The sequence below is a fragment of the Priestia sp. SRI_019 genome, from assembly GCF_057586255.1.
In genome coordinates, this window is the sequence record NZ_JBYCZN010000001.1 from 1,205,063 (window position 1) to 1,260,109 (window position 55,047).

General features: G+C 40.0%; 64 protein-coding genes, 6 tRNA genes, 1 pseudogene and 2 riboswitches (1 of these 73 running past the window's edge). Of the genes and pseudogenes, 44 read left to right on the forward strand and 27 right to left on the reverse strand.

The annotated features are described in order from the left end of the window. The first annotated feature begins 237 nt into the window (after positions 1–237). The 6 genes from AC2YJL_RS06305 (at position 238) to AC2YJL_RS06330 (ending at position 901) form a co-directional block, all read left to right on the forward strand. Positions 238–314, forward strand: a tRNA-Ile gene (locus AC2YJL_RS06305). 15 nt (positions 315–329) lie between these two features. Beyond that, positions 330–422, forward strand: a tRNA-Ser gene (locus tag AC2YJL_RS06310). 18 nt (positions 423–440) lie between these two features. Further along, a tRNA-Met gene (locus AC2YJL_RS06315) sits at positions 441–517 on the forward strand. 10 nt (positions 518–527) lie between these two features. Continuing rightward, a tRNA-Leu gene (locus tag AC2YJL_RS06320) sits at positions 528–612 on the forward strand. A gap of 9 nt (positions 613–621) precedes the next feature. After that, a tRNA-Arg gene (locus AC2YJL_RS06325) sits at positions 622–698 on the forward strand. 112 nt (positions 699–810) lie between these two features. Then, positions 811–901, forward strand: a tRNA-Ser gene (locus AC2YJL_RS06330). Between the two features lie 343 nt (positions 902–1,244). On the opposite strand, the gene AC2YJL_RS06335 is transcribed toward AC2YJL_RS06330, so the two are convergent. Next, entirely contained in the window at positions 1,245–2,420 is a 1,176-nt protein-coding gene (locus AC2YJL_RS06335) for a NupC/NupG family nucleoside CNT transporter (RefSeq protein WP_014458944.1), read from the reverse strand. Between the two features lie 433 nt (positions 2,421–2,853). On the opposite strand from AC2YJL_RS06335, the gene AC2YJL_RS06340 reads away from it, so the two are divergent. Further along, positions 2,854–3,519: an MOSC domain-containing protein gene (locus AC2YJL_RS06340; RefSeq protein ID WP_369361294.1), complete on the forward strand. Its 666-nt coding sequence runs from the start codon at positions 2,854–2,856 to the stop codon at positions 3,517–3,519. Positions 3,520–3,576: 57 nt separating this feature from the next. Here AC2YJL_RS06340 and AC2YJL_RS06345 read toward each other — a convergent pair whose 3' ends face one another. Then, entirely contained in the window at positions 3,577–4,428 is an 852-nt protein-coding gene (locus tag AC2YJL_RS06345) for a C40 family peptidase (protein WP_369361293.1), read from the reverse strand. A 435-nt stretch (positions 4,429–4,863) separates the two neighbouring features. Next, positions 4,864–5,514 carry a DUF975 family protein gene (locus AC2YJL_RS06350; protein WP_230933243.1) on the reverse strand — a complete coding sequence of 217 codons (651 nt, stop codon included), beginning with the start codon at positions 5,512–5,514 and terminating at the stop codon, positions 4,864–4,866. Positions 5,515–5,707: 193 nt separating this feature from the next. Between AC2YJL_RS06350 and AC2YJL_RS06355 the strand changes: the two genes are divergently transcribed. After that, positions 5,708–6,061, forward strand: a complete 354-nt coding sequence (locus tag AC2YJL_RS06355) for a DUF4181 domain-containing protein (protein ID WP_230933242.1) — start codon at positions 5,708–5,710, stop codon at positions 6,059–6,061. On the opposite strand, the gene AC2YJL_RS06360 is transcribed toward AC2YJL_RS06355, so the two are convergent. Then, positions 6,036–6,218, reverse strand: coding sequence for a hypothetical protein (locus AC2YJL_RS06360; RefSeq protein WP_230933241.1), 183 nt, complete (start codon positions 6,216–6,218; stop codon positions 6,036–6,038). The two genes, AC2YJL_RS06355 and AC2YJL_RS06360, sit on opposite strands and share 26 nt — an antisense overlap. 148 nt (positions 6,219–6,366) lie before the next feature. Further along, on the reverse strand, positions 6,367–7,380 hold the full coding sequence (locus AC2YJL_RS06365; protein ID WP_369361292.1) for a S66 family peptidase: 1,014 nt from the start codon (positions 7,378–7,380) through the stop codon (positions 6,367–6,369). Between the two features lie 148 nt (positions 7,381–7,528). Between AC2YJL_RS06365 and AC2YJL_RS06370 the strand changes: the two genes are divergently transcribed. Then, positions 7,529–8,041 (forward strand): sigma-70 family RNA polymerase sigma factor, encoded by a 513-nt coding sequence (locus tag AC2YJL_RS06370; protein WP_369361291.1) that lies wholly within the window; start codon positions 7,529–7,531, stop codon positions 8,039–8,041. 19 nt (positions 8,042–8,060) lie between these two features. After that, positions 8,061–9,224 carry a DUF5643 domain-containing protein gene (locus AC2YJL_RS06375; protein ID WP_369361290.1) on the forward strand — a complete coding sequence of 388 codons (1,164 nt, stop codon included), beginning with the start codon at positions 8,061–8,063 and terminating at the stop codon, positions 9,222–9,224. A gap of 45 nt (positions 9,225–9,269) precedes the next feature. Here the strand turns inward: AC2YJL_RS06375 and AC2YJL_RS06380 are convergent, their stop codons facing one another. Next, positions 9,270–9,689, reverse strand: coding sequence for a MarR family winged helix-turn-helix transcriptional regulator (locus tag AC2YJL_RS06380; RefSeq protein ID WP_063247511.1), 420 nt, complete (start codon positions 9,687–9,689; stop codon positions 9,270–9,272). Between the two features lie 143 nt (positions 9,690–9,832). On the opposite strand from AC2YJL_RS06380, the gene AC2YJL_RS06385 reads away from it, so the two are divergent. Together AC2YJL_RS06385 and AC2YJL_RS06390 are read left to right on the forward strand one after the other, a co-directional pair. Continuing rightward, positions 9,833–10,180, forward strand: coding sequence for a DUF6054 family protein (locus AC2YJL_RS06385; protein ID WP_074679550.1), 348 nt, complete (start codon positions 9,833–9,835; stop codon positions 10,178–10,180). A gap of 205 nt (positions 10,181–10,385) precedes the next feature. Further along, the gene (locus AC2YJL_RS06390) at positions 10,386–10,769 is read left to right on the forward strand and encodes a FixH family protein (RefSeq protein ID WP_230933236.1); all 384 of its coding nucleotides are present in this window, start codon (positions 10,386–10,388) and stop codon (positions 10,767–10,769) included. Positions 10,770–10,849: 80 nt separating this feature from the next. Here AC2YJL_RS06390 and AC2YJL_RS06395 read toward each other — a convergent pair whose 3' ends face one another. Then, the gene (locus AC2YJL_RS06395; RefSeq protein ID WP_230933235.1) at positions 10,850–11,230 is read right to left on the reverse strand and encodes a VOC family protein; all 381 of its coding nucleotides are present in this window, start codon (positions 11,228–11,230) and stop codon (positions 10,850–10,852) included. 656 nt (positions 11,231–11,886) lie between these two features. Next, positions 11,887–12,816 carry a DUF3298 and DUF4163 domain-containing protein gene (locus AC2YJL_RS06400; RefSeq protein ID WP_369361288.1) on the reverse strand — a complete coding sequence of 310 codons (930 nt, stop codon included), beginning with the start codon at positions 12,814–12,816 and terminating at the stop codon, positions 11,887–11,889. Positions 12,817–13,240: 424 nt separating this feature from the next. Here AC2YJL_RS06400 and AC2YJL_RS06405 point away from each other — a divergent pair, with 424 nt between their 5' ends. The 5 genes from AC2YJL_RS06405 (at position 13,241) to AC2YJL_RS06425 (ending at position 16,914) form a co-directional block, all read left to right on the forward strand. Then, positions 13,241–13,498 (forward strand): FeoA family protein, encoded by a 258-nt coding sequence (locus AC2YJL_RS06405; RefSeq protein ID WP_013058246.1) that lies wholly within the window; start codon positions 13,241–13,243, stop codon positions 13,496–13,498. Continuing rightward, positions 13,491–14,222 carry a FeoB small GTPase domain-containing protein gene (locus tag AC2YJL_RS06410; protein WP_098599270.1) on the forward strand — a complete coding sequence of 244 codons (732 nt, stop codon included), beginning with the start codon at positions 13,491–13,493 and terminating at the stop codon, positions 14,220–14,222. The genes AC2YJL_RS06405 and AC2YJL_RS06410 overlap by 8 nt, the downstream gene beginning before the upstream one ends. A 13-nt stretch (positions 14,223–14,235) precedes the next feature. Continuing rightward, complete coding sequence (locus AC2YJL_RS06415; RefSeq protein WP_439332243.1) at positions 14,236–15,603, forward strand: nucleoside recognition domain-containing protein; 1,368 nt, start codon at positions 14,236–14,238, stop codon at positions 15,601–15,603. A gap of 177 nt (positions 15,604–15,780) precedes the next feature. Next, positions 15,781–16,464, forward strand: coding sequence for a hypothetical protein (locus AC2YJL_RS06420; RefSeq protein WP_369361286.1), 684 nt, complete (start codon positions 15,781–15,783; stop codon positions 16,462–16,464). Between the two features lie 72 nt (positions 16,465–16,536). Next, the gene (locus AC2YJL_RS06425) at positions 16,537–16,914 is read left to right on the forward strand and encodes a hypothetical protein (protein WP_369361285.1); all 378 of its coding nucleotides are present in this window, start codon (positions 16,537–16,539) and stop codon (positions 16,912–16,914) included. 142 nt (positions 16,915–17,056) lie between these two features. Here the strand turns inward: AC2YJL_RS06425 and AC2YJL_RS06430 are convergent, their stop codons facing one another. From AC2YJL_RS06430 to AC2YJL_RS06440, 3 genes are all read right to left on the reverse strand, one after another. Beyond that, positions 17,057–17,500 (reverse strand): hypothetical protein, encoded by a 444-nt coding sequence (locus AC2YJL_RS06430; protein ID WP_230933229.1) that lies wholly within the window; start codon positions 17,498–17,500, stop codon positions 17,057–17,059. A 293-nt stretch (positions 17,501–17,793) separates the two neighbouring features. Further along, positions 17,794–18,174, reverse strand: a complete 381-nt coding sequence (locus AC2YJL_RS06435) for a FixH family protein (RefSeq protein WP_369361284.1) — start codon at positions 18,172–18,174, stop codon at positions 17,794–17,796. Positions 18,175–18,433: 259 nt separating this feature from the next. After that, positions 18,434–19,540, reverse strand: coding sequence for a GntR family transcriptional regulator (locus AC2YJL_RS06440; RefSeq protein WP_369361283.1), 1,107 nt, complete (start codon positions 19,538–19,540; stop codon positions 18,434–18,436). Between the two features lie 338 nt (positions 19,541–19,878). Here AC2YJL_RS06440 and AC2YJL_RS06445 point away from each other — a divergent pair, with 338 nt between their 5' ends. The 13 genes and pseudogenes from AC2YJL_RS06445 to AC2YJL_RS06505 all read left to right on the forward strand — a co-directional run bounded on the left by AC2YJL_RS06445 (position 19,879) and on the right by AC2YJL_RS06505 (position 33,003). Continuing rightward, entirely contained in the window at positions 19,879–21,510 is a 1,632-nt protein-coding gene (locus AC2YJL_RS06445; RefSeq protein ID WP_369361282.1) for a xylulokinase, read from the forward strand. Further along, positions 21,504–22,202 carry an L-ribulose-5-phosphate 4-epimerase gene (locus AC2YJL_RS06450; RefSeq protein WP_369361281.1) on the forward strand — a complete coding sequence of 233 codons (699 nt, stop codon included), beginning with the start codon at positions 21,504–21,506 and terminating at the stop codon, positions 22,200–22,202. The genes AC2YJL_RS06445 and AC2YJL_RS06450 overlap by 7 nt, the downstream gene beginning before the upstream one ends. A gap of 29 nt (positions 22,203–22,231) precedes the next feature. Beyond that, complete coding sequence (araA, locus tag AC2YJL_RS06455) at positions 22,232–23,656, forward strand: L-arabinose isomerase (protein WP_369361280.1); 1,425 nt, start codon at positions 22,232–22,234, stop codon at positions 23,654–23,656. Positions 23,657–23,803: 147 nt separating this feature from the next. Next, complete coding sequence (locus AC2YJL_RS06460; RefSeq protein ID WP_121945662.1) at positions 23,804–25,183, forward strand: sugar porter family MFS transporter; 1,380 nt, start codon at positions 23,804–23,806, stop codon at positions 25,181–25,183. Positions 25,184–25,656: 473 nt separating this feature from the next. Beyond that, on the forward strand, positions 25,657–26,532 hold the full coding sequence (locus tag AC2YJL_RS06465) for a metallophosphoesterase family protein (protein WP_487374727.1): 876 nt from the start codon (positions 25,657–25,659) through the stop codon (positions 26,530–26,532). 154 nt (positions 26,533–26,686) lie between these two features. Beyond that, positions 26,687–26,914, forward strand: a pseudogene (locus tag AC2YJL_RS06470) (hypothetical protein). Between the two features lie 200 nt (positions 26,915–27,114). After that, complete coding sequence (locus tag AC2YJL_RS06475) at positions 27,115–27,366, forward strand: hypothetical protein (RefSeq protein WP_025750813.1); 252 nt, start codon at positions 27,115–27,117, stop codon at positions 27,364–27,366. Between the two features lie 79 nt (positions 27,367–27,445). Beyond that, positions 27,446–27,556, forward strand: a riboswitch (SAM riboswitch). Positions 27,557–27,635: 79 nt separating this feature from the next. After that, positions 27,636–27,824, forward strand: a riboswitch (cobalamin riboswitch). A 149-nt stretch (positions 27,825–27,973) separates the two neighbouring features. Next, positions 27,974–30,268 (forward strand): 5-methyltetrahydropteroyltriglutamate--homocysteine S-methyltransferase, encoded by a 2,295-nt coding sequence (gene metE, locus AC2YJL_RS06480; protein WP_230933223.1) that lies wholly within the window; start codon positions 27,974–27,976, stop codon positions 30,266–30,268. Between the two features lie 142 nt (positions 30,269–30,410). After that, entirely contained in the window at positions 30,411–31,028 is a 618-nt protein-coding gene (locus AC2YJL_RS06485; RefSeq protein ID WP_230933222.1) for an acetate uptake transporter, read from the forward strand. Positions 31,029–31,172: 144 nt separating this feature from the next. Then, positions 31,173–31,673, forward strand: coding sequence for a GNAT family N-acetyltransferase (locus AC2YJL_RS06490; RefSeq protein ID WP_230933221.1), 501 nt, complete (start codon positions 31,173–31,175; stop codon positions 31,671–31,673). A gap of 391 nt (positions 31,674–32,064) precedes the next feature. Next, positions 32,065–32,265 (forward strand): helix-turn-helix transcriptional regulator, encoded by a 201-nt coding sequence (locus tag AC2YJL_RS06495; RefSeq protein ID WP_082178506.1) that lies wholly within the window; start codon positions 32,065–32,067, stop codon positions 32,263–32,265. Positions 32,266–32,393: 128 nt separating this feature from the next. Then, a complete protein-coding gene (locus AC2YJL_RS06500; protein ID WP_230933220.1) occupies positions 32,394–32,558 on the forward strand; it encodes a hypothetical protein in 165 nt (54 codons plus the stop codon). A gap of 31 nt (positions 32,559–32,589) precedes the next feature. Further along, positions 32,590–33,003 (forward strand): DUF5301 domain-containing protein, encoded by a 414-nt coding sequence (locus tag AC2YJL_RS06505; RefSeq protein ID WP_230933219.1) that lies wholly within the window; start codon positions 32,590–32,592, stop codon positions 33,001–33,003. 98 nt (positions 33,004–33,101) lie between these two features. Here AC2YJL_RS06505 and AC2YJL_RS06510 read toward each other — a convergent pair whose 3' ends face one another. From AC2YJL_RS06510 to AC2YJL_RS06525, 4 genes are all read right to left on the reverse strand, one after another. Then, positions 33,102–33,242, reverse strand: a complete 141-nt coding sequence (locus AC2YJL_RS06510) for a hypothetical protein (RefSeq protein WP_162871496.1) — start codon at positions 33,240–33,242, stop codon at positions 33,102–33,104. A 166-nt stretch (positions 33,243–33,408) separates the two neighbouring features. After that, positions 33,409–34,041 (reverse strand): LysE family translocator, encoded by a 633-nt coding sequence (locus tag AC2YJL_RS06515; protein ID WP_487374728.1) that lies wholly within the window; start codon positions 34,039–34,041, stop codon positions 33,409–33,411. Between the two features lie 194 nt (positions 34,042–34,235). Continuing rightward, complete coding sequence (locus AC2YJL_RS06520) at positions 34,236–34,676, reverse strand: DUF5391 family protein (RefSeq protein WP_251568564.1); 441 nt, start codon at positions 34,674–34,676, stop codon at positions 34,236–34,238. Positions 34,677–35,105: 429 nt separating this feature from the next. After that, the gene (locus AC2YJL_RS06525) at positions 35,106–35,594 is read right to left on the reverse strand and encodes a DUF2500 domain-containing protein (RefSeq protein ID WP_116374049.1); all 489 of its coding nucleotides are present in this window, start codon (positions 35,592–35,594) and stop codon (positions 35,106–35,108) included. A 126-nt stretch (positions 35,595–35,720) separates the two neighbouring features. Between AC2YJL_RS06525 and AC2YJL_RS06530 the strand changes: the two genes are divergently transcribed. Both AC2YJL_RS06530 and AC2YJL_RS06535 read left to right on the forward strand, forming a co-directional pair. After that, positions 35,721–36,686, forward strand: coding sequence for a 2-hydroxyacid dehydrogenase (locus AC2YJL_RS06530; RefSeq protein WP_230933217.1), 966 nt, complete (start codon positions 35,721–35,723; stop codon positions 36,684–36,686). Between the two features lie 11 nt (positions 36,687–36,697). Beyond that, a complete protein-coding gene (locus tag AC2YJL_RS06535; protein ID WP_230933216.1) occupies positions 36,698–36,928 on the forward strand; it encodes a DUF3953 domain-containing protein in 231 nt (76 codons plus the stop codon). Between the two features lie 29 nt (positions 36,929–36,957). Here the strand turns inward: AC2YJL_RS06535 and AC2YJL_RS06540 are convergent, their stop codons facing one another. Then, on the reverse strand, positions 36,958–37,833 hold the full coding sequence (locus AC2YJL_RS06540; protein ID WP_230933215.1) for a Cof-type HAD-IIB family hydrolase: 876 nt from the start codon (positions 37,831–37,833) through the stop codon (positions 36,958–36,960). Positions 37,834–37,997: 164 nt separating this feature from the next. Here AC2YJL_RS06540 and AC2YJL_RS06545 point away from each other — a divergent pair, with 164 nt between their 5' ends. Both AC2YJL_RS06545 and AC2YJL_RS06550 read left to right on the forward strand, forming a co-directional pair. Further along, entirely contained in the window at positions 37,998–38,756 is a 759-nt protein-coding gene (locus tag AC2YJL_RS06545) for a DeoR/GlpR family DNA-binding transcription regulator (protein ID WP_230933214.1), read from the forward strand. Between the two features lie 52 nt (positions 38,757–38,808). After that, a complete protein-coding gene (locus AC2YJL_RS06550; protein ID WP_230933213.1) occupies positions 38,809–39,018 on the forward strand; it encodes a hypothetical protein in 210 nt (69 codons plus the stop codon). A 276-nt stretch (positions 39,019–39,294) separates the two neighbouring features. Here AC2YJL_RS06550 and AC2YJL_RS06555 read toward each other — a convergent pair whose 3' ends face one another. Beyond that, positions 39,295–39,984, reverse strand: coding sequence for a YoaK family protein (locus tag AC2YJL_RS06555; RefSeq protein ID WP_230933212.1), 690 nt, complete (start codon positions 39,982–39,984; stop codon positions 39,295–39,297). Positions 39,985–40,057: 73 nt separating this feature from the next. Continuing rightward, entirely contained in the window at positions 40,058–40,558 is a 501-nt protein-coding gene (locus AC2YJL_RS06560; protein ID WP_230933211.1) for a GNAT family N-acetyltransferase, read from the reverse strand. A gap of 113 nt (positions 40,559–40,671) precedes the next feature. Between AC2YJL_RS06560 and AC2YJL_RS06565 the strand changes: the two genes are divergently transcribed. The 3 genes from AC2YJL_RS06565 to AC2YJL_RS06575 all read left to right on the forward strand — a co-directional run bounded on the left by AC2YJL_RS06565 (position 40,672) and on the right by AC2YJL_RS06575 (position 43,254). Further along, positions 40,672–41,601: a hypothetical protein gene (locus AC2YJL_RS06565; protein ID WP_230933210.1), complete on the forward strand. Its 930-nt coding sequence runs from the start codon at positions 40,672–40,674 to the stop codon at positions 41,599–41,601. Positions 41,602–41,705: 104 nt separating this feature from the next. Next, the gene (locus AC2YJL_RS06570) at positions 41,706–42,335 is read left to right on the forward strand and encodes a CPBP family intramembrane glutamic endopeptidase (RefSeq protein ID WP_230933209.1); all 630 of its coding nucleotides are present in this window, start codon (positions 41,706–41,708) and stop codon (positions 42,333–42,335) included. 223 nt (positions 42,336–42,558) lie between these two features. Further along, positions 42,559–43,254, forward strand: a complete 696-nt coding sequence (locus AC2YJL_RS06575) for a FadR/GntR family transcriptional regulator (RefSeq protein ID WP_013058211.1) — start codon at positions 42,559–42,561, stop codon at positions 43,252–43,254. 44 nt (positions 43,255–43,298) lie between these two features. Here AC2YJL_RS06575 and AC2YJL_RS06580 read toward each other — a convergent pair whose 3' ends face one another. Together AC2YJL_RS06580 and AC2YJL_RS06585 are read right to left on the reverse strand one after the other, a co-directional pair. After that, complete coding sequence (locus AC2YJL_RS06580) at positions 43,299–43,769, reverse strand: hypothetical protein (protein ID WP_230933208.1); 471 nt, start codon at positions 43,767–43,769, stop codon at positions 43,299–43,301. Between the two features lie 74 nt (positions 43,770–43,843). Beyond that, positions 43,844–44,974 carry a GerAB/ArcD/ProY family transporter gene (locus AC2YJL_RS06585; RefSeq protein WP_230933207.1) on the reverse strand — a complete coding sequence of 377 codons (1,131 nt, stop codon included), beginning with the start codon at positions 44,972–44,974 and terminating at the stop codon, positions 43,844–43,846. 160 nt (positions 44,975–45,134) lie between these two features. Between AC2YJL_RS06585 and AC2YJL_RS06590 the strand changes: the two genes are divergently transcribed. The 4 genes from AC2YJL_RS06590 to AC2YJL_RS06605 all read left to right on the forward strand — a co-directional run bounded on the left by AC2YJL_RS06590 (position 45,135) and on the right by AC2YJL_RS06605 (position 49,302). Beyond that, complete coding sequence (locus AC2YJL_RS06590; protein ID WP_230933206.1) at positions 45,135–45,620, forward strand: DUF2306 domain-containing protein; 486 nt, start codon at positions 45,135–45,137, stop codon at positions 45,618–45,620. A 79-nt stretch (positions 45,621–45,699) separates the two neighbouring features. Beyond that, complete coding sequence (locus tag AC2YJL_RS06595) at positions 45,700–46,182, forward strand: GNAT family N-acetyltransferase (protein WP_230933205.1); 483 nt, start codon at positions 45,700–45,702, stop codon at positions 46,180–46,182. 2 nt (positions 46,183–46,184) lie between these two features. Further along, positions 46,185–47,264 carry a DNA alkylation repair protein gene (locus AC2YJL_RS06600; protein ID WP_230933204.1) on the forward strand — a complete coding sequence of 360 codons (1,080 nt, stop codon included), beginning with the start codon at positions 46,185–46,187 and terminating at the stop codon, positions 47,262–47,264. Positions 47,265–47,646: 382 nt separating this feature from the next. Then, positions 47,647–49,302 carry a M14 family metallopeptidase gene (locus tag AC2YJL_RS06605; protein ID WP_230933203.1) on the forward strand — a complete coding sequence of 552 codons (1,656 nt, stop codon included), beginning with the start codon at positions 47,647–47,649 and terminating at the stop codon, positions 49,300–49,302. 22 nt (positions 49,303–49,324) lie between these two features. Here the strand turns inward: AC2YJL_RS06605 and AC2YJL_RS06610 are convergent, their stop codons facing one another. Then, positions 49,325–49,480 (reverse strand): hypothetical protein, encoded by a 156-nt coding sequence (locus tag AC2YJL_RS06610; protein ID WP_165592309.1) that lies wholly within the window; start codon positions 49,478–49,480, stop codon positions 49,325–49,327. Positions 49,481–49,560: 80 nt separating this feature from the next. Further along, a complete protein-coding gene (locus AC2YJL_RS06615) occupies positions 49,561–49,899 on the reverse strand; it encodes a YflT domain-containing protein (RefSeq protein WP_195696314.1) in 339 nt (112 codons plus the stop codon). 222 nt (positions 49,900–50,121) lie between these two features. Between AC2YJL_RS06615 and AC2YJL_RS06620 the strand changes: the two genes are divergently transcribed. Next, the gene (locus AC2YJL_RS06620) at positions 50,122–50,991 is read left to right on the forward strand and encodes an SDR family oxidoreductase (RefSeq protein WP_176343685.1); all 870 of its coding nucleotides are present in this window, start codon (positions 50,122–50,124) and stop codon (positions 50,989–50,991) included. Between the two features lie 31 nt (positions 50,992–51,022). After that, positions 51,023–51,247 (forward strand): hypothetical protein, encoded by a 225-nt coding sequence (locus AC2YJL_RS06625; protein ID WP_028409498.1) that lies wholly within the window; start codon positions 51,023–51,025, stop codon positions 51,245–51,247. 41 nt (positions 51,248–51,288) lie between these two features. On the opposite strand, the gene AC2YJL_RS06630 is transcribed toward AC2YJL_RS06625, so the two are convergent. Then, positions 51,289–52,146 (reverse strand): STAS domain-containing protein, encoded by an 858-nt coding sequence (locus AC2YJL_RS06630; RefSeq protein ID WP_230933202.1) that lies wholly within the window; start codon positions 52,144–52,146, stop codon positions 51,289–51,291. Positions 52,147–52,311: 165 nt separating this feature from the next. On the opposite strand from AC2YJL_RS06630, the gene AC2YJL_RS06635 reads away from it, so the two are divergent. Next, positions 52,312–53,253, forward strand: coding sequence for a magnesium transporter CorA family protein (locus AC2YJL_RS06635; RefSeq protein WP_407818741.1), 942 nt, complete (start codon positions 52,312–52,314; stop codon positions 53,251–53,253). 79 nt (positions 53,254–53,332) lie between these two features. Here AC2YJL_RS06635 and AC2YJL_RS06640 read toward each other — a convergent pair whose 3' ends face one another. The 4 genes from AC2YJL_RS06640 to AC2YJL_RS06655 form a co-directional block, all read right to left on the reverse strand. Then, entirely contained in the window at positions 53,333–53,470 is a 138-nt protein-coding gene (locus AC2YJL_RS06640) for a hypothetical protein (RefSeq protein ID WP_230933200.1), read from the reverse strand. A gap of 133 nt (positions 53,471–53,603) precedes the next feature. Continuing rightward, positions 53,604–53,906 (reverse strand): hypothetical protein, encoded by a 303-nt coding sequence (locus AC2YJL_RS06645; protein ID WP_155660409.1) that lies wholly within the window; start codon positions 53,904–53,906, stop codon positions 53,604–53,606. A gap of 17 nt (positions 53,907–53,923) precedes the next feature. Beyond that, positions 53,924–54,226, reverse strand: coding sequence for a hypothetical protein (locus tag AC2YJL_RS06650; protein ID WP_028409496.1), 303 nt, complete (start codon positions 54,224–54,226; stop codon positions 53,924–53,926). Positions 54,227–54,359: 133 nt separating this feature from the next. Further along, positions 54,360–55,047: the 3' portion of an AGE family epimerase/isomerase gene (locus tag AC2YJL_RS06655; protein WP_230933199.1), read on the reverse strand. 524 nt of this gene lie beyond the right edge of the window; only the last 688 of its 1,212 coding nucleotides appear in the window; the start codon falls outside the window, past its right edge — the gene reads right to left on this strand; it ends in the stop codon at positions 54,360–54,362.

Below are 55,047 nucleotides of genomic sequence, written 5' to 3' on the forward strand. Positions count from 1 at the left end.
TTACATAGATGTTGACTTCTACGAAATTATAAGGTAAAATAATTTTTGTTGGTAGCGAAACAAATATTAATTATTAACTTACTAGTGCATGTTTCATATGAAGGGGTAGCATACGGATAAATGTGACTGACTATAAATAATTTCCATACTTATTGGTGACAGAGTCAAGGGCTGCAATACCTTTATCACCGGTCAAATCCGGTTGCTGTCTCCACATTTTAATAGAGAACTTAGAAAGGATCTTTAGCTCAGCTGGTTAGAGCAGACGGCTCATAACCGTCCGGTCGTAGGTTCGAGTCCTACAAGGTCCACCATTGAACCTGAAATATGGAGGAATACCCAAGTCTGGCTGAAGGGATCGGTCTTGAAAACCGACAGGGGTGTCAAAGCCCGCGGGGGTTCGAATCCCTCTTCCTCTTCCATTGTATCTTTGTTATTATCGCGGGGTGGAGCAGTTCGGTAGCTCGTCGGGCTCATAACCCGAAGGTCGCAGGTTCAAATCCTGTCCCCGCAACCATTTTTCACATGCGGATGTGGCGGAATTGGCAGACGCGCTAGACTTAGGATCTAGTGTCTTATGACGTGGGGGTTCAAGTCCCTTCATCCGCACCATTTTAGGAAGCGCCCGTAGCTCAATTGGATAGAGCGTTTGACTACGGATCAAAAGGTTAGGGGTTCGACTCCTCTCGGGCGCGCCATAAACGGGAAGTAGCTCATTTTGGTAGAGCCCAAGTCTGATAAGCGTGAGGTAGGTGTAAAGCCCACTTAGGCCTACTATTATTCCACAGTATCTCAGTGGGAGATCCATACAGAGAAGTACCCAAGTGGCTCAAGGGGCTCCCCTGCTAAGGGAGTAGATCGTTAACGCGGTGCGAGGGTTCGAATCCCTTCTTCTCTGCCATTTTATAATTTTATCTGGTCCGTTGGCCAAGTGGTCAAGAGATTATCCTTTTAAAAAGGTAACACGGGTTCGAATCCCGGACGGGTCATTACAAAAAAGGCAGTTTGCTGATAAAGCAAGCTGTCTTTTTATTGGATAAGAGATATTGCTTTAATCCATTATGTAAAACTAATTTAAATGTTATTAGAATGAAGATAAAAAGCATTTGATAATAGTGCCGATAACTCGGAGTATGTCAACAGAGATATTTAATAAATTTCAACATTGTAGAAACGCTCCTGATATAACCCAAAAAGAACCACCCCCAACAAAAAAGCACTCACTAACGTGAGTGCTTTCCTCATTAAATAAACAATCCAACCATAATACCTGTTAAAATCGAACCCATTGTAGCGACTAACAGCATCTTCAAGCCGAACTTGGCAACGCGTGAAGCTTGTTCGCCGTTGATTGCTTGGATCGTACCAAGAACGATACCGATTGAGCTGAAGTTGGCAAATGAGATTAAGTAAGCTGATACGATACCAATCGTTTTTTCAGAAAGGTTAGGCATCATTTTTTGGAAGTCAAGCATGGCAACGAATTCGTTTGCTACTACTTTTGTTCCCATTACGCCGCCGGCTCTCATTAGCTCGTCTGCCGGGATACCCATGATAAAGGCAATTGGGTAGAAGATATAGCCTAAAATGTCTTGAACCGTTAATCCGATTACGCCGTTTAGTACGTAGTTCACTAATGCTAAAAGACCAACGTATGTAACAAGCATGGCTGCTACGATTAACGCAACGCGTCCGCCGTCTAGTGCTCCGTCACCGATTGCTTCAAACAGCGTGCCTTGCTTAGCAGGTGCTTTGATATCGACTTCGTTTTCATCTTCCACTTTTACAGGTGCAACGATAGAAGAAACGATTAAGCCAGAGAATACGTTTAGCGGAAGGGCAATTAATACGTATTCAGCCGGAATCATCTGCATGTATGCGCCTAAAATCGAACAAGAAACGGATACTAAAGATGTTGTTGTAACGATAAATAAACGGTTTGGTGTTAAACCTCCGATGTGGTTTTTTACCGCAATTAGCGCCGTTGTATCACCAAAAATCATTGCGTTCACCGCTGTGAAGCTTTCAATTTGGGGAAGTCCGGTAATTTTTGAAACAAGTCCTCCGATATATTTGATCCCAAAGGGTAAAATACGAGAGTAGTTTAAAATACTTAATAATGCTGAAACGAATACAATCATAACTAACGTTTGGATAAAGAAAATGCCTTTTCCTGCAAGATCTCCAAACACGAACGAAATTCCGTCGTTACCAAATGATAAGATCTTTGTAAATACACTCGTAATAAAGTCAAGCACCTTGCGACCAATCGATGTATTCATCATAAAAGCAGAGATAGCGAGCTGAATAACCAGCATAACTGCGATGCCTTTGTAGTTGATAAGTTTCTTGTCGTTTGACATGAGGAACGCAACTGCTAAGACAATTACAATTCCGATAATTCCCATTAAAATTGACATTTACTTTTCTCCTTACATGTACTCTATATTTATAAAAGAGGGACGTGCATAGAAATGACTATGTAAATCGGCCTCTATTTTATACAAAAACGGAACTTCTACGCCAATTTTGTTAAAAATGGGCAAAATTTTTTAGGCCATTGTAAAAAATGACGTAAGTGTAAAATAATATTTACTATGTGCTAATATGTAAAAAAACATGCAGAACTGACATAATAACTTATATTTCGACAGCCTCTACTATCTTAAATCATTTCGAACAAAAGAAAAAGAGGAAATGAAGATATTTTTAATATAATTGTGAAATATTTTTTAAACTTTCATGATATTGCCAAGATTTTAGTGGAATACACAAAAAATAAGAGCGCCATCTTTAAAATGTGGTAAAATATGACGTAATTAGTAAGGAAAAACGGCGAAGGGAGAGGTACGAATGAATCAACGTAAAATAATTCATTTAGCAACCGGTATGCCTGAGCAAATGGCATACAGTCCTGACAAAGAAATGCGCACAGGCATATGCAAGAAGCAAGTAGACGAGACCTTTTTAGCAAAAGAAGGGTTTCAAGGCGACGGCGTAGCGAACTTAAAGTATCACGGCGGACCGGATCGTGCGGTGTGCGTGTATCCGTATGAACACTACAAAAAATGGAACGAAGAATTTGATGCGGAGCTGCCGATGTCTGCGTTTGGAGAAAATCTTGTCTTAGCGGGCATGGTTGAAAAAGACGTATGCATTGGAGACGTTTATCAAGTGGGAGACGCCGTTATTCAAGTGACGCAAGGGCGAAACCCATGTGACACGATTACAAAGAGAACGGGCGTTAAAGGTCTTTTAAAACGAATGATTGAGACAAGCTATACCGGCTATCTTTGCCGCGTGCTGAAAGAAGGCACGATTACGCAAGATGCGGAAGTGAAATTGATTGAAGCTCATCCAAACCAAGTATCCGTTTGGTTTACGCTTGATTTATATTTCCATCATTCAAAAGATGTAGAAGGAATGCAGCGGGCTTTAGAAGTGGCTGAGCTGGCTGAAGACTGGAAGCATAAATTTCAAACGCGTATTGAAAAGGCGCTTTCCGTCGCGCAGCGATAAAAAGTAAATGCCCTCTAATCGTTAGAACGTATCTAACGATTAGAGGGCATTTTTTTCTTAGAAGCGTCCGTATCCTAAGAAATGATCTTGATAATAAGAAACATCTAGGTCAGCTACTGCTACACCGTGTGAACCAGCATGAATCATTTGGCCGTTTCCGATGTAGATTCCCATGTGAGATGGGCCGCTTGTGTATGTGTTTTGGAAGAATACTAGATCTCCTGGTTGTGGAGACGAAATCTTTGTCGCCATGTTCCAGTAGTTTGCTACGCTTGTACGTGAAATGCTGTGACCGCTATGGTTGAACACGTATGCGATAAAGCCTGAGCAGTCAAATCCGCTTGGTGTGTTTCCTGCCCATTGGTAAGGTGATCCTACTAAACTACGTGCAACATTTACTGTGCTTCCAGAAGCCGTGCTTGTTGTTGGAGCAGGTGCTGGTGTGCTAGTTTCTTTTGCTGCAGATGCAGATGTAGATGCAGATGCTGTAGAAGTAGAAGGAGTTGATGTGCTTACACCTTTTACTTGGCTTGCGCTTGGTTTACCTGATGCAATTGTTACGTAGCTTGAGCTTTTTGAAATCCATTTGTTTGGTGCAATTTCAACTAAGCCGTTTGCTTCTTTTAAAATAGCAAACTCTTGACCTTGTGTTGCAGTTCCAACGACTGGAGATGAAAAGCTAGCTCCTTGACGAATATTTAACGCACTCACGTTTACGATGACTTTTTGATTAGTAGTAGTAGTTGCTTGTTGTTGAGGTACGCTTGGCGTTACCTTTTCTTGTACGGGTGCTGGTGCAGCGCCTCCGTCATTTGCACTTGCTGAAGTTGTGCTAAATGTTAGGGCAGCGGGAACAAGTAATGCTGCTAACCCCATATTCATAACTGTACGATTTGCTTTCTTTAGCATGTTCTTTCTCCCTTTCCATAACTTGTTTTATTCACAACTGTGAGTCTATCAATCCTGACAGGAAAAGTAAACATCTAATTCCAAATTACGACATTTTGTAACATAGTTTTAATATTAAAGGGCGATATAAGTAGAATTGTCACCTTCTCTGTAATAATTCTGACAATTTATCTAGGTAGAAATGTTTAGGGAATTCATAGATTTATTAGAAAATATGTAAGTGGCATGGCATTTTTCCGTTTTTCCGTTAAAAAAGAGGGGAAATCAAAAAACAGCAGCTAAATAGCTGCTGTTTCTAGGGTATATAGTTCGATGGTAACATAGTTTGCTATCGAACTTAGTGAATAACGGGGTACAAATCTTAACTAATGTACATGGAGAGAATACCAAACCTAAATAAAAAACCGTATTCGCAACTCGAATACGGTTTTTCGTTTATTCAGCGACTTCTGCTTCATTTGCTTTTAGCTTTTCATAAAATACGCCAAGCGAAGTCGTTACATACGGAACGAGCCATAATAACCCGATGCCAAGCGTAATGATACTTAAAATTCCCCAGCCGATGAAGCTTAAAACAAGTAGAAAGTAGGTCCACTTGTAGCCGTTCATTAACCGTCTGCTTTCAGTAATAGACTGGTTGACTGAATAATCTGGGTTATCGCGGAATACGAAGTAGGCCTGTGAATAGGCAAGGCTTTTGATGATGCCAGGAATGATTAATAAAATGCTCCATAGCACGGTATAAATAATCGTTAGCAAGTAAAGTCCGAGTGTTCTAAAATATAATCCCGCACATGAAAACGAATCAAACACGTTTCCTACACGTACACTTTCTCCTCGCACCAGACGCAATAGTACCCAGTAGTAAGAAAAGAAGAGCGGCACGAGCAGCAGAGATACAATATTAGCTAAGGTAGACTGCGAGTATTCGGTTTCGGACCCGCTTGGAAATCCGTTAACAAGAAAGTCAATAAGTCCTGGAATACCGGCAGCAATTAGATACGTAACGAACGTAAGCAGTACGGCAAATCCCCAGCGGTTTTTCAGCGCTGCGAGTGCACCTTGCTTCACTTCTTTTATTCTCATAACTTGATGTCCCCCTCTAGGTGAATTTATACAGAGAATTTAACCTGTACATTAGTCAATATATTAGCGATTTTTGAATATATGAATGCTTGCACTAATAAGTTGTGTAAAGATTTTTTAGACGCTTGAAATTTGTGTAAAGTTCTTTAAAATGGAATTATAAGGATATTTTTGGTGAGAAGGAGGAATGAAAATGACGCTTGTGTATTTGCTGATTCTGGCAGTTGTTTATATCTTTCTGGATCTGTTCATGCGAAAAAAGCTGCATACAAAGATGAAAAAAAGCTATTGGAGAAGCTTTAAAGGAAGGCGTCCGCTGTTTATCACAATTGAAATGGTGATGCTTGCTTCGTTTTTAGTGCTCATCTTCGTTATACCTCCAGCCTACACCTCGGTTTTTATGTTTCTTTTCTTTTTTCTCCTCTACGTAATTCGAGGTTTCGAAGAATGGAAGTTTGAAAGAAAGCAAAAAGAGTACTACCACTCGTGGTTTGGTGCAACTTTTTTCTTACTTGGGACGTTTATATTACTGATGACAGATATGTAAAATAAGATTGGGACATAACGAAATAAACCGCTGTTGATTTCCGTGCAAGACTTCGCTTTCCGCGGGCGGACGGTGAGCCTCCTCGTCGCGTGTGTTCCTGCGGGGTCTCACCTGTCCCGCTTTTCCCGCAGGAGTCTTCGTCTTGCCCTCCAATCAACCACTAGAAACACCTACATATATGAAATATAAAACAAGCCTACGTTCACTATACCCATAAAAAAACCGAACGAACTGGATTCTCCATCAAGAATCAAGTTCGTTCGGATCTTCCTTCAATCAAACTACTTTTATACAAGCTCCTTTTTTTATGTAAAGTATTGAACGACTGTGCCTTTGTTCTTCTCTACGTTAACACTCGCATACGCGCCGTTAATAAGCGTGAGCTGAGGAGGGAGGTGGCCGCAGTCGATGTCATAGATAACTGGAATATGTAAGTCAGAGGAAAGATCATGATACACGTCTTCAGCGGTGTAGGAATCAACGGGTTGATTAGCGCTGCTTCTGCCGAATAAAATACTCGAGCAGTTATCAAACCAGCCCGCTAGCTTAAGCTGAAAAAGTGAACGGCGAAGGTCAGCCGTCGTCAGTTCACAGTTGTCAAAGTACCAAATGACCGGCTCAGCAGGAATGTATTTTTCTCGAAACGTTTTTACGTCTCCAAAAGGAGTTCCTACTAAGTGCCTGATCACGTCAATACATCCTCCGAGAAGACGACCTTCGATGTGCATGTCGCTTAACTCTGTATGCTTCCAAACGGTTTGTTCGGTTAAATGAAACACGCATGGTGACGGGTTGTCATGCTGCCATTCTTTTTGATAGCGATCAGAAGAAATTTGAGCCACGCTTTCTCCTTTTTTGGTCGACAGCATCTGCTGCCACATCGCAGTCGTTGGATCCCAGTGCTCTCCTCGCAAGTCCACAAAGTTGGTTCCGTGAGCCGTTGCAATCCCGGTATTAAGTGTAATAGCCAGCAAAAGAACGCTGGTGTCAGAATAGCCAAGCACCCATTTTGCTGTCCATTTTGTAAAGTCTAGATGTTCAAGAATTTCAATCAGCAGCTCGCCTCCCCAAGGAGGAATAATGATATCGATGTTTTCATCAGCAATCATGGCTTGAAGCTCATTTGCACGTTTTTTAGGAGAAGCGGACTTTGCTTTGTGCTGCGTCCAAACCGTTTCTCCCGGTATAACAGAAAAGCCTTTTTCTTTCATTCGTTCACACGATAAAGAAAACATGGAATGAAGAGCTTGAGGTACACCAGAAGAAGGTGCGGTTATGCCGATGGTTGGGTTGGATGTCAGAAAAGGATAGGTAATCATAGCGGCCTCCTTCAAAGGTTTTAGCTTATTTTACCAATGAGAGAAATACTGAACAAGCTTATTTTTCATTTAATTTAGGAAGATTGATAGGTTTTGTAAAAAGAATCCGTATTAATAGATGTAAAAGCAAGCGGAAAGGAGCAATGTCATGGAAGATGACTGGATTGTTGCGTGTATAACGCGGAAAAAAGAAAAAGGATTAGAGCTGTTAATCGATCAGTACGGAGGGTTAATTACGGCCATTGTACGTAAGCATCTAGGCACGCTGAAAGGTTATGAAGAAGAGTGTGTAAACGACGTATTGTTAGCCGTGTGGCATCATATTCACCGCTTTGATTCGGAAAAAAATACGTTTAAAAACTGGGTTGCGGCTGTTGCTAAGTACAAAGCCATCGACTATCAGCGCAAATACATAAAAACGCAGCACGAAGCGCTTGGCGAAGCGAAGTTTGGTGAAATATCAGGAGTTCATAACGTTCAAGGGGACGACGTGGAAGAACTTTTAGGTCACTTAAATGAAGGAGACCGGGAGCTGTTTAAAGCGTATTACTTACAAGAAGTCGAGCTAAAACAAATTGCTAAAAAACAGAAGACTACCATCAGCAATTTATACAACCGGCTGTCGCGCGGACGAAAAAAGTTAAAAGCTATTTTTAAATAAGAAATAAGGAGGGACAAAGATGAAAAATCAGTACGACTTATTAAATGGGTCTTCTATAGATGTTGATGAATATGAAGAAATCGAGCTAACGGCAAGCGAGAAAAAACGAATGAAAAAACGTTTAAAACGTGAAATAAAGCCGGCGCGGAAAAAAGCGCGTCAGCTGATTGCCGCTGCGGTGCTGCTGCTTGCTGTGACGCCTGTGATGATGAAAAACGAAACGGTATGGGCATCGGCTGTGCGAATCAGTCAGCAGCTTGGTCAGCAAATCGAGCTGCTTATGAACAAGCCTGAAGGCAGCTTGAGCAGCTATAAAAAAGCGGTAAATGAAACGGCAACGGACCAAGGTATTCAAGTAAAAGTAAATGAACTAATGCTTGATGACGGACAGGTACTGCTTGGGCTGACGATCAGCGCAGATGAATTTAGAAGAACGGCACTAGGTCTTAACCGAAACACCCCAATTCGACCGGGAGAGCTGCGCGTGAAAATTGGTAATCTGTCGTTTTTTGATTCGGCTTCCAGTATCAGAGAGGAACCAATCAAAAACAAAGACGGAAGCTGGGACTATCTGTATGCTTTAAAATTAACGCAAGCGGACACGAACGGAGACGGGAAAATCGATGTGGAAGGCTACAACGTGCTAAATCATATTGATCCAAACAAAAACTATCAAATCAGCGCGCAGTTCACAAGCCTCGAATTTGAAAAGAATCCTGGTCAGACGAAAAGCGGGAACTACCGGGATTCGTACGGAGAAATTAAAGGGAATTGGACCGTACACACCAGCGTAAACGGCTCAAAAATTATGGCTGATACTAAAGTGTATCCGTTAAACAAAGAAATTCCGATTAACGAAAAAGGAATAGAAGGTGTATTGTCCATTAAAGAAGTTCGCGTATCGCCTGTTTCGATTAAGCTGCACTATACGTTTACATCGTCAACAGGAAGCATTCGAAACGGAACGAACGTGGGCGTAAAAATAAAAGACCAAAATGGAAGAGATCTTTCTGAAAGCGGCAGTGGAGGAGGAACAGACAGAGTGCTAGAAATGGACGAAGAATATCGAAACGACAAAGGAGTGGTTATGCTGCGATTTGTTCCGTATGTAAGTGATTACGAAAACGACAGTTCAAAAAATTTAACCTCGGAAGCCTTTAATTTGAAGGTAAACAACAACTAATCAAAATAAAAACCAGATGCCTGCTTAGCGGGCATCTGGTTTTTGTTAGATATCCATTTTATTTAACAAGCGAAGAAACGTCTGTAATTCTTCATCCGTAAAATGGCTAAGCTTTTCGCCATATTCTTTGGTGAGTACTTTTTCCATTTCTTCTGCAAACGCTTTTCCTTTATCCGTAATGGATAAGTAGACAACGCGACGGTCTTTTTGACTGCGTACGCGCGTAACAAATTCTCTTTCCATGAGACGGTCGCTGATGCACGTCATGCTGCTGTTTGAGATGTGCATATGCTCGGCAATCTCAGAAACGATATGATTCCCTTCTTTATACAGCATGTGAAGCGCTAAAAATTCATTTAAAGGAATATATGATTTTAAAGTAGGGATAACGGATAGCTGCATTTTTTTCGTTTGGTTTCGCATCGTTGAAACCACATTTTGGATAAGTTCATCTCGTGTATTCATTGAGGTTGTGTGCTCCTTTTTCCGTTCAAACAATTCTTTTTCTTTTCTATTGTACCATATTGTACATAAAGAGAAGCGGCAGGTTTTTTAGTGGGAAAAAGAGAAGTAGTACATATCTGTTGCGATAGAAAGGGGCTTGAGTGATGGAAAAGGTAATTGAGTTTAAAACGACGCTGCTTCCTTTTGATGGAGCAAAAAAGCTTGTGAATGCAAATAATTCGGAAAGTGACTTATTATACAAGGAATATTATGATCTCGGAGACGGCAAGCAGATGTGTACGCTTGTGTTTGAACGCTATTTTTTCCGCACCGGCGGCAGGGGATCACTAACGATTATTTTAGAAAATGTGTCCGGTCCAAACAAAGTAAAGTGTATTCCTTCAGGAAGCGCAGAAGGAATACTAAATATTGATTGGGGAGCAAGCAAGGATTTTGTACGATGGGTAGAAAACGCACTGTCTGCTTATACGCTAGAAGAACCGCAAAGATAAAGGCAAAGCTGGAGAAGGCAATAAGCTTCTTCAGCTTTTTTTGTGAAGCGAAGGGCGAGTAGAGAAATGAAAAGATGCAAAAGCTACTGTAGAAATAAGAACTTTATGTGGACAATAATCATTTTTTCTCTTTTTACCAGATAAATGAGTATAATATGAAATTGCAGGAAGACTTCACATTTACATAACAAAGGAGAACAACATAATGAAAAAACTCAGCATCGTATTATTCGTTTTAATGATAGCTATAGTAGGCTGTTCAAAAGGAAATGATTCACGTTCAAAAGAAGTAAAAGGAACGATTGAAGTACCGGAATCAATTCAAGCAAATGAACAAGTCAAGCTTAAAGTCCTTGTGACGCAAGGAGACAAAAAAGTGGAAAACGCCGATGACGTGCAGTTCCAAGTTGAAAAAGAAGGCTACATCAATCAAGAAATGACAAAAGCACCGCACGAAGGAAAAGGCGTCTACAGCACGGACTATACGTTTAAAGAAAGCGGTGAATATACGATTACCGCTCACGTTACGGTAGACGGTGACATGAAAATGTTTACGAAAAAAGTAGAGGTAGGTAAGTCTAAAGAGTAAAGCTTATAGTCGAAAAAGCGGCTTATATAGTCATTAAAAAAGAGAATGCCTCGCGCATTCTCTTTTTTTATAGGGTTGCTTTAATCTACGTAATTGGATAACTCAATCAAATTGTAATCAGGATCTCTTACATAAACAGAAACGATCGGACCTACAGCACCCGTTCGTTTGACGGGTCCTTCTTCAATTTCTACATCATGTTTTTGTAAATGACTAATTATGCTTTGGATTTTTTCTTCTGTGATAAAACATAAATCAGCAGAGCCGGGAAGAGGATGCTTTGCTTTTGGCTCAAATTCATGGCCTGCTTGATGTAAGTTTATTTTTTGTTCACCAAAACGAAGCGCTATTCTTCCTTCTCCGAACGTTTCTTTTTGCATGCCTAAAATAACCGTATAAAAGTGAGTCGTTTTTTCAACGTCTTTTACCGTTAGTACAAAATGGTCTAATTTTTTAATCATGTCGCTTCCTCCTAACAATGTGAACTTTCTTCCTCTGAAAATAGAGTAAGTATTTAATGGGATCTGAGAGGTTTTTCTATAAATAAGTATATCATTTATAAGGAGGAGGATAGTCAAAGACAGCTGTATGTCCATTTCTAGTTCAAAAGAGTGTTTTATAAATAGCCTGTTTTTTAAAATATTGTGGTTTTACACAATGCATTAAAGGGTTATGGAATTTTATGTTAATATTAGATGAAAAGAGGCTTTTATTTTAGTAACTTGGTCTAGAAATATTGTTGATTAGATGCGTTAAAAATTTAAATACATATAAGAATGGAGATGCTCGTATGTCTATGGGGATACTTTCTTTAAGCACTTTTGTTAACTGATTTGTAGCCATTCAAGAGTTTTTAAAGCCTGAAAAGAATCAGAGTAACCGAAAAATAATGATGTTAACATCCGCAGGCTCCTTGCTGACGCTAGTTCTGACCATTTCTCTTTTTCAAACGCTATAAAAATACTTCTAAAAGCGGTTTTTCCTAGGCTATAAGAAGCGGAGTAGGGCTCACCTTTCTTTTTTGCTCCGCTTATTCTGCAGAAAAAAAGAAAAAGAAGCATGTGAACTGATGGTTCGCATGCTTCTTTTTTCATGTACTAGGCTATATACGACTATCTTATTTATAAACGCTGGACGGGATTTTAAACGTATGAATGCCGTTAGAATACGGGCCGTACTCATACTCACCAAATATAATGGCAATGCCGTTACTTGTATAGTAAAACTGATCTTCTTTTAAGTTTACAGACTTAAATTCATTAACCCAGAACTGAGCACCTTTTTTATTGCGGGCAATCATTTCATTGCGAATATAGTTATTAACTTTATTTAGCTTCGTATTATTGTTAATAATATCTTTTAAGTTGATTTGTCGAGCTTTTAACAAATCGTAATTGTACGTATCAATCCAAGCGTTGCCGTGAACGCCGCCAGCGTACGCATCATTGGTAATAGCAACACTTAAAATGTTATCTTGGTTGTAAGGTACAGAGTATGTCATATTACGAGAATAAGGACCTGGCGCCCAGCCGTTTTTACGGTCTTCCTTCTCTTGTTCTTTTAGCTCGTTGTGTTCTTTTTGGGCTTCCTTTGCAATGTTTAAAAACTTTCGATTGTAGCTAACCTCAAATGGTTTATTGATAAGGCCGGATACCTGCGGATAGCTAATGTTGCTCGCTAAAGATTTCTTTGTAACCGTTACTCCTAGTGCTTGAATTTTGTCACTAGGCGCTTTTTCATACTTCATACTTGATGACTTCTGAGCATAGGTACCCTTTGATACCCCATACAGACCACCAAATTTGCTAGACTCAGAATACACGCGGAATACTTGCCCTTTTGTCACTTTTCTAGCCGCTGCTAACTTGTTGTTTTTAATATTGTAAAGATTCGTGTTCTTTAAAACGGTAATGCGTCCTATTTGCCCTTTAACCAGTTCCTGATTCCCCCACACGACTTTTGCTTCTGAAACTGTTTGCGGAGCAAGCGGTGAAAATAACAAAGCCAAACCTAAAACAACTGCGCTAACTCTTTTGAAGCTTTTCATAAAAGCCCCCTAAAGTGATTTTTGTAGGTTTTAAAACCAATACATACTTTATTTTCCAAAAAAGTTCATTCACTAGTATAGCACATTTTTACATTTTTTTACTTTTGTTAATTCCTTTTTACGGAATTATTTTTGACTTACTTTTATTAGAAAAAATAGACCAGCGTTCAACACTTTATGCCTTCAGTAGAAATAAGAAAAAAGTCAGTTATTTACCCTAGACTAAAAAAGTTTCCTGTGGTAAACTTTCGGTATCATGACAAGTAAAAACTGAAAATTTTAAATAAATTATGCTGACATGTTCATTTTTCTGCACCAGCAGAATACCCTATTAAAAATCAACGAGCATATTTTTTTACCTTAAAAGTTGGTCTGATGAAAAAAACATAACCTTAGGTAAAAAAAAAGAAGGGACGAAAAATAGATGGCTAGTGTAAATAATTATCCATTGTCTACATTTACGACAGGTGAAACGGTACAGCTCGAACGAATCGAAATCGAAGGTGCGTTAAAGCGCCGCTTGTTAGATTTAGGTTTTATTCCAGGAGCCATCATCAAAGTGCTTCAAAAAAGCCCGTTGGGAGATCCTGTTGCTTATCAAGTCAGTCATACAACGATTGGTCTCAGAAAAGAAGAAAGTTCAAAAATTTATGTGAAAAAAGTAGGTGATGACGGTGAGTAAGTATCGTATAGCATTAGCAGGAAATCCGAATACAGGAAAAAGTACGTTATTTAACGGGTTAACCGGTCTTAAGCAGCATACGGGAAACTGGACGGGAAAAACCGTAGCCAAAGCAGAAGGGACGTTTGAACATCACCAGCAGCTCTACACAATCGTCGATTTACCTGGAACGTATTCACTTTATTCAAATTCGGCGGATGAAGAAGTAGCGCGCGATTATATTTTATTTGAAAGACCTGACGTTACGGTTGTTGTGGTGGATGCAACGGCGATGGAACGAAATCTTAATTTAGCGCTGCAAGTGATGGAAATGACGGAAAACGTCGTGATTTGCGTGAACTTAATGGATGAAGCAAAGAAAAAAGGAATTGTGATTAACGAAAAAAAGCTCGCTGAATCGTTAGGCGTACCGGTTGTGCCTATATCAGCTCGCAATAAAAAAGGAATTACGAATTTGCTAGATGCGATTGAAGGAGTCGTACGCGGGCAAGTAAAGCTTAATCCTTACCAGGTGCAGTACACAAAAGAAATAGAAGCGTCACTAAAGGAGCTAGAACCTCAAGTCGCTTCTATTGTGGGAAATCAATTTCCTCTGCGCTGGATTGCTTTACGGGTTCTTGATGGAGACACGTCATTTTTAGAAACGATTCAGCAGCGTCAGCAGCAAGATATCAGTCACACAGAAAGGAGGAACAGCGCATATGGGAAATCCGTTAACTCCTGAAAACTCATTAGCGATGGAACAGCTAACGCGCTATGCGCAGCAGGAAAAAGAAAAAGATCATCGTTCCAATATGGTCGCAAGTATTTATCAGTCTTCACAGCAAATATGTAAAAAATCAGTTGTGTACCAAGACCGCTCAAAGCTTCAGCGTACGGAGAAATTGGATAAAGTCTTCACTTCACCAATCTGGGGCTTTCCGATTATGCTTGGTATTTTATCAGTCATCTTTTATATCACCATAGCAGGTGCAAACGTTCCTTCCGGATTAATCGCACAAGGATTTGGCTGGGCGGAAGGGTATTTAACAGCTTTCTTTCAAATGATGCATGCGCCGGAATGGCTGCACGGAATTCTTGTACTAGGACTGTTTCGAGGTACGGGATGGGTTATTAGCGTGATGCTGCCTCCGATGGCTATCTTTTTCCCGGTGTTCGCGCTTTTAGAAAACTACGGCTACTTGCCTCGCGTCGCGTTTAATATGGATCGTTTGTTCAAACGAGCAGGTGCACACGGCAAGCAGTCGCTGACGATGGCGATGGGATTTGGATGTAACGCCGCTGCGATTATGTCGACTCGTATTATTGAATCGCCGCGTGAACGTATGATGGCGATTTTAACAAATAATTTTGTTCCGTGTAACGGCAGATGGCCTACGTTGATTTTGTTAGCTGCTTTATTTATGGCGACCGGCTTTACAGGAAGCGCTAAAACATTCGTAACAGCGCTTGTGGTAGTCGGAACGGTGTTATTTGGAATTGTTGTGACGCTGTTTGTATCGTGGGCACTGTCTAAAACGGCGCTGCGCGGAGTACCAACACACTATACGCTGGAGCTCCCGCCTTACCGTAAGCCAAAATTTGTAGATACAATTGTGCGCGCGACGCTGGATAAATCGCTGTTTGTGTTAAAACGCGCGATTATTGTTGCAGCGCCCGCAGCGGTGTTAACGTGGGTATTGGCTAATATCTATATTGGCGATACGAGTATTTTAATGCATTTTGTTCAGTTTCTTGATCCGTTTGCCAAGTCGCTGGGACTAGACGGTTATATATTAGCTGCTTTTATTATTGGGTTGCCGGCTAATGAAATTGTTGTACCAGTTTTACTGATGGCGTATTTATCAACGGGCTCATTAATTGAAATTGAAGATGCGACTCGACTCAAGCAAATTTTCCTTGATCACCACTGGACGTGGCTAACGGCTCTTAACATGATGTTGTTTTCACTTCTGCATTTTCCGTGCGGAACAACGCTTGTGAATATTTATAAAGAAACCAAAAATGTCAAGTGGACGTTTCTTGCTTTTGCGATTCCAACAGTGATTGCGATTGGCGTTACGTTTGCGGTTGCTCAAGTGGTAAAAGCGTTTAACCTTATTTAAATATGAGATAAAAGTGCAGGGCTCTTGAGAGAGTCCTGCACTTTTTTATAAGTCTCGAATTCAATAGATTTTTAGTTTTAGCAAGATTAATTGATATTTTTTAGGGGAAATGGTAATTTGTATGATGTGCGCTTCGTTTATGATGCACATACATGTAACTTCTGGGGGAGAACAACTATGGCAAAAAACAAGGTGGCAGAAACCATCTGCTGGCTGGCAATCCTTGCTCTCCTTATTCTCAGTATCGTAAATGTCGTTTATAAAGGTACAAAACAAACGCTTCTATTTACAAGAGATGAGCTGAAGTCTGGAGAAGTAAGCAAAAGCTGGGAATCATTTCGAAAAGAACAGCAGCTGTCACAGAATAAAGCAAAAATAGAAGATTTTCGTTTAACGCTAGATAGAGATCAAAACATATCTTCTATGCGGTTTACAGTGATAGATACTTCTGGTCATAACTCCTATAAAATGCTGGATTACAGCTCTTGTTTTTCATGTGAAGATCAAGGAGAGGACCGGTTGACGGTTACAAGTGACAAAGTTGATGGAAAGCCTGCTCAATACAACCGACTAATGACGGCAGATGAGTTTTTTTCGAAGGTAGAAACCCTTAACAACCAGCGTTTCTTTACAACTAGTCGCTATGCGTACACGCACCTTCATTCTTCCGGTGAGTACGAGAATACGAGTTATGAAGGCCCTTACTTTATTTTAGAGGGAACGGAGTTAAAACAGCTACAAACCTCTCATTCTTTGGACAAAGATTATCGTAATTACGGCAGCATACAAGTGATTGGCAGTAACAGTTCAGGAGGCTATGAGACAAACGAGGGTACAACCAAGAGTGTCATCATTAGGTAAAAAAAGCTGCAGTTTGCACCACGAGAGATTAATAGAAAAAAGCGCCAATGAAATGCTAAAAGGAGGCTGACCGTGGGGATATTTTTTAATAAAATAGATTCAAAAAAAGCTAATAAGTATCAAACAAGGCTATATTCTTGCTTCACCATTCTCATCATAGTGAATGTGATTAACAGCTGGTTTCTCGATTGGCTTTGGCTTTATATCACCACAAGCAGCGTTCTTGTTATACTAGTGATATTCCTGCTCAAAACACCTAAACGTGATTTAGATGAAGAGTGGAAGCAGCTAGAAATAGAGAAAGACGAGGCTTTTGAAAACAGAGTCAATTTGATGGTTATGAATGGCCGAAGCGACGTTCAGGTTATTAAATACATACGAAAAGAAAAAAATCTTGGTTTGCTTCATGCGAAGCAGTATCTTGACCGTATCAAAGAATCAAAGAAATAATAAAAGCGACCGTTGACAAGAATAGCGGGTTCGGTTTTGAAGTGCAAAGTAATAAATAGCATATCAAAAAAAACAGATTTTTTCGTAGGCTTTTCGGTATTAAAATAACCAAAAAGGACTATCAGGTGATGGTCCTTTTCGCTTAAATACCTAATATCGAAATGTACCCGTTATTTTTACTCTTTTCAGTTATCCAAGTTTGGAATTCGCTGATAACTTGAACTAAATCACTAACATGTTGATTGAGGTTTTCTTTGGATTTTTTCTCCGTGCTATCCAGATAGAAAAAACCGATATGATTTTTTAATTCATCAGCTTTTGGATTATCCATTAAAAATAATTTAAGGTTTTCTAGTTCCTCTACAATCAATTTCCAAGTCTCTCGGCTTATCTCACTCATTCCCCAAAGAGAATATTTTTTGTAGTATTTTTCAATCGCACTGGAAAAGTAAGTGAATGTTTCATCTGTGAAAAATATTGATTCTTTAGTCCAGTGTTCACCTGTGTATTTTCCAGGTTTTATTTCCACATAACAAGTCCCCTGTAAGGAGTCTAAATCACGAATAATTTTAATAGGTTCTGTCAAATTCGTTCCTCCCAGTAGTAATTATCTAAGTTAAATAATATTTTTTATCACATCAATAGTAGCAACAATTCAGAAGCTTATTCTAGCATGATTTTCAAGCGCATGACATTAGTCATTTTCAATTTATTAGTATGCTGATCTATAGACTAATTACCGATACACCCTACAAAATCATCAAAATTAAAAAGTTCAAACCATATGTGGTTTGAACCTAAAATTATGACGCTATTTAAGTTTTTTTACTCTTAATCCAATCCTTTATAAGAAGCATAGGTCGCTTTTTGATAGGCTATTTACTTTTTCTCGCCAACCGTCACTTTTTTCGTAAACATTTTCATGTCGCCTTTTATCGTCACATGAGCGGTAATCGTATATTCGCCGTCGTCTTTGAACGTATAGTCGGTGCTGTATGCGCCGTTACCTTCGTGTTTTGCATCGATCATTTTCTGGTTAATATAGCCTTCTTTTTCAACTTGAATCTGTACGGCGTCTGCATTTTCGATTTTTTTATCTCCTTGTGTAACGAGTACGTTAATAGATGTTTTTTCGTTTGCTTTAATAGTTTGCGGCACTTCAATTGTTCCTTTTACTGCCTGTGACTGCTGCTCATTTCCTTTTGAACAGCCGACCACGGCAATGACTAAAACGAGCAGCAGCATACTAAGTTTTTTCATGAATATCTCCTTTTTCATCTTACATTCTATTAGTAAATAAATTTCTCTATAAAACTTTATCACTGAAGTCACAAAATAAAATCATCCCAATGAGTGATTTTTACGGGTGTTCATGTAAAAGAATTGAACAAGTTGTTACAAAAGAATAGGGTATTAAGTTTTGGTATGAACCGGTTCATTACACAAAGAAGGGGATGCATAATAATATGCATCCCCTTATCTCATAAGAAGTTTTATAGACTCCTAAAGAAGCCTTTTCTTAACGAACTTCGTCACGCTTCGCATTTAACTCTTTAATCGTTTCTCCTTCAACTAACACAGGCTGATAGTAGGTTTCGTTTGGCAACTCTTTTTTGCCCTGCAGCTTTTTAATAATCCAATCCGCCGCGTCGTGTCCCATTTGTTCCTGCGGATGGGTTAACGTTGTTAAATTAATCGTTGCATTTTTAGCGATGTAGGAATTGTCCTGACCAATAATTGACAACTTGTCCGGAATGGAAATGCCAAGCTGTCTGCATACATTTACAACTTCTAATCCGACTTCATCGTTATAGCAGACAAGAGCGGTCATTTCATCTTGGTTTTCAGTAAGAAATTCTTTTAAATTAGCATACAAATCAAGCTTTGTTTCGGTGTTAAAAGACAAAATATGCTCAGGCTGAAAGCGGAGCTTTGCTTCACCGAGCGCTTTTATGTAGCCTTTCATTCGGTACTTTCCTTGCAGGTCATCCATTTTTGCGATAAGCCCAATTTGCGTATGTCCTTTTGAAATTAATTCATTTGTGGCAAGGTAGCTTGACTGAACGTCGTCTAGACAAAAGAACGGAACGTCCAATTCTTCGTAGTAGGCATTAATCATCGTAAACGGAACGTCTTGTTCTTTGAATGATAAATAATACGAGATGTTTGGATTGTACAAGTTGCTTTTTGTAGGCTCAACAATTAGACCATCTACTCCGTAGGAAAGCATCATTTCCAGCGCTTTTTTTTCTTGTTCCACATCGTTATTCGTGCTCGCCAGCAGCAGCGAATAATTATCTTTATTTAACCTGCTTTCAATTCCGCGAATAATAGAAGGGAAAATATAGTCGGAAATATACGTGGTAATTACACCGATTGTTTTGTTGGCAGAAGCCCCGCTAGATTTGGATTGATACTGATTGCTTACATAGGTGCCAGATCCTTTTTCGCTTCTTAAAAATCCTTCATTCGACAGCTCTAAAATGGCTTTTCGAACCGTATGTCTGCTGACACCATACGTTCCTTGCATGATCGATTCAGTCGGAATTTGTTCGCCTATGCTGTAATCGCCTGAAAGAATTTTGCTTTTTATATCCTCAATAATCACCTGATATTTTGGCTTCATGTTTTCACTTCTTTCGTAGTTGTATACATTCAACTTTTTTTATGTGTAAAATTTGTATGGACATATTTTATCATGAACGTGAATAAATGAAAAGATTTCCTTGGTTTTTAATCGAAAGGGAAATGATTTAAGGGTTGGATACCGACTTTTTAAGAGTTCAAGAAGGAAAGAGTAGGGTGTTTTAAATATTTGTGTGCATATATAAATTTTATGTTGACAAATGTACGTACAAATAAATATACTTAAGTTGTTAACAAATTCAAACAGCGTTACATAAAACGGAAAGCGCTTCCTTACTGCTATAGGTATTGTTATAGCTATCAGAAAGGAGATTAAACGTGAAAACAACTCAAGAAAGCATAAAACAAGCAATTGCTAAAGGGAAAACGTCTCTTGGAATTGAACTTGGATCTACTCGTATTAAAGCGGTGCTGATTGATGAAAACTTTGAAACGATCGCATCTGGAAGTTATGAATGGGAAAATCTCTTAGAAGACGGTTTTTGGACGTACAACTTACTCGATATTATTACAGGTCTGCAAAGTGCTTACCGTGAAATGAAGCAAGAAGTAGAACGAAGCTACGGAATCACGATTCGAACAGTTGGCTCCATTGGCGTTTCAGCTATGATGCACGGATATATGGCGTTTGATAAAACAGGTGAGCTGCTTGTTCCGTTTCGAACGTGGCGTAATGCAACAACAAGCGCAGCAGCAAAAGAATTAACTGAACATTTCCAATTTAATATTCCTGAACGATGGAGCATTGCGCATCTCTATCAGGCAATCATCAATCAAGAAAAACATCTGCCGCGCATTGATTACATGACAACGCTAGCCGGCTATATTCACTGGCTGCTAACAGGCAGTAAGGCGCTTGGCATTGGAGATGCTTCGGGAATGTTTCCAATTGATGAACGCACGCAAAATTACAGTGAAGATATGATGAAGCAGTTTGATGAGCTTATTTCTTACAAAGGATATCCGTGGCAACTATCAGACATTCTGCCTGCAGTTCATACTTCAGGAGAGCAAGCAGGTACATTAACAGCAATAGGAGCTAGCATTTTAGATCAATCAAAAAATTTGCAGCCGGGCATTCCGTTTTGTCCTCCAGAAGGAGATGCGGGAACGGGAATGGTGGCGACAAACAGCGTAAGAAAACGCACGGGAAATGTTTCAGTAGGAACGTCCGTTTTTGCGATGATTGTACTAGATAAAAAGCTTTCAAACGTTTATCCGGAAATTGATTTGGTTACTACGCCACACGGCAGTCCAGTTGCCATGGTTCATGCGAATAACTGCTCAAGCGACTTAAACGCCTGGCTCGGATTGTTTCGCGAATTTTCGGAGGCGATGGGGCAAAAAGTAGAGTCGGATAAATTGTTTGAAGTGATGTTAAATAAAGCGCTAGAAGCTGATCCTGATGGAGGGGGCTTGCTCAGCTACGGCTATTTCTCAGGTGAAAATATTACCGGAGTAGAAAGTGGCCGTCCGCTATTTGTCCGTTCAGCAAAAAGCAATTTTAATCTAGCAAACTTTATGCGTACACATCTTTTTACAGCTTTTGGCGCTTTAAAAATAGGGATGGATCTTTTAGTCAAAGAAGAAAACGTAAAGATTCACAGTATTTTAGCACACGGAGGATTATTTAAAACGCCGGTAGTCGGTCAGAAAATGATGGCAGCGGCAATCAACACGCCTGTTTCCGTCATGGACACAGCTGGAGAAGGCGGCGCGTGGGGAATGGCTATTCTTTCTTCTTATATACTCAATAAAAGTGAGAATGAAAGTTTAGAAGATTTCTTGGATGATAAAGTCTTTAAAGAAGTGACCGCACAAGAAATTTATCCTGACGAACTCGACGTAAAAGGATTTGAAGCATTTATTAAAAGATATAAAAAAGGGCTAGTGATTGAAAAAGCAGCTGCAGAGCACCACAGCGAAGAACGGGAGGAGTTAGTGTGCTAGATAAATTAAAAGAAGAAGTATTTCAGGCAAACGTCGATTTGCCAAAACACGGACTGGTCAAGTATACGTGGGGAAATGTAAGTGCCATTGATCGAGACAGCGGTTTGTTTGTAATTAAACCAAGCGGCGTGACGTACGAGAAAATGACGGTGCAAGACATGGTAGTCGTTGATTTAGAAGGTCGCGTGGTAGAAGGTGAGCTTAATCCGTCATCTGATACGCTGACGCATGCCGTACTCTATAAACATTACCCGCAAATCGGCGGTATTGCCCATACGCATTCGACGTGGGCGACCATTTGGGCTCAAGCAGGACTTGATGTACAGGCAATGGGTACCACTCATGCCGATACCTTTTATGGTTCGGTACCGTGCGCGCGCTTTTTAACAGAAAAAGAAGTGAATGACGGATATGAAGTGGAAACGGGCAAGGTGATTATTGAAACATTTGAAGAGCGCGGCTTAGATGTGCTAGCGGTTCCTGGTATTTTACTTCAAGGGCACGGACCGTTTACGTGGGGAAAAGATGCCAAATCGGCGGTAATGAACAGCGTCGTATTAGACGAAGTATCCAAAATGAACTTTTTTACACAAAAATTAAACGGGCTGGCTGAAGAGCTGCCGCAGCGTATATTAGACAAACATTATTTACGAAAACACGGACAAAACGCGTACTACGGGCAAGGACAATAAAAGACTTACATACAGAAAAGGAGATTATCATGTTAAAAACAGCTCAAAAAGAATTTTGGTTTATTGTTGGTTCACAGTATCTTTACGGAAAAGAAGCACTAGCAGAAGTAAAAGCACACGCGCAAAGCATGACTGATGCTTTAAATGAAAGCGGTGTCTTTCCTTATCCGATTGTTCTGCAAGATTTAGCAGTGAGTGCTGACACGATTACAAGCATGATGAAAGAAGTGAATTACCGAGATGAAGTTGCCGGCGTAATCACGTGGATGCATACGTTCTCGCCTGCAAAAATGTGGATACGCGGCACCAAGCTACTGCAAAAACCGCTGCTTCATTTGGCAACACAATTTAACGAAAGCATTCCCTGGGAAACGATTGATATGGACTTTATGAACTTGAATCAGTCCGCTCACGGTGATCGTGAATACGGCTTTATCAACGCGCGTTTGAACAAGCAAAATAAAATCGTAGTAGGCTACTGGGAGCGCCCCGAAGTACAGCAGCAAATTGCTCAGTGGATGGACGTAGCCGCTGCTTATAACGAAAGTTTTAACATTAAAGTTGCGCGTTTCGGTGACAATATGCGCAACGTCGGCGTAACGGAAGGAGACAAAATTGAAGCACAAATTCAATTTGGCTGGACGGTTGACTACTTCGGAATCGGTGACCTTGTTCAATATGTCAATGCCGTTAAGGAAGAAGAAATCAATGATTTATTTGCTGAATATGCCGACGCGTACGAATTTGTCTACGGTGATTATTCTGCAGAAGACTGGGAGTCTAGCGTAAAAGTACAGGCAAGCTATGAAATTGCGATTAAACGTTTTCTAGACGATGGCGGCTATAGCGCTTTTACGACTAACTTTGAAGATCTATACGGTATGAAACAGCTTCCTGGTCTAGCCGTACAGCGCTTGATGGCACAGGGATACGGATTTGCCGGTGAAGGAGACTGGAAAACAGCCGCGCTTGACCGCTTGCTTAAAGTAATGAGCCATAATCAGTCAACGGGCTTTATGGAAGACTATACGTATGAATTGGCTCCAGGACGTGAGTCTGTGCTTCAATCACACATGCTTGAAGTAGACCCGACGCTAGCGGTAAACAAGCCAAAACTAATCGTTTCTCCGCTAGGTATCGGTAACCGCGAGGATCCGGCCCGCTTAGTGTTTGACGGTAAACAAGGAGAAGGCGTAGTGGTTTCCATGGCTGACTTTGGCACGCATTACAAGCTGTTAATTAACGAAGTATCGGCATTTAAGCCGGAAGTTCCAGCTCCACATCTTCCGGTGGCGCGCGTGCTTTGGAACATTAAGCCAAACTTCCAAGACGGCGTTAAAGCGTGGATTGAAAACGGAGGAGGCCATCATACGGTACTTTCATTAAATTTAACGACCGATCAAATCGTGAGCTATGCAAAGCTTGTTGATCTAGAGTACGTCATTATTAAGTAAGCATCACTACTTTCGAGGGAGCACTGCTTCCTTGGAAGTAAAAATATAGTGTTAGTAAAAGAACGCCGTTTTTAGAAATAAATGAAAGCGTTTTAAATTTGTGTGATAGGAAGCAAAACTAAGACAATACAAAGGGGATCTATAATCATGAGTAAAGTATCAAGTAAGTTTATCTTCTTCTTCGGCTCATTTGCCGGTATTTTATTCGGTTATGATATTGGGATTATTGCTGGTGCAGAAGGTCATATCCGTGAAGCGTTTCATTTGAGTCCGCTCTGGCTGGGGATTGTGGTTTCGTCGCTAATGGGAGGAGCAATTATCGGTTCCATTTTAAGCGGATTATTAGGCGATAAGTTTGGACGAAGAAAGTTAATTTTAATTTCGTCGATCATCTTTCTTTTAGGCTCCATCGGTTCAGCGATTGCACCAGAGGAAATTACGTTAACGATTGCGCGCGTCTTTTTAGGTACAGCAGTAGGAACGGCTTCTTCTTTGGTTCCTGCCTATATGTCAGAAATCGCACCCGCTCATATTCGCGGGAAGCTTTCAGGTTTAAATCAGCTAATGATTGTAATTGGATTATTATTAAGCTATATCGTAGCCTTTATTTTTGAGCCGGTTCCAAACAGCTGGCGATTAATGCTTGGCAGCGCCGGTATTTTTGCAATTGTATTATGCATCGGTATGATCAAGCTTCCAGAGTCGCCGCGCTACTTAATTAAAAATGGAATGCCAGATAAAGCGCGTGAAGTGCTGCGTACGCTTCGCCGCTCAACAGCTGAAGTAGAAGCTGAAGTGTCTGAAATTGAAAGCGTAGCTGTGCATGAACAATCAGGCATTAAGCAGCTGTTTCAGAAAAAGTTTCGTTTAGCATTAATAATCGGCGTCGGAATGGCAACTTTTCAGCAGATTCAAGGCTCAAACTCAATTGTTTATTATGCAACAAGCATTGCTCGTCAAGTTGGTTTAGCCCCGCAGGTAGCTGCTGGTTTTACGGTTATTGTTGGGGTAATCTTTGTCGTGACAACACTTATTTTTCTGCAGTTTGTCGATAGATTCAACCGCCGTACCATTCTTACGATTGGCGGCGCGGGTATGGCTCTTTCATTTTTTACACCGGCTATTCTAGGAGCGTTAGGCGTTAATGAAGTCGTTGTTAACTGGGTTACGTTAATTGCTCTTTGCTGCTTTATCCTTTGCTATGCGTTTTCTTGGGCGCCGCTTACGTGGATCATTGTAGGAGAAATTTTCCCGCTTTCTGTACGCGGAATCGGTGCTGGGATTTCATCTGCTTTTAACTGGACTGGATCGCTGGCAGTAGGGCTTGTGTTCCCAATTTTAGCTGATCAGTTTAGTTTGGGCGTTATCTTTTCAACGTTCGGGATCATTTGTATTCTCGGATTATTCTTCATACGTTTTGTAGTTGTTGAAACAAAAGGACGTAGCCTAGAGCAAATTGAAACGGACATGGCAGCTAGGTCTGGAAGAAGCTCTGTACCTCCAGTTGAGCGTAATAAATATGTTTAATGGTCGTAAATGTTTTAAATATAAGGTGCTGAGATAAAAGTATTTTAGCTGAAGTAAAAAACGAACCACTAATCAAAAACTTTGATTAGTGGTTCGTTTTTTATGGTGAACGCAGGTTTCAGCTGTTTCGTTTCTTCTAGCAGTTGATTGGAGAGCAAGGCGAAGACTCCTGCGGGAAAAGCAGTTCAGCTCATGTCGGCCTTTGTTTGTCCCCAGCCTCTTTCTTAGTAGTAGATACAGAGATTTCAGCTTTTACCCTGTCATATTAGTGCCTAATAAAATGAAAAGATAGGTTAGCTTATTATAGTGTGGACTTTAATAGATATTCATAACTAGCAATTTCTAAAACGAAAGCTAAATGTGCGTTCTGCTTACAAGAAGATAGTGACCTTCACCAACAATTTCTCATATAAATAAGTAAGCTTGTTTACTTTTAACTAAATTTATTTATTAATAGGGGGATTAACTAGTTGATGAATTTGACGCTTCATGAACGTTCTGAAAAGTTATTAAAGCAAAGAATTAAACAATTAAACCCGAGAGATCCATTTAACTTTGTTTTTATGGGAGACAGCAGAGGTGACGGACCAAACGATGATTGTTTCACGATGAGCGGTGAATTTGAGCTTGTGTTAAAAAAGGCGGTAGAATTGAACCCGCTGTTTATTATTCATGGGGGAGACACCGTCTATACAGGGAAAAAAGAGTATTTGGAGCATTTTGTTAAAGTTGTTGAAAGAATCGCACCAAACATTCCTATGTTTGTATGCGTAGGGAATCATGATGAACTGTACCTTGATGAAAGCAATCTCGAAAACTTCAGAGCCACTATCGGAAAAGTACACTGGGTCATTGATATTCCTGTCTTTAACTTCCGGTGCATCGCATTAAATAATGTCATCAGTCCCAAAAACAAAATATATGGATTTACAGATAGAGAGCTTCATTATTTAGAACAGCAGCTAGAGGGTGCTCCTCGTAATACCGTTATAGCCATGCATGCACAGCCAAATATCGGTCGGTGGACAAACCTTGAAGGGTTTCCTGTAACGACTCCTCAAAGTCAAGAATTTTTTGATTTAATTCAAGAACACCGCGTGAAAAAAGTGTTAGTCAGCCACGTGCATGCGTATGACGAGCAGTTTATTAGAAAAAATAGAAACGGGTCGTTTACGCTTGGAAGAGGCACTGATTTTGTATTGTCAGGAGGCGCCGGTGCTCCCCTTGATTTTGAGCCGCCTTTAATTTTAAATAATTATAATTTTACAGAGTTTTTTGTAAGCAGGTACGACATTTTAGGTCCTCTTCTTTGGAAGGATTTTGGAGGACCTCGAAGACATTGTTTGTAAAAACAAGAAAGTAGAAAGCTAGGTTCAAAAAAAGAGGCTGGAACAAAAGGGTTTTGGACGAAGTGAAACGAATCATCGATCAAGATGTGTGATTAGTGGTTCGCTTTTTTGTTAGGGTAAACGTAGGTTTCATGTGTATAGGTCTTTCTAGCAGGTGATTGGAGGACAAGACGAAGACTCCTGCGGGAAAAGCGGAACAGGTGAGACCCCACAGGAACGTATGTGACGAGGAGGCTCAGCGACCGCCCGCGGAAAGCGAAGTCTTGTACGGAAATCAACAGCGGTGTCAAAAGTGATTCAGCTCATGTACCCATTTGTCTTTAGATTAGATTCATTTCGTGATGTCTCAACCTCTTTTGGAAAACCGTACGAAACCTTGTAGCAGAAGGCTCAGTCAAACGTTATAATAGATAATGAATGATGATATATTCTCTATATTTGTCATATATTTGTATTACATATGTAATTGAAGAAAAACATTCACTTGATATACTGTTTAATGACTTAACTTTATCTTAAAATTTACAGTGAAATGCCTGTTTATAGAGGCTTAGAACATACACAGCAAATGGAGGAGCAATCATGGCAAATGAAAAGATGCAAGAAGGACTTGATCGTTTTATCAAGGAAGATTTAAATGACCTTTTAGGTAGACTGTTCCCCCTAATGGACCGGGAGTGTGCCGAAGAAAAAAGAAAGCTTATCGAAACAGCGGTAGAGTACATTTATTCGTCAGGATATCACCAGGGAGCAAAAGATTTAATCGAAACACATCGAAAAGATGATTACAAATTATTAAGGCAAAAATTAGCGTCAACGCCTCCTGAAAACTGATTTTTTAAAAAAATTTTTGACAACATAAATCTAAGGTGTTAAGATGACTCTACATTCAAAATATTATAAACAATTAAAACTCTTATTGAGAGAGGCGGAGGGACTGGCCCTGTGAAGCCCGGCAACCATTTAACATTTTTGTTGAAAAGGTGCTACATCCTGCAAAGCGTACAGCTTTGAAAAATAAGAGAGGATTTCATAGATACTATGCCTCTCTATTCATGATAGAGAGGCTTTTTATTTTATGTGAATATGTTTTGAATGAACAATTTTATAAAAATGCATCAGGTGCTGTGTAACGAATGTATGCAGCTTAAAAGGGAAGACCGGTGAAAAGCCGGCGCGGTCCCGCCACTGTAATGGGGAGCAACTTATTAACCACTGTTTCATATTGAAATGGGAAGGGATAGGAAGCGATGAACCTAAGTCAGGAGACCTGCCTGTTGTATGCACTTAAGCTCTACGGGATATAGAGAGGAGTGAGGAATACGTGTTGAGAAAAACAGGATATCTCAACTTTAGTTAAGTATGCGTATCATCTCTCTTTTCATTTCGAAAAGAGAGATTTTTTAGTTTATCGATAAAAAATATACAGGGAGTGGAAAAAATGAGCAGTGTAAAAAGTTCAAACTTAGGTTATCCAAGAATTGGTGAAAAACGAGAATGGAAAAAAGCGCTTGAGCAGTTTTGGGCAGGAAAACTAGAGAAAGATATCTTTTTGCAGGAAATTGAAGCTCTTCGTCTAGTGAATCTGAAAAAACAGCGTGACGCAGGGATTGAATTAATTCCAGTCGGCGATTTTAGCTTATACGATCATGTGCTAGATACAGCGACTATGTTTGGTCTAGTGCCAAAGCGCTTTGATTATGACGGAGGACCGGTATCGCTTGAAACGTATTTTGACATCGCGCGAGGAACAAAAGGTGCGGTAGCCTCTACGATGACAAAATGGTTTAACACAAATTATCACTACATCGTACCAGAGCTTGACAAATGTACGCCCGCACTTGTAGAAAATCGCCCGCTTCAATTTTACAAAGAAGCAAAACAGAAGCTGAATATTGAAGGCAAGCCCGTTATTTTAGGTCCAGTAACATTTGTGAAGCTGTCAAAAGGATATAAAAAAAGTGAGTTTAAAGAAGTAGTTGAACAATTTGTTCCGCTTTATGCAACTATCTTAGCGGAGCTGCAGGCAGAAGGAGTAGAGTGGGTACAAATAGATGAGCCGGTTTTAGCTACAACGCTATCAAAAGAAGACCTGGCACTGTACACAGAAGTCTATCAAACTTTGAAGGAAGCGTCACCGAATGTAAAAGTCATTTTGCAAACGTATTTTGACAGCGTTGATCACTACAAAGAAGTTGTGTCTCTTCCTGTTGAAGGAATCGGTTTAGACTTTGTGCATGACCGAGGCGAAAATCTCACGGCTCTTAATAAATATGGTTTTCCAACTGATAAAGTGCTGGCAGCAGGAGTGATTGACGGACGAAACATTTGGCGTGAAAATTTGGACGAACAGCTTTTAACGATCAGTGAAATTGAAAAAGCCGTATCAAAAGACCGTTTGATTCTGCAGCCTTCATCAAGTTTATTACATGTTCCTGTCACGGTGAAAAGCGAAAAAACCATTGAGCCAATTCTAAAAAACGCACTGTCTTTTGCAGATGAAAAGCTGAAGGAAATCACGCTTTTAACAAAAGCGGTGCAGCAAGGAAAAGAAGCAATAGAAGAAGAAATAAGCGTAAACAAACAGGCAATTCAAGCATTAAATGGATCATCTTTTCGAAATCATCAAGACGTGCAAAAAGAGCTGAAGCAGCTGCATAGCTATAAAGCAGAGCGACAAGCGCCGTTTGACGTACGTCAGCGCGTTCAGCAAGAAGCTTTTCAACTGCCGCTTCTTCCAACGACAACGATTGGAAGCTTTCCGCAAACAAAAGAAGTGCGAAAAGAGCGTCTAAAATGGCGTAAAGGCGAGTTAAGCGATGAAGCATATGAAGCGTACATTAACGAGGAAATAAAAAAATGGATCGAAATTCAAGAAAACATCGGCTTAGATGTCCTTGTGCACGGAGAGTTTGAGCGTACGGACATGGTCGAATACTTCGGTGAGAAATTAGGAGGCTTTCAGTTTACGAAGTTTGGCTGGGTGCAATCTTACGGTTCTCGCTGCGTGAAGCCGCCGCTTATTTACGGAGATGTATCGTACGAGCAGGCGATGACGATCAAAGAAACGGTCTACGCACAGTCTTTAACCAATAAGCCGGTTAAAGGAATGCTGACGGGTCCGATTACGATTTTAAACTGGTCGTTTGTGCGTGATGATATCCCGCGCTACGACGTGGCAAATCAAATTGCGCTTGCTCTTAGAAAAGAAGTAGAAGCACTTGAAAGTCAGGGCATCTCGATGATTCAAGTAGATGAACCGGCGCTGCGTGAAGGACTGCCGTTAAAACGAGAAAACTGGGACAGCTACTTAAACGCTGCGGTGTATGCGTTCAAGCTAGCCACGGTATCGGTGCAAAACGAGACGCAAATTCACACCCATATGTGCTATTCAGAATTTGAAGAGATTATTGATGCAATCAAAGCGCTTGATGCCGACGTGATTTCTATTGAAACATCTAAAAGCCACGGTGAACTAATTTATGCGTTTGAAAAACATACGTACAATCAAGGAATCGGACTTGGCGTATATGATATCCACAGCCCGCGCGTACCGAAGCTTGAAGAGCTTCAGCGAAACATTGACCGCGCTCTGCAAGTACTTGATCCTGCATTATTTTGGATTAATCCCGACTGCGGCCTTAAAACAAGAGGAATCAGCGAGACGGTTGAAGCTTTAAAAGTGATGGTTGAGTCTGCAAAACAAACCAGAAAAAATTTATTACAAAACGTTTAATGATAAGAAAGTAAAGACCAAGCAGTGTAAACGCTACACTGCTTGGTCTTATGGGTTTTTAAAAGGCCAAAAATATCCATTGACACTTCCCCTACATTTTTGTATCTTTTTAAAGGTGTTTTTAAAATCAGGGAGGTACAACATGAGTAACAACAGCACGCAGCACGTTAAAATTGTAACAGCGGATCCATCAGCACTAGGTCTATTCGGACTTGCCATGGTGACACTTGTTGCATCGTTTCAAAAGCTTGGGGTAACCGATGGTGTTTCATTGGTATTGCCATGGGCGATTTTTTTAGGCGGAATAGGGCAGTTAATCGCGTCTATGCAAGATTTCAAACATAATAATACCTTCGGAGCAACTGCTTTTGGTGCCTTCGGGTTATTTTGGCTAGGTGTAGCTATGACATGGCTTATTCAGCTTGGAGCATTTGGGGAAGCGCTCGCAAAAGAAGCCGATCCAAAACAGCTCGCATTTGCTTTTGTCGGCTACTTAATTTTCAGCGTTTTTATGACAGTTGGAGCAATGGGCACTCATAAAGTATTATTTATTATTTTTGTGTTAATTGATTTCTTATTCATTGGATTATCACTAAGTACATTTGGTATGGCATATGAATACACGCACTTACTAGCAGCAGTGTCAGAGCTATTAATTGCTCTGTTTTCATTCTATGGATCTGCAGCGGCTGTATTAAATACTCACTACGGTCGAGTTGTGCTTCCGGTGGGCAAGCCGTTTGGTGCATTTATCAAATAACCAAGACGTTAATTAAAAAGCGAAGTAGGATTGAATTCTGTATGATGCAGAGGTCAATCCTTTTTTGTTTGGACGTTTTTATATATAGTAGAAAGAGATAGTTATATGTAATAGAAGCTTTTAGAGAAAAAAGAGAAATACATAATGAGAGGAAACGTTCCAATGCTGATAAGAAAAGTGGATGAAAAAGATTTAAACCAATTAATTACGTTAGAAAACAAAGGCTTTACACCTGAAGAAGCTGCCTCAAAAGATGCATTTATCACGCGGATCAACACCATTCCTGATACGTTTATCATCGCCCAAGAAAATGAAGAAATAATCGGATATGTTAACGGTCCCGTCATTTCAGCTCCGTTTATTACGGATGATTTGTTTGAAAAAACGATTTCGAACCCTGAGACAGGCGGTCATCAAAGTATTTTAGGGATTGTCGTAAATCCTAAGCATCATCACAAAGGAATTGCCAGTATGCTGCTACGAGAGTTTGAAAAACAAGCGCGGAACAAACAGCGCTTAACGGTTACTTTAACATGTAAAGAAGAATTGATTCCTTTTTACGAAAAAAACGGATATATCAATCAAGGAGTTGCGGAGTCTCAGCATGCAGGCGTCCAGTGGTTTAATATGAGCAAGGAGCTTTAACAAAGAGACAATGAAATAGAAAAGCACAAGCTTCTTTTAAGGAGGTTGTGCTTTTTTATATTAATTTCTGTGTAGTTATTTTAAATATGTAAAAGTAAAAGTGGTATTTACATGAATAAATACGGCTTTTTTTATTGTGAGGGTGAACATGTGTTTAATCTATTTCGTTGCTTCTAGCGGCCGCCCGCGGAAAGTGAAGCCTTGCACGGAAATCAATAGCGGTGTCACAAGCGATTTATACTCAATCATTTCTCTCATTTTTTCGTCTTTAGATTGGATTGATCTCGTTATGTAAAAGACTCTCCTTTGTCAAACATATTTGACAGTAACAAGGAAGATAATATAAGATATGGATGTAAAAAGTTTTTTACATTTTAGAGATGAGTGATGAATGGTGGAAAATCGAATTAAAGAACTGCGTAAAAGCAAGCGAATGTCTCAGGACGAACTGGCAAAAGTATGCGGCGTATCGAGACAAACGATTAATGCAATTGAAAACAATAAGTATGATCCAAGCTTGACCCTTGCTTTTCAGCTGGCTGAGGAGCTGGAAGCAACAGTAGATGAGCTGTTTTTATTTCATAAATCATGAGCGATCTTACTAGTAGAAGTTTTAACATTTCTGTACTATAAGCTAAAAGCACATGAGTAAACAGTAGATCAATATTACTTCTATCACTTTATAAAAAAGAGATTTACAGAGCAACGGTGGTGAGATGAATGAAAAATCGAGCTGCAGGAGTAGCTCTTACAAGTACGGGCATGGTACTGTTGATGGTAACGTTAATACTTCCTGTTCCGGGATTAATCTATAGTTTACTTGTAGGAAGCAGTATTGTACTAAAAGGCTGCGGAACAGGAGGAATAAAAAGGTGTATCACGTGAATGCGGCGTGATGTAGAAAAGGAGGTTCCTTTTGAAAAAGAGAACGATTATTATAGCTGCACTTTTATTTATCGTCGTCTTTTATTTTACATATACCGGGAAAGCCTATCAGTTAAAAGACGTCATAAAAGTAGATGAAGCAAACGTTACGCGTATTGAAATAGATACGGACGAAGGAAAACGTGTAGTAGATGATAAAAAAGACATAAAGAAAATCGTACATTCCTTGGCAAAAGTAGAAGTAAAAAAAAGCAAGGAGCTCGACCCAAAATTTGACCAGGCTTACTGGGTGAAAATCGTCGAAAATGGAAAAGATGCGTACGGATTAACGATTTACGATAATGACTACATAAAAGCATTTAACTTTGAAGATAAAAAACAGGCGGCATATACGATTGTTAAAGATCAAAAAGTAGATGTTAAAAAGCTGTTTTCAACTAAATAAAAGTGAAATAAGTTTTCTCAAGCCTACTAAAAAAGACAGCCTGTGCTGTCTTTTTTATGGAAATGATAGATTGAAAATTATGACTATTTAAAGCGGAATTAATCCTTGCCTATATAATTAATAAATGATTGGATTAGGTCAATATCAGGGTTAACTAATAATGCTGGAAGAAGGCCAAATGTTAATAATACAAGAACGTTTGCTCCAATAAAAATGCGAAGTGCTTTTTTGATTTTCATGATATTTCCTCCCTTTTTTATATTTTCGTATAAAAAGAGAAAAAAACCAATAGAAATGTGACGAAATTGTGAACTTTTTGTCTGATAGTCCCTGATAGATGATAAAAATCCCCTCTCTATACTAGATAAAGAGGGGATATAGCAAGTCATAAAATATGTAGAAACATTAAAAGTACATGCGCAGATTCCCAATAAATCGGTAAAGGAAATAGCATGAAAAACCGATTAAGATACACCCTGCCGCAATCGAAACCCATTTAATATAAAGCTGATTCAGCAATTTTCTAGTTCCAGAGACAATCGTCATTAAGCCTAGGTCATGAATTAAAATCCCTGTTAATATTCCGGCAGCAATCAGCAGGAAATGAAAAGAATGAGAGGATTGAAGCGAATTTGTAAGCACCGTTCCAAACACGCTCAGCCAAAAAATGAGATTGCTAGGAGAAATCGCAACAAAGATCCCGTTCACATAAGAAGAGGCAAACGACTTTTTTACGTGTTCTCCAGGAGCCGTTATATCATGGTCGGCATGTCTAATGCTGTCATAGCCAATATAAAGTAAAAAAAGCGCTCCTATGAGCCACATGACAAGCTGTATAAAAGGAGCCGATAAAACAGAAGCCAGTCCAGAGTAAAGAAGCACAATTAGTAATAAATCAACCGTCATGCCCCCGAGTCCAACAACCCAACCGTGCAGAAAACCGTTTTTTAAACCTTGTTTTGTCATTTCAATCGTCACCGTACCAACGGGAAGGGCAATCGAAAGACCAAGCAGCACATTTGTCAAAAATAACGTCACCAAAAACAAAACCTCTTTCAATCTTGCATCTACTATCGTTTTCCGTTTAAGTGGTCTTTCATTATATAAAAATATGTAATGAAATTTGATGTTATGTATAAAAAACAGTAAGCACAAAGGCTACTTCGTTATATTTGCACTTTTTACTTACCGAGCTATAAAAAGAGGAGCAGTAGCTGCTCCTCTTCACCATCTTAAACGCTTTCCTGCACGGTGGCTGACGGTCTTTTAAACGCAGCAACAAACCACATAATATTCGTAATCAGCAAACCTAAACAAGAAATCATTATTCCTATAATTGAAGATAAGCCTCCTGAGAAATCTTCTAATCCGAATAAAAACAGAGCCGGCATCAGTAATAGAGTACTAGCAGCGATCAAAAGGCCAATGCTGCAAAAAGCGGCCATCACAAATTTTAAGAAATGCATTCCCAACATATAAAAAGCTAAAGGCAATAGGTATAAAAATAGAACCATGCCAAGAGATAACCACAGCCCAGTTGAGCCGAACGTATTAACATTGGGACCTGAATCTGCTAGAGGAGAAAGCGAACCAAGAACCAAAATGAAGCAGAAAAATAGGGCGGAAAGCAAAGTGGTGACAATCACACTATTTTTTGCTGTAGAATTACGCACTGTTTTTAACCTCCTTTCCAATAAATAAATATATGGATTAATTTTACAATAAAAAAGTTTATAAATCACCAATTTTTTACAAAAAATAGTTCAGTAGGTTGGATAATAATGAAGAGAAGCCGGGTTAAGATAATACACGTGTACATATTTTTTGTGTGGACCTGGATAGTGGGTTTCGTGCCAGTATTGGGTCAGTATTGTTTGAATGGGGTGCGAATGAGGGGCTTCTCCGTAATGTCCGTAGTAGATGCCGCTGCCTGAATAAGGAGAATACATAAAATCACCTGCCTGCTTAAATGAATGTGTTACACGGTATGTTTTTATACGGATTAACGTTCTTCTACAGTGTAAAAAGGGCACAAATAGGTCGTTTGCTGTATAAATGCCTCATTCCAGTAAAAAAGACCTCTAAAAGCAAGAGGTCATAAGCTAAGCATCTGTATGTTCTTCACTTGGATGTCTTTGAAAATCCAAAAAACGAGTCCCTTGAAACGTCAGCATTCCTTCATCGCCTTCTGCAAGCATGCCGTATTCGCGGCCTGAAACAGTAAATTCAGAGCGGTCGGTGCTTTCAAACTGAAAGGTTACGTAGTAAGTTGTAGACGTGTGAGAGTGATGATGTTCGTGAGCGTGACCCCCATGGCGATGAACGTTTGTACGTTTGCTCGTAATTTTTGCTTTTACGGAAAGGCGGGGAGACTGCTCATTTTTACTCCATGTGCCGATCCCTTTAAAAATAGAAAATAAAAAAAGACCAATAACAATAACAAAAAATAGCATCACAAACGTAGGCATTCCGTTAAATAACGCGTCATCTGGAAAAAAAGCGCCTCCGCTTACGTCATCGGGCACATCACCTTCAAAAACAATGTCATCTCCGGACGGATCATCTTCAAATATCATTTCATCTTCAAACATTCGTATTCCCCCTTACTATAAATACGATTACTGAATGGAAAAAGTTTCATCTTTATAGTAGGCTTATGATAGGATAGCTAGTTACTATTCATACATATGAGTGAATAATGAAAAGGAGAGATACACATGGGGAAATACAAAGTTGTTATGTCTGGAAAAACGTGGCCAAACGCTTATGAGAAGCTAGCGGAGCACTGCGATATTCAAATGTGGGAAGGAGAAGGAAAGATTCCACAAGAAACGCTGCGCGACTGGCTTCGTGACGCCGACGGCTTTTTTAATATCGGCCACATTACAGTGGACGAAGAGCTGCTAGAAGCAGCGCCGAATCTGGGCGTTATTTCTCAATCGGGCGTCGGGTATGACAGTGTAGATGTCGAAGCATGCACCAAAAAAGGGGTGCCGTTTAGCAATACGCCAGGCGTGCTAGTAGAAGCAACGGCTGACTTAACGTTTGGTCTCTTGCTGTCGGCAGCTCGCCGCATTCATGAAGGCTATGAAAAAGTAAAACAAGGAAACTGGGAAACGGTATTTGGCGTCGATTTATTTGGAAAAACGCTTGGTATTGTTGGAATGGGCGATATTGGAAACGCCGTTGCCAGACGAGCAAAGGCATCGGGAATGAACATCGTTTATCACAACCGAAGCCGCAAGCATGAAGCAGAAAAAGAGCTTGATGCCGTATACCTTTCATTTGAAGAACTTCTTCACACAGCTGACTGTATCGTATGCTTAGTGCCGCTTTCAAATGAAAGCAAAGGCATGTTCGGAGAAGCTGAATTTAAAGCCATGAAAAACAGCGCGTATTTTGTGAACGCAGCGCGCGGAGGGTTAGTGGATACGGAAGCATTGTACGAAGCGCTGAAAAATGAAGAAATTGCGTATGCCGCACTCGACGTAACAGACCCAGAGCCGCTTCCGGCAGATCATAAGCTGCTGCAGCTTTCAAATGTGCTAGTGACACCGCATATTGGAAGTGCTACGTACGAAACGCGCAATCGCATGGCAGATTTGGCCGTACAGAACCTGCTTTTAGGTCTTGAAAAAAAGCCTTTAGTGACGTGTGTGAATGAAGACGTGAATTACAAGTAAGGAGAGATTTTTTGTTAAAAGCATTACAGCTTATTTTTTCAATTATTACTGTTGGACTGGCTCTTTATATTATGCTCACTCGCAGCTACCAGTTCCTTTCGTTTTTAAATATACTGCTCGGGTTTACCATGCTAGTTTTAGGAGCAATTGAGTGGCAAAAAAGAAAAAAAACCAGCGCATGGCTGCTGTTTCTAGTTGCGCTGCTTAGCTGGTTTGTTGGTATTTACCGCATGACCATTTAAAAACGCTTGGCAAATGCCAAGCGTTTTCTTTAATGTGCTTCCAGCTGTGCTTCTAACACTTTTTCAATAACGGAAGCTACTCCGTTTTCATCGTTCGTTAATGTGACGTCATCAGCGAGTGCCTTAATTTCTGCGTGCGCATTTGCCATAGCAATTCCTTTTCCAGCCGTTTGCAGCATGGATACGTCGTTAAAGCTGTCTCCAATAGCAATGGTATCATGAAGAGAGCCGCCGAGCTCTTTTACAACGTATGTTAATGCGTTTCCTTTTGATGCGTCTTTGTGTTCAAGTTCGAAGTTATGATCAGCCGAAGAGACAAGCGTCATGTCGTGCTGTTTGCTAAAGTGATCCCAGCCTTTTTGTCGTTTTTCATCATCAAATGAAAAAGCTAGTACGTTATAAAGCTCAGCGTTTGTATTTAAAATATCTTCATAAGATGCAACAAAGGCAAATCCCGTTTGGCTGTACTGCTTAGCCGCTGCGTGATGAAGTCTTTCTTCATCCACATTTTTATTGGCGCTTTTGACTCGGTCAATTTCAATAGCCAGCAGCTCACGGCCTGAGTTTGGCGTATAAATCGCATGTTCAGCAAACACTTCATAGTAAAATTCGTTTGCATCCAGCCACTGAAGCGCTTCTTTGACGTGATGTGCATCAATCGGAACAGAATGTCTGAGCTGTCCGTTCGGGTCATGAATAGTCGCTCCGTTTGCGGCAATCACCCAAAGGTTTGAAAGCTCAGCTTTTTTTAAAATTTCCTGCACATCGAAATAAGCGCGCCCCGTAGCAACCACGACTTCAACTCCTTGTTTTTGCGCTTTTTTAATTGCTTCTGCATTAATTGTGCTAATTTCACTGCTGCTATTTAAAAGAGTTCCATCTAAATCTGTAAAAACCATCTTCATAAACGATCTCTCCCTTTGACTATTATTACTTGTTTTTGCGTGTTTTATCTTGTTTATCCTACAATAAACGAAAAAACACTGATAATCAAGCGTTTTTACATTGTTTTTACAAAAGAAACAAGTATAATAAAGTAAAAAGCAGAAAGAAAACAGGTGAACAAGTAATGTTAAAACAAGAAAGACGCAAACAAATTATGAATTTGCTTGAAAAAGAAGGGCGAATTGTGGCTACGACGCTTAGCCAAACGCTGAATGTTTCAGAAGATACAATCCGCAGAGATCTGCGGGAAATGGACGCGCTTGGTCTGCTGCAGCGCGTACACGGAGGAGCGCTTCCGCGTTCCACGTCTGCGGTTGATTACAAAGAGCGAAAACGTGAATTGATGGATGTTAAGCATTCACTTGCCGTAGCGGCGCTTCCGTTAATTAAAGACGGGCAGGTGCTCTTGATGGACGGAAGTACAACAAATATTCAGCTCGTCAAAGCTTTTCCAAAGAATTTAAACGTTACGGTTATTACAAACAGTCCGTTAATTACCATCGCACTAGCGGAACATGACTTTGTAGAAGTTGTTTCTCTTGGAGGAACGTTTCGAAAAGAATCGATGGTCACGGTAGGACAAAGCGTGGTTGATACGCTTAAACAAATTCGAGCGGATCTCTGTTTTTTAGGCGTATACGCAATCGATCCTAAAATCGGCATGAGCATTCCTTTGCTTGAAGAAATGCACATTAAAAGCCAAATGATTAAAAGTGCGAGTGAAGTAGCAGCTATTGTAACAGCTAAAAAACTCAATACATCGTCAACGTACACGTTCAGTTCAGCAAACTCACTAGATTGGCTCATTACAGAAGAACATGTGAACGAAACCGTGTTAAATGCTTACCGCGAAATCGGCATTGAAGTAATCACAAATAAATAGTAGTTTTAGTAAGGAAGTATATGGTAATGTAGAGTAAAAAGGAGCTTGAGCGATGAGCGAACAAATAGATGTTGCGCAGGAATTAGCGAAGCTTCAGCAAAGAGTCGAACACCTAGAGGAAAGAGTGGAAAAAGCAGAGTCTAAGCAAAGTCCTTTGCGGTCATTATGGGAAGCCATACGATCGATTTTAATTGGACTATTCATTGTAGGGCCTGTAGCAGCAATCATTTTTGGCGTTTTAGCGGCACTAGCTGGAAAATGAAAAAGGTTGAGACATAACTAAATCAATATAATCTCAAGGCGAACAAATTGGATAGATGATCTATTGTGTTCGCTTGTTACAGCGCTGTTGATTTCCGTGCAAGACTTCGCTTTCCGCGGGAGTATTCGTCTTGCCCTCCAATCAACAGCTAGAAGCTGCTACATATATGAACGTTCACTATACTAAGGAAAATCCGAACAAATTTGATTCTCAATCAAGAATCAAACTCGTTCGGATTTTCCTTTGACTAAAATACTTTTATCCCAGCTTTTTTTATTATTTTTTTTCTGAATCAGAACGAAACTTCGTGCTGACAAAAATGATAATGGCTAACAAAATCACAATGGGCAGCCAAATAATTTCAAATTTATAAGCAGGCTCTGCAAGCGCGGCGATAACAGCGCCAAAGCAGTAAAGTACAAGAGACAGCGCGCGAAGAATAGCATCGGTGTTAAACGTTTTGCGGTAGCGAGAACTGCGAAAACGTGCCGTTACGTCTTCAAAAAAGTTAGCAAGCGTCCCTGTCAATACAGTTGTGGAAATGCCGGCTACGCCAAGCTTTCGAGCCGCCGTTGTTTGAAGACCCATCGCTGAGCTTAATAAGAAAATAAATAAGTAAGTTACGTGTAAAGAAGGAGAAAACGAAGATAAAAGTGCAAAAACAAGTAAAAGTAATCCTTCTATTCCAAGCGCGATCGTTACGGCTTTAGGCCAAAACGTTTTTTCTTTGTTTCCAACTAAAATTGCAGCGCCTACAACTCCTATAATAAAACCTCCTAAAGCTGTGAGGGAATGAAAAACAGTTGTTTCAAGCGAGTTTCCGATTGCTAATCCAAGCAGCACGATGTTTCCGGTCATGTTTGCCGTAAAGATATGGCCAAGGCTTAAGTAGCCAATCACATCGACGATACCCGCTGTGACACAAAGAACCAGCAAAATAATGTTTCGATAAGTAGAATTCGTCACGGTAAGTCATCCTTTCTTTTTATACCAACTAAATAGTCTACCGTGAAGAAAAAAATCTGTCCAGAGAGTTGTCTTACAAATTTTTAAGCGTGTTCCACCCAAAAGCCACTTCAGATAGAGATCTGCCCTCAATAACAACCTCAGCACGATCGATTCTTTTTCCGCCAAGCGCTTCGTAAAACTGACAGGCGCCGTTTTGTTCAAAAGCCCATGTGAGCATCGTATGTATATGTTGGTTTGCCAACTCTTGCGCTATTTTATGCATAAGCGCTTTTCCTATTCCTTTTCGCTGATGCTCTGCGAGTAAATACATGGCATACAGTTCTCCTTTATAGAAAGGATGCTTGCTCGTTCTTTCTTTGCCATAAGAAGCAAAGCCTACGATTTGACCGTTTTCTTCTGCAACGAAAATAGAATTTGACTCCAGCTGCTTTCTCCAAACAGGTTTTCGCTTTTCAGCGCTCAAAGAATCTAAAAAAGAATCCGGAACAAGTCCTTTATAAGTTGATTTCCAGCTTTCTACGTGTACATTCGCAATGCCTGCTTCATCGCCAATTCTGCCTTGACGTATCATATGCCCACCTCATTTTTCTATATTTTAACATAATTTTAAAACGGGCATCCCCGTTTTTTCGTTTTCTTTGTATATATATAGTAGCTATTTTACATAACAAAGGAGATGACGTAATGAGTAAATTATTATTAAAAGATCAGCCGTTAATCGTACTGCCGGCGCTTGCAGTTAAAGTAGGAGTGAACGGAGCGCTGTTTCTTCAGCAGCTTCACTACTGGCTTGAAAAAAGCGTAAACGTGCAGGACGGATATACGTGGGTATACAACACCAATCAGCAGTGGCTGCAGCAGTTTCCGTTTTGGTCGCTTTCAACAATTCAACGCATCATTTCAAAGCTTGAAAAAGAAGGACTGATTATAAAAGGAAAGTACAACCGCTCTAAATTTAACAACACGGTCTGGTACCGGATTGAGTACAAGAAACTAGAAGAGCTGATGCCGAGCGATGAATTTGAAGAGCTCGAAGATGTCAATTTGACAGAAGGAGAGAGTCAAATTGAAGCAGCGGATTCGCTCACTGTGACGGCGTCATTAACAGAGACTACTGCAGAAAATACAAATCAAATAAAAAGAGAAGAAGACGCCCATGACGCTTATGTACAGACGTTAGAAGCCGCGTTTATTGCTAGAAGGAACCGAGGAGTGTATCCTTCAGCGAGTGACTTGAAGCATATGTATGAAGTCGCAAAAAGCGAAATACCTGTAGAAGAGGCGCTCTTTGGGCTCCATGAAGCATTTGATCTCTACAAGCCTAAATACAGCGGTGATACCATTCGAGCATTTGCCTATATTAAACAGCATCTTTTTCATAAGCATTATGTAACGTCACAGCGTACGCTAGCGAGTCAGCAGACTGAAAAGTCGCTTTCCTACGCTACTAAAAAGCGCGTCATTCGCAAGGAATTGACGCCGGATTGGCTAAGAGAAAATGAAGAGACAGCGCCTTTAGCTCCAGTTTTTAAAGACGATGCTCACTTTGAAGAAGAAAAGAAAAAGCTTGTGGAAAGTCTTCGTGAGCTGGAGCAGGAATTAAAAAATAATTGAAAATAACCCTGGACTTTTATAAGATAAAAGATAGTAAACCTTTTGAATACGAAAGGTTTACTAGGTAAAAGAAAAGCGGCTCTTAAAGAAGGTGCGCCATAAACATGATAAAATTTTTGTTTTTGCTGTTCATGCCTACAATCTTTGTTTTTTTCGGTTTGTGGCTTATCCAAAATGTGTTGGTAACATTTGTTTGCTTTTACGGCTGGATGTTTATGATTTTATATGCGAATAATAAAATTAACTTTAAGGTAGCGCTTACAAAAAAATCTCTGTATGTGGGAACTCTGAGCGGAGTTCTATGTGCCGCTGTGATAATTGGAAGCAGTCTGCTTTTTTCTGGTAGAATCTTTCATGTAGAAGATATGCAAGCGGTTTTGCAAATATGGGGATTTAGCGGATGGAAAGTAATCATTTTAGCCGTCATTTTGATTTTTATTAATCCTTATTTAGAAGAGATGTATTGGCGAGTCTATATACAGAATAAAGTGAAGAAGCATCTGTCCTTACCTGCTTCAAGTATTGTTACATCAAGCTTTTATACGCTTTATCACCTGTTTATTATTCTGCCCGTTTTTGCGTTTCCTTTTAATTGGATCTCGGCTGCAGGCGTTTTTTTAGCAGGTATAATGTGGGCGTGTATAAGGGAGCGATATGGTGCCGAAGCGGCAATTATTAGTCATGCGTTAGCGGACGCGGCGATTATGATTGTATACGGATTATATGTAAGATAGTGGTATTATGTCAAAAAACCATGAATCGTTATTCATTTATAACTTGTTTTCATGGTATAATAACAATAATAGTAAAATTTTATCAACACATTTGAATTGAAATAATGTATACTTGTAATACAAAGATTGAAGCGTTTACATAAATCGGAATACACATAGTTAATCTGGGTCCGATGAAAACTAAAAAAAGAGAGAGATAATTACTTGGAGGAGGAATAGAAGTATGTTTGTACCTATTGAGCGTAAAAAAGTATCTAGTCAAGTGCTTGATCAATTAAAAAAGATGATTAAAGAGAAAACGTTCCCGCCAGAGTCTCGTTTGCCGTCGGAACATGAGTTATCCAAAATGTTTGGAGTGAGCCGCGCACCAATTCGTGAAGCGCTAAGCGTTCTTTCTGCAAGCGGATTAATTGAATCACGACAAGGCGGAGGAAGCTACGTAAAGCGTGTAAACTTAGTGGGCATGCTTGATCCAATGACGTTTGAAATGGTTGAAGCAGATCAGGTTCTTGAATTAATTGAAATGCGTATTATCATCGAGTCGCAGGCAGCAAGCTTAGCCGCGCTGCGCCGTACAGATGAAGAACTGATTGAAATTAAAGAATCGTTAGAAGCATTTAAAAAGACGGTTCATAACAGTGAAGAAATTGGACATGAAGCGGACTATCGTTTTCACCATGATATCGTGAAAGCAGCTCATAATTCATTCCTTCTTCATGCTGTAGAAGATTTAGGGCATTTATATCGAAAAGCGCTTGCTTATTCGTTAAATAAAAGCCAAAAAGAAAATCGCAAGCAAACGGATGCCGACCATGAGCGTATTTTTGAAGCGATTAAAAATGGAGAGCCAGAAGAAGCAGCAGAAGCGGTTCGTGATCACTTAGAGCACGTTCGCCAAAAAGTAATGGTGTCTCAATAATAAAAAAACGATAGCCCTTGTGGCTATCGTTTTTTATTGTTTACTTATATTGGTTTAGAACTGCTCTCCAACTTACACACCCACCGGTAATACTGCACCACCATCCAAAACAGCAGCGGATTTAGCAGAAGCGAATACCACCACGTCCACCATCCGTAGTGAAAATAACCCCAAGGAGCAGGGAGAAGGGCTACTACTTCATAAAGTAAAACAGCAACCGACCAAAGTAAAATATAGGCGGATTTTTTTGTGAGCTTTCCGGAAAAAGGATAGTAGGTAAGAAAAAGCATGTTCACAGGCGGAATGAGAACGGTATAGGCAAAAATACCTTGCCAGTCTGTCTCTTGTGTAAAATACCAGTAGCCGTGAAATTTGAAATTAATGAAGACGTCAAAGATATGCTGAGCAGCAATGGTGAACATCCAAATGTGAACAATTTGATTTGCTGTGAAGCGCTTGTTTGTTTTAAAAGCAAGAACGTTAAATATTAAAATAGAAAGAATTAATCCAATCATATTGGTTCTCCTTTTTGCTTCTTACCTATATTGTATAATTTTAGGAGATTAAATCCAATAGAGAAATGGACATACTACGAATTTTCTGCGGTATTTTTCACAGTGACGGACTGTGTTTTTTTTCGATTTCTTAAAAATGCGATCACGAGTAAAAGAGCAGGAATGACAATTTGAAACGGAAGATGTAAAGTGAACGGAATGATTTTTAACCCTTCATATACGTGTTCGAAATAGTTTTGAGCAAGAGACAATGAATAAAACAAAACGACTAAGCCGATTGGAAATACAAGCGGTGACGGGTTTTTAAGCTTAAACACGTGGGAAAGGCCCAGCACAGTTGCGTAGAAAAACAGACCGATTTTAAAGAAGCCGCCAGTGATTAAAGCCAGCATAAAAAACACATCAAGCCGTTCTAAAAAACCTGCGAATTGAATGCTTTGAACCGTGCTTAAAAGCGGAAAAGCAGATCTCGATGTTAAGGCAACGCCCAGCACACCTATATTCACAATCATTGTAATCATAAGGTTAATACCGTTTAACGTAATGGCGCTGAAGACAATCAAAGCGGTCTTTTTCACATTTTTTGTGTAGGGAAAGATCATTGCAAATACAATCACTTCACCAAAAGGAAAATAGAGCGTTTGGCTGTACGCAACGCGCAGCACCGGAGCGATGCCTTTTTCAAGAATCGGCCGGAGACTTGTAAAATCAATAAGGCCGGAAACAAAGATAAGAATAAAGCCACCAACGGCGAGTACATAGATGAAAATAAAGAGCAGTTCTGCTGAACGTGCCATCACTTCAATTCCTTGACGAACCGTATAGATAATTCCGAGCATCAGCAAAGCGTTTACTATAAACAGCGGCGTATCAGGATAGACGAAGGTGAGAAGCATTGCTCCGAAATCACGCAGCACCCGCGCGGCTCCGTTAGCAAAATATAAGACATAAAGAAAAGCAAGTATGCGTCCCGGCACTTTTCCAATAATTTTTTCAATATACTCCGTCAGCGCTAAATGCGGATAATAGCGGTGCAAGCGATAATACATAAAAATAAGTGCATAGCTGCTGATCATACCAACTAAAATAGCAATCCAAGCATCTTGCTTAGCGTCCATCGCTAAGCCGACTAAAAAGGCGCTGCCAATTTCAAAGAGCGTAATTAACACAAACAGCTGCCATCCGCTAATTCGAGCATTTTCCACTGCCTATCCGCCTCCTTTTCTACAGCTAGTATGCGCTTTTTAACGTGGAGCATATGCATTCTGTAAGTAAAGAGTTGGAAAGGAAATAGGGATATTTTGTTAAAAAATAAATACGCTAGCCGAAGATATAAGAGAGAAATACGTAAAAGGAGAGAGCGCGTTGGATTTATTTGAAGTTATATTGAGTATCCATATTGGACTCGGAATGATTTGTTTGCTTTCAGGAATGGTGTCCATGCTAGCGGCTAAGAAAAAAGGACGGCATACCAAATGGGGAGAAGTGTATCACGGTTCTTATGCAGCACTAGCAGCTACGGCTATCATGTTAGCGATTTGGAAATGGAGTGAAATTGCTTATTTATTTTATATTGCCGTGTTTTCATACGGATTAGCGATTTACGGCTATGCAGCACGCAAGCAAAAATGGAAGAGCTGGCTTCAGCACCATATTCGCGGTATGCTGGGGTCTTATATCGGAGCTGTTACCGCACTGTTTGTGAATGTTGGAGACAGTATTCCGCTGTTAAACAAGCTTCCGGCACTTTCGTATTGGTTTTTGCCGACGATTATTGGCAGTCCGCTTATTTACATAGTCGCAAGACGCTATAGAAAAAATGCTTCTGTTTCTAAAAAAATATCATACTAAGCAAAAAAGCCTTTTACCGAAAAGGCTTTTTTCTGTTACGAACATTTGTGCTATGATAGAGAAGCAAGGAGGATGCAGCATGAAAGAAAATCATCAGTTTACCATACATACGAATAAAGAAAAGCTTGATATAGATGTCATTTACTCGTACCTTCATCATGAATCATACTGGGCAAAAGGAATTCCACTTCACCTTGTTCAAACGTCTATTGAACATTCCGTTTGTTTTGGCGTCTATGATGAGTGCGATAAACAAGTAGGATTTGGACGGATTATTTCAGATTTTGCGACGTTTGCTTATTTGGCGGATGTGTTTATTCTGCCGCACGCCCGAGGCAACGGGCTTGGAAAAGCGCTGGTACAAGAAATGATTCGCTATCAGCCCATTCAATACGTACGAAAAATTTTATTGGCAACAAAAGATGCTCACGGTTTGTACAGTCAGTACGGATTTAAAGAAGTTAAAAATAAGCAGCTGTTCATGCAAATTTTTAAAAAAGGCATGTACGAGCGGGCGATTTATTCAAAAGAAAATAAAATACTGCCTGGAAAAGAGGGATAAGTATGGCTGAAGAGTTACGTAAAAGCGTATTTAATGAAGAGCTGATTACGCACTTAAGCGACGATTTTTCACGTGAAATGAGTTCATTTGATAAACAAGCATTTCATGAGCTGGTTTTTCAACAAGACTGGGAAGACTTAGGACTGAAAGAGCGCATGAGAAGAATTACGCTTTCGATGCATGAAGTGCTGCCGGAAGATTATGAAGAAGCGCTTCATATTCTTTATAAAGTGGCTCCAACGGTAGGAGGACTTCAAGGCACGATTTTTCCAGATTACGTTGAACTGTACGGATTGAACGATTGGGAAGCTTCAATAAAAGCACTTGCGTTTTTTACGCCGTTTTCCACATCAGAATTTGGAGTGCGTCCATTTTTAATTCAAGATAAAAATCGAATGCTCCAGCAAATGATTGAGTGGGCAGGAGATGAAAACCATCATATTCGCAGATTAGCAAGCGAAGGGAGCCGGCCTAGACTTCCGTGGGGTCAATCAGTACCTGCGTTAAAGCAAGATCCAAAACAAACGCTGCCGATTTTGGAGCAGTTAAAACGAGATGAATCGCTTTATGTCCGTAAAAGCGTAGCCAATCATTTAAATGATATTTCTTACATAGAAAAAGACTGGATGCTTGATGTGATGAAAAAATGGCACGGTGAAGACGTTAAAACCGACTGGATCGTTAAACATGCGTGCCGTTCACTGCTGAAAAAAGGAGACCCTGAAGCTCTGTCTCTTTTTGGCTATGGAGATGACCCAGGAGTGAGTGTCACAGAGCTTAGCTTACAGCCGCATACTATTACAATCGGTGATAGCATTGACTTTTCATTTGAACTATCCGTGGAAAAAACCATGCCGCTTCGCATAGAGTACGGAATTCATTACGTAAAAGCAAAAGGAAACCGCACTCAAAAAGTGTTTATGCTGAAAAATGTTCAAGCAAAAGCAGGCCAAACGCTAACAGTCACAAAAAAGCATGCGTTTAAAGATTTAAGTACAAGAAAACATTACAGCGGTACGCATACGCTTTCTGTTATTGTAAACGGAGTGGTAAAAGCAGAAGCGGACTTTGTGATAGAGTAGAGACTGAAAAAATTATTTTAGGTGAATTTAAACACGAACTATCTATCGAAAATTGATTAATAGTTCGTGTTTTTTATTAAGATGGTGAACGTAGGTCTCATGTATGTAGCTGCTTCTAGCTGTTGATTGAAGGGGAAGGCTCCTGCGGGAAAAACGGTTTAGGTCATTTACCTTGATTGGTCGTCTTCATATTGAGTTGGTTTTGCTATGTCCTAATCTCTTTGTTATAAAACCGCACTCGTCTCCTATATTAAAATAGTCAAAAAGGTTCAGTTCCCTTATCTTGAAGTTATTTCCTTAAACGGTATAATTAATTATGTAACATTTTAAATATTTAAAATATTTAAAATGTCTAACCAAGGGGATGAGGAGGAGTAAATGAATGAAAAAAACTGTAAAACGAACGGCCGTGCCGGCTCTTTTGTCGATTGGATTATTGCTGTCGCCGCTTGCGGTACAAGCTGAGATGCCTTATTACGGAAAAGACTATAGCCAGCCGGAAAAAATTAAAGCGCTTTATCCGGAAACAAAGGTGAATGAAGCAACGCCGGCATTTATGAAAGGACAAGACGCATTTACGACTCAAGAAGAAATGATGAGCTATGTCCAAAAACTTGTTCATAAAAGTCCTTACGTAAAGCTTAAGATTATCGGAAAGTCACAGCAAGGGCGAGACATTCCGGCTCTGTATTTTTCAAAGGAAAAGAAGTTTGCGGATGGAAAAACATCCAAAAAGCCAACGATTTGGCTTCAAAGTCAAATTCATGGTAATGAACCGGCAAGCGGTGAATCCGTACTCGCCATTGCAACGCGTTTGACAGAAGACTTTGGAAAAGATGTGCTAAATAAAGTGAACATCGTGATTGTGCCGCGCATTAATCCAGACGGATCTTATGCATTCAAGCGGCAGCTAGCAAATAATTTAGATGGAAACCGCGACTACATAAAGCTTGAAAGCCCGGAAGTGCAGAGCGTACGAGCTGAATTTAACCGTTTTTCACCAGAAGTCGTCATTGATGCTCATGAATATACGCCTTACAGCAGCGGATTGAAAAATATCGGTAAAGAAGGCGTGTGGAAGTATCACGACATTTTACTGCAGTCCGGTCGAAACTTAAATATTCCGCAGCGCATTCGAGACGTATCTGATGAGCTGTTTGTAAACAGTACGCTTACAGCTATTGAAAAGCAAGGATATTCAGGAGAAGTATACTATACGTCTCAAGTGAATAAACAAGGGCAGCTTGAAGTAGAAGAAGGGTCAGTTGAACCGCGAATCGGCCGAAACTCACTAGGCTTGTATCCATCATTTTCGTTTTTAGTCGAAAGCAGAGGAATCGGTATTGGCCGAGAAGATTTTCCGCGGCGAGTGAGTGCCCAAATTGCTACACAAGAGAAGCTCATTACGCAAACAGCCGCTCATGCTAAACAAATTAAAGCGCTGATTGCCAAAGAAAAAGCGGCGCTTGTCAAAAAAGGAAAAAATGCAAGTGACCGTGATCCAATTGTTGTGAACAGTGAAAATAAAAAAATACCAAACTCTACGTTAGAAATGGTTGATGTGGAAAGCGCGTCTGTTAAAGAAATTCCTGTGACGTACTATAGTGCCAAAGCGGCAACGCCGACGCTGGTCCGCGAACGTCCGACTGCTTACATTTTAAAGCCAGGACATGAAGAGTTAGCAGCAAAACTGCAGGGACAAGGAGTAAAAGGTTTCAAGTTAACGAAAGAAACGGCTCTTTCAGTAGAAGCGTATTCGGTCAGCAGCCGTATTGAAAATGAAGCCTACGAAAACAAACCAAATGTAGACGTGCAAACAATCGTCAAGCCAAAAACGGTGACGTTCCCAAAAGGAAGCTACGTCTTTTTAACATCTCAGCCGCAAAACAATTTATTGTCTCTATCGCTTGAGCCGGAATCAGTGGACAGCTTCACCACGTTTGGGTATTTGCCTTCAGAGGTAGGACAAGAGCTTGATGTTTACCGGTTTACGCGTTCCATTGAAAAATCGCCTTTGCAAAAAGAATCCCGTAAATAATAAAAAAGCGTGGAGCTTGGCTTCACGCTTTTTCATTATGATCACGTGACTGCTGTCGATTTTTTCTTTTTCTAGAAAAGAAATAAATAAAAAATCCTGCTAATACAAGAAGTGTAATAAGCAAAATACTTGTAGGAAAGTAAAGAGAGCCTATATGAATACCTAAATAATTTAACATTGTCATAACTTCCTTTCTTGATGGAAATGGTTTATTTTACTAAATACCCTTATAAGCTGATAAAAAACGTTTCCGCTATTTTAGTAGGGAATGGATTGACTCTGTGCGCCAATAACCACGATATGACCTTGTTTCATCTCTTCTATATACCGGTTTGCCTCGCGGTTAGATAAGCCGAGCGAAGCCATCTTTGAAAGAAGCTCATCTTCTCTTGAAAGAAGTTTATTTACCGCCGTTTCAAACATACCTTGCTCTGCCATTCTGTACTTTTTTGTATGTGTTGCCTCCGTTAAATGCTGAGCCCATTCTTTATCATAGGCCAGCAGATAAATATCTTTGCTTGTAAATCCTTTCTTTAAAAAAGAACGGATGACGCAGACTGCCTCCTCTTGGTTTTCTGCTACTTGAATGTGTTTCATACACGAACTAAACCTCCTGATAAAAGATATTTCTGAAATGCATCTTCTACTCATTTTGTAGCCTTTGTTTCCAACTTTAAACTTGTTTTCTATGAATTTTCTAAGATAGTAAAAGAGAATAGAAACATCATAAATTTTTAAAAAAAGATGTTTGAACTTCAAAACAGAAGGCTAAACCTAGACTATACTAAAAAGTTCCATCAAAAATAGGAGGAGATTAAAATGAATTTACAAGATCAACAAACACAAGGCCAGCCCGAGCAAACGCAAGACCGCCAGCCAGGTATCGAAAGTGAGATGAATCCTCTCCCTATTTACGAGGATGACAATTACATTGGTACAGGAAAATTAAAAGGAAAAGTAGCGCTGGTTACCGGGGGAGACAGCGGAATTGGACGAGCTGTATCCATTGCTTATGCGAAAGAAGGAGCGGACGTAGCCATCGTTTACTTAAACGAACATAGCGACGCTGAGGAAACAAAAGCCCGCATTGAAGAAGAAGGTGTAAGATGCCTGCTGATTGCAGGAGACGTAGGAGACGAATCATTCTGTAACGAAGCGGTAGAAAAAACAGTAAGTGAGCTTGGAAAGCTTGATATCCTTGTGAACAATGCAGGAGAGCAGCATCCAAAAGAAAGCATTAAAGAAATTACGAGTGAACAGCTTGAACGAACGTTCAAAACGAACTTTTATTCATACTTTTATTTTACGAAAAAAGCGCTTGATTATTTAGGGAAAGGCAGTGCGATTATTAATACAACGTCAATTAATCCTTACCGCGGAAATCCTCAGCTGATTGATTATACGGCGACAAAAGGTGCAATCAACGGCTTTACGCGCAGTATGGCGCAAGCGCTTGTCAAAGATGGCATTCGCGTTAACGCCGTAGCGCCGGGCCCGATCTGGACACCGCTTATCCCGTCTACTTTCTCAGGTGATAAAGTAGGAGAATTCGGTACAGATACGCCGATGGGCAGACCTGGGCATCCTGTGGAGCACGTAGGCTGCTATGTGCTGCTAGCTTCAAATGATTCATCTTATATGACGGGGCAAACGCTTCATGTCAACGGCGGAGATTTCATGAACACATAATTGCTTCACCTATATAAAGGAGGAGAAAAAGATGGGCGAACGCCAGAAAAGATCTATTTCAAATACACCAAAAAAAAGAGATGAAACGGAACAGCGTGTAACAGATCAAGACGAAACGTTGTTTGAACGTTTTAAAGAAGAAGAAACGGTCGATCCTATGCCGTTGGAAGACATAAGACTTGAACAAAAAGAAGAGAAAAATAAAACGAAAACGAAAGATGAATCAGGTTCTGAAAACATTCATCATAGAAAATAAAAAACAGCCTTCTCGGGCTGTTTTTTGTTTGTTTTCCTATATTAATGAGTGCTAGAAGCAATTACAATTTTTGAATCATCTTCTAATGCCTGAGCAAGGTTCGATTTAATTCGTATATGCTCAAAATTTAAACCAAGCTGCATCGCAGTAGTGGCTAATTCAGGACGAATGCCCGATAAAATCGATTTAACGCCGATTAAATCAAGCGCATTTATCAGCTGAAACAGCTCGTGCGCGACCATTGTATCGATCATCACAACTCCTGACAAATCAATATACAAATGAGCGATTTGTTTTTCTGCACACTGTTTTAACGTGCTTTCTAGGATCATTCTGGCTCTTGCCGTATCAATATCGCCGACTAACGGTAAAAGAGCAACGTCTTTTTTAATCACAATAACAGGTGAACTTAATTCATGAATCATTTCCTGCTGAGAGCGGAGGCGGTTTGATGCATATTCCTGCGCTTCGGTGATGAATTTCAAAATAATAATATCAAATACCCGTACTACTTTTTCATTCCACATATCGATATGCTGCTGAGTGATGTCATCATGAAGTTCTGCAAATCGGCGAATATACTCACAGTATTGTTTGCGGACGTTCATAAATTCTTTAATAATACTTTGAATGGGGGTTCTGAGATGCTGTTGGTCTTTGGCAACTTTATTTAGCCACGTGTTAAAAGATTCAAAAAAGCTTTTTTCATCTTCTATAAAGACGTTGCTAATATATAAATGAAATTCATAGTTTTGCGCTTTTAAGCGTTGAATGACGTCAGGGTCATTAGAGGTATATACGCCTTCAGAAGATTTTTTGTCCAAAGATTCATACCATTCTTCCGTCATAGTTGGTGCACTTTCTAGCAGATAAGAACGTAAAGCGATATCTTTCTTCACTGTTATTCTCCTCTCAAACTGATAAAGCATGCGCAGGTGCGCAACGTATTTATTATAGCACCTTTTTAATAAAGATGGATATGAAATGTATGTTTATTTTGCATGTTAGGTTTTAAATGATTGTATATAGGGAAAAATTCTAATAAAAGGGGAAAGAGGGAAAGTATGAATACCGTGACGAGCGATCAGTGGAAATGGTATCAGTTTGATTTAGAAGAAGCAGACGGAATAGCTGATATAATCAAAGACTATCAGTATCCAAGAGATGAATGGTTTTGTCAGCAGCTTCAAAAGAAAAATTCTAATCATATTCAAGTAGATGTAATAGGAGAAAGTGAGCTCATTTATGGTTCACTGATTTATCATAAGGAGTCGTTTGATCAAAAAAATTACGATTCGTTTCATTTTTATATTACCGAGGAGTTTATTATAACGGCAGGAATCGATTTAAAAATCCTAGAGAACACCAATCATGAACGAATGATTGAACGCATGAAGCAGTCTGCTAACACGGCGGAAAGTTTTTTTATTCTTTTAGGCGAAATTATGAAAAAACACTTAAATGGGTTTGATCAGTTTGAAAGTCATTTCAGAGAGCTTCTGTGGGAAGTGCGCCATAATAATAACATCGACGTATTAGATGAAATTCACAAAGCGCGGTATGACCTGCTTATATGGACAAATTTAATCAGTTCTGTTCGAGAAGTCACCATGGGAATAGAAGAAGCGTTTCATAAAAAAATTAACCAAACAATTGAATATCAGCGAATGTGTAAAAAAATTGAAATTGGCTTAACGCTGATTGAACAATATCAAAAAGAATTTGACGCGTTAATTAAATTAGAAGAAGTTGTGTCTACTCATCGAGGAAATGAGATTATGAAAGCTTTAACGCTGCTCACAGCAATCAGTACGCCTTTAACGGCTTTTGGAGCTCTTTGGGGAATGAACTTTAAAGGGATGCCGGAGCTTGATTTGAAGTTTGGCTATATCTATGCACTCATTTTAATTGTCCTTTCGACCGTGGCCATTTATCTCTATTTACGAATGAAAGGGTGGACGGGCGATCTGTTAAAAGGAAGAAAAAAGAATTCATTTTTTAAATAAGGTTTAATAAAAGAGGTTGAGACATAACTAAATGAATCCAACTTAAAGACGAACAAATGAGATACATGAGCTGGACTGCTTATGACACCGCAGTTGATCTCCGTGCAAGGCTTCGCTTTCCGCGGGCGGCCGCTGAGCCTCCTCGTCGCTTGCGCTCCTGCGGGGTCTCATCTGTTCCGCTTTTCCCGCAGGAATCTTCGCCTTGCCCTCCAATCAACTGCTAGAAGGAACAAATCAGATCAAACTATATTCACCATCACAAAAAAACGAACCACTCATCAAACATGTTGATTAATGGTTCGTTTTTCACTTGGGCTAAAATATTTTTGTCCCAGCCTCTTTGTTGTTTTTTATCCTCGCCTCCACGTCGTGGGCTCACCTGAACGAAGGCATCTTGGAAATAAATCGTTTTCTTTTAGCTTTACTTGATTGCCGTTTTCGTCGGTATAGCGACCGGTTTGCGGAACCAATTCTCCGGTTGAAAAGGCGTCATCTACAGGCTTCCACGTTGTTGATTCACGTGTGTGCGGGCAAGGTGTAAAAAGATCATCTTTTTGAAAGAGTTTAATTTCACCTTCTGCACAAACGTAAGCGCCCGATTCTGGTACAGCTTCACTCGTTCGATAGATGTTCTGTACGGTCTTCACACGCATCCAACCTTTCTTTTTGATTAGTTGTATTTTAGTGTTCCGGTCGTGGCGTCCATGTACGTACGGTCTTCTATAATATCTGAGTCGTCTAGCTTTCTAAAAGGAGCGCAGTAGCATACAACACCCGTCTCGATTTCAATTTCTTGAAATCCGTACGCACGGCAAAGGTATTCACCGACAGCGCTTGGAGATGGATGCGTATCCAACTCATCTAATGCTTCATTAAACATTTCTAAAAATTCTTTTTTCGAAAATTGCTTCTCATGGTGCAGTGTTACTGGATCTCCAGAATCTGTTCCTTGTGCTAACGCGTAAAAATACATCGTCCTCACTCCTTGCATATATATAGTCTAGCTTTTTCTGAAATGTAGAAACATTGATTGTTAGTAAGTAAATTCCCTTAAATAAAAGAAATAAACGCATTTGGAAGAAAACGGTTTCTTCATGATCATTATCTCAAAGAGAATTCAGTGCGATTAGCGTTTGATAGCAAGCTGCCACAGGGTGATAATCGGCTTTAGGAGCCGGGCTTTTTTTCGAACTGTAGCGTTCGTTTTGCTGATTTAACAGCTGATACCAGCCTCCATATGTGTGATCGATAAAGTGTTTCTGACAGTAGTAGAACAGGGCGTCGTATGCTTTCCAATATCCGCTGTCTCCGGTTTTGACCCCGAGCAGTGAAGCCGCAGAAATGGCTTCGGCCATCACCCAGTAGTTTTTATCCCGGTCAATGACTTCTTCTTGAGGAGATAGCGCAAAGTAAAGACCTCCGTACTTAGCATCCCAGCCTCGGTTCCAGCCCTTATCAAACAAATCTTTTGCACGTTCTGTCATCCAGTTTTCCGAACGGTGCCGATCAAGCCATAAAAGCAGCTTGCTCCATTCAAACTGATGTCCTGGTATAAAGCCGTACGGACGAAATTCATCTTTTGTATTGTTTTTATTGTAGTCCCAATCCGGCTGCCAGTCTGTATCATAGTGCTCCCAAACCATGCCGCCGGATCGTTCAGCAAGCTGCTGCGTAACGCCTTTTGCAAGCGTGTACGCTCGGTCTAAGTATTTTTTATCTCTGGTTGCTTCAAAGGCAGAAAGCATCGCTTCACACATATGCATATTTGCATTTTGGCCGCGATATAAAGAAGAA

Excerpts from the sequence above, each read along its gene's own strand:
- AC2YJL_RS06475 (WP_025750813.1), top strand. The coding sequence starts at position 27,115 with ATGGCAAATGAAAAGATGCAAGAAGGACTTGATCGTTTTATCAAGGAA.
- AC2YJL_RS06490 (WP_230933221.1), top strand. The coding sequence starts at position 31,173 with ATGAGAGGAAACGTTCCAATGCTGATAAGAAAAGTGGATGAAAAAGAT.
- AC2YJL_RS06530 (WP_230933217.1), top strand. The coding sequence starts at position 35,721 with ATGGGGAAATACAAAGTTGTTATGTCTGGAAAAACGTGGCCAAACGCT.
- AC2YJL_RS06600 (WP_230933204.1), top strand. The coding sequence starts at position 46,185 with ATGGCTGAAGAGTTACGTAAAAGCGTATTTAATGAAGAGCTGATTACG.
- AC2YJL_RS06345 (WP_369361293.1), bottom strand. The coding sequence starts at position 4,428 with ATGCTAAAGAAAGCAAATCGTACAGTTATGAATATGGGGTTAGCAGCA.
- AC2YJL_RS06625 (WP_028409498.1), top strand. The coding sequence starts at position 51,023 with ATGGGCGAACGCCAGAAAAGATCTATTTCAAATACACCAAAAAAAAGA.
- AC2YJL_RS06560 (WP_230933211.1), bottom strand. The coding sequence starts at position 40,558 with ATGATACGTCAAGGCAGAATTGGCGATGAAGCAGGCATTGCGAATGTA.
- araA (WP_369361280.1), top strand. The coding sequence starts at position 22,232 with ATGTTAAAAACAGCTCAAAAAGAATTTTGGTTTATTGTTGGTTCACAG.
- AC2YJL_RS06545 (WP_230933214.1), top strand. The coding sequence starts at position 37,998 with ATGTTAAAACAAGAAAGACGCAAACAAATTATGAATTTGCTTGAAAAA.
- AC2YJL_RS06485 (WP_230933222.1), top strand. The coding sequence starts at position 30,411 with ATGAGTAACAACAGCACGCAGCACGTTAAAATTGTAACAGCGGATCCA.
- AC2YJL_RS06550 (WP_230933213.1), top strand. The coding sequence starts at position 38,809 with ATGAGCGAACAAATAGATGTTGCGCAGGAATTAGCGAAGCTTCAGCAA.
- AC2YJL_RS06650 (WP_028409496.1), bottom strand. The coding sequence starts at position 54,226 with ATGTATTTTTACGCGTTAGCACAAGGAACAGATTCTGGAGATCCAGTA.
- AC2YJL_RS06540 (WP_230933215.1), bottom strand. The coding sequence starts at position 37,833 with ATGAAGATGGTTTTTACAGATTTAGATGGAACTCTTTTAAATAGCAGC.
- AC2YJL_RS06365 (WP_369361292.1), bottom strand. The coding sequence starts at position 7,380 with ATGATTACCTATCCTTTTCTGACATCCAACCCAACCATCGGCATAACC.
- AC2YJL_RS06435 (WP_369361284.1), bottom strand. The coding sequence starts at position 18,174 with ATGAAAAAACTTAGTATGCTGCTGCTCGTTTTAGTCATTGCCGTGGTC.
- AC2YJL_RS06575 (WP_013058211.1), top strand. The coding sequence starts at position 42,559 with ATGTTTGTACCTATTGAGCGTAAAAAAGTATCTAGTCAAGTGCTTGAT.
- AC2YJL_RS06605 (WP_230933203.1), top strand. The coding sequence starts at position 47,647 with ATGAAAAAAACTGTAAAACGAACGGCCGTGCCGGCTCTTTTGTCGATT.
- AC2YJL_RS06615 (WP_195696314.1), bottom strand. The coding sequence starts at position 49,899 with ATGAAACACATTCAAGTAGCAGAAAACCAAGAGGAGGCAGTCTGCGTC.
- AC2YJL_RS06395 (WP_230933235.1), bottom strand. The coding sequence starts at position 11,230 with ATGATTAAAAAATTAGACCATTTTGTACTAACGGTAAAAGACGTTGAA.
- AC2YJL_RS06610 (WP_165592309.1), bottom strand. The coding sequence starts at position 49,480 with ATGTTAAATTATTTAGGTATTCATATAGGCTCTCTTTACTTTCCTACA.
- AC2YJL_RS06355 (WP_230933242.1), top strand. The coding sequence starts at position 5,708 with ATGACGCTTGTGTATTTGCTGATTCTGGCAGTTGTTTATATCTTTCTG.
- AC2YJL_RS06385 (WP_074679550.1), top strand. The coding sequence starts at position 9,833 with ATGGAAAAGGTAATTGAGTTTAAAACGACGCTGCTTCCTTTTGATGGA.
- AC2YJL_RS06380 (WP_063247511.1), bottom strand. The coding sequence starts at position 9,689 with ATGAATACACGAGATGAACTTATCCAAAATGTGGTTTCAACGATGCGA.
- AC2YJL_RS06565 (WP_230933210.1), top strand. The coding sequence starts at position 40,672 with ATGAGTAAATTATTATTAAAAGATCAGCCGTTAATCGTACTGCCGGCG.
- AC2YJL_RS06495 (WP_082178506.1), top strand. The coding sequence starts at position 32,065 with ATGGTGGAAAATCGAATTAAAGAACTGCGTAAAAGCAAGCGAATGTCT.
- AC2YJL_RS06405 (WP_013058246.1), top strand. The coding sequence starts at position 13,241 with ATGGCTAGTGTAAATAATTATCCATTGTCTACATTTACGACAGGTGAA.
- AC2YJL_RS06350 (WP_230933243.1), bottom strand. The coding sequence starts at position 5,514 with ATGAGAATAAAAGAAGTGAAGCAAGGTGCACTCGCAGCGCTGAAAAAC.
- AC2YJL_RS06500 (WP_230933220.1), top strand. The coding sequence starts at position 32,394 with ATGAAAAATCGAGCTGCAGGAGTAGCTCTTACAAGTACGGGCATGGTA.
- AC2YJL_RS06580 (WP_230933208.1), bottom strand. The coding sequence starts at position 43,769 with ATGATTGGATTAATTCTTTCTATTTTAATATTTAACGTTCTTGCTTTT.
- AC2YJL_RS06370 (WP_369361291.1), top strand. The coding sequence starts at position 7,529 with ATGGAAGATGACTGGATTGTTGCGTGTATAACGCGGAAAAAAGAAAAA.
- AC2YJL_RS06635 (WP_407818741.1), top strand. The coding sequence starts at position 52,312 with ATGAATACCGTGACGAGCGATCAGTGGAAATGGTATCAGTTTGATTTA.
- AC2YJL_RS06440 (WP_369361283.1), bottom strand. The coding sequence starts at position 19,540 with ATGAAGCCAAAATATCAGGTGATTATTGAGGATATAAAAAGCAAAATT.
- AC2YJL_RS06645 (WP_155660409.1), bottom strand. The coding sequence starts at position 53,906 with ATGCGTGTGAAGACCGTACAGAACATCTATCGAACGAGTGAAGCTGTA.
- AC2YJL_RS06595 (WP_230933205.1), top strand. The coding sequence starts at position 45,700 with ATGAAAGAAAATCATCAGTTTACCATACATACGAATAAAGAAAAGCTT.
- AC2YJL_RS06420 (WP_369361286.1), top strand. The coding sequence starts at position 15,781 with ATGGCAAAAAACAAGGTGGCAGAAACCATCTGCTGGCTGGCAATCCTT.
- AC2YJL_RS06335 (WP_014458944.1), bottom strand. The coding sequence starts at position 2,420 with ATGTCAATTTTAATGGGAATTATCGGAATTGTAATTGTCTTAGCAGTT.
- AC2YJL_RS06525 (WP_116374049.1), bottom strand. The coding sequence starts at position 35,594 with ATGTTTGAAGATGAAATGATATTTGAAGATGATCCGTCCGGAGATGAC.
- AC2YJL_RS06340 (WP_369361294.1), top strand. The coding sequence starts at position 2,854 with ATGAATCAACGTAAAATAATTCATTTAGCAACCGGTATGCCTGAGCAA.
- AC2YJL_RS06465 (WP_487374727.1), top strand. The coding sequence starts at position 25,657 with ATGAATTTGACGCTTCATGAACGTTCTGAAAAGTTATTAAAGCAAAGA.
- AC2YJL_RS06510 (WP_162871496.1), bottom strand. The coding sequence starts at position 33,242 with ATGAAAATCAAAAAAGCACTTCGCATTTTTATTGGAGCAAACGTTCTT.
- AC2YJL_RS06390 (WP_230933236.1), top strand. The coding sequence starts at position 10,386 with ATGAAAAAACTCAGCATCGTATTATTCGTTTTAATGATAGCTATAGTA.
- metE (WP_230933223.1), top strand. The coding sequence starts at position 27,974 with ATGAGCAGTGTAAAAAGTTCAAACTTAGGTTATCCAAGAATTGGTGAA.
- AC2YJL_RS06400 (WP_369361288.1), bottom strand. The coding sequence starts at position 12,816 with ATGAAAAGCTTCAAAAGAGTTAGCGCAGTTGTTTTAGGTTTGGCTTTG.
- AC2YJL_RS06415 (WP_439332243.1), top strand. The coding sequence starts at position 14,236 with ATGGAACAGCTAACGCGCTATGCGCAGCAGGAAAAAGAAAAAGATCAT.
- AC2YJL_RS06460 (WP_121945662.1), top strand. The coding sequence starts at position 23,804 with ATGAGTAAAGTATCAAGTAAGTTTATCTTCTTCTTCGGCTCATTTGCC.
- AC2YJL_RS06620 (WP_176343685.1), top strand. The coding sequence starts at position 50,122 with ATGAATTTACAAGATCAACAAACACAAGGCCAGCCCGAGCAAACGCAA.
- AC2YJL_RS06375 (WP_369361290.1), top strand. The coding sequence starts at position 8,061 with ATGAAAAATCAGTACGACTTATTAAATGGGTCTTCTATAGATGTTGAT.
- AC2YJL_RS06570 (WP_230933209.1), top strand. The coding sequence starts at position 41,706 with ATGATAAAATTTTTGTTTTTGCTGTTCATGCCTACAATCTTTGTTTTT.